The 57,671-nt window shown below is 66.0% G+C and carries 50 protein-coding genes and 2 pseudogenes (2 of these 52 running past the window's edge); 26 read left to right on the forward strand and 26 right to left on the reverse strand.

Going from position 1 to position 57,671, the window contains the following annotated elements:
* Both LQ938_RS02750 and LQ938_RS02755 read right to left on the reverse strand, forming a co-directional pair.
* Positions 1-781: the 5' portion of an HNH endonuclease signature motif containing protein gene (locus LQ938_RS02750; RefSeq protein WP_223721649.1), read on the reverse strand. 605 nt of this gene lie to the left of the window's left edge; only the first 781 of its 1,386 coding nucleotides appear in the window; it begins with the start codon at positions 779-781; its stop codon lies off the left edge, out of view.
* Between the two features lie 226 nt (positions 782-1,007).
* Positions 1,008-1,724: a hypothetical protein gene (locus LQ938_RS02755; RefSeq protein ID WP_223721650.1), complete on the reverse strand. Its 717-nt coding sequence runs from the start codon at positions 1,722-1,724 to the stop codon at positions 1,008-1,010.
* A 191-nt stretch (positions 1,725-1,915) separates the two neighbouring features.
* On the opposite strand from LQ938_RS02755, the gene LQ938_RS02760 reads away from it, so the two are divergent.
* Both LQ938_RS02760 and LQ938_RS02765 read left to right on the forward strand, forming a co-directional pair.
* Positions 1,916-3,445: an Ig-like domain-containing protein gene (locus LQ938_RS02760; RefSeq protein WP_223721651.1), complete on the forward strand. Its 1,530-nt coding sequence runs from the start codon at positions 1,916-1,918 to the stop codon at positions 3,443-3,445.
* Between the two features lie 36 nt (positions 3,446-3,481).
* Positions 3,482-6,274 (forward strand): LamG-like jellyroll fold domain-containing protein, encoded by a 2,793-nt coding sequence (locus LQ938_RS02765; protein ID WP_223721652.1) that lies wholly within the window; start codon positions 3,482-3,484, stop codon positions 6,272-6,274.
* A gap of 112 nt (positions 6,275-6,386) precedes the next feature.
* On the opposite strand, the gene LQ938_RS02770 is transcribed toward LQ938_RS02765, so the two are convergent.
* A complete protein-coding gene (locus LQ938_RS02770) occupies positions 6,387-7,823 on the reverse strand; it encodes an HNH endonuclease signature motif containing protein (RefSeq protein WP_223721653.1) in 1,437 nt (478 codons plus the stop codon).
* 182 nt (positions 7,824-8,005) lie between these two features.
* Between LQ938_RS02770 and LQ938_RS02775 the strand changes: the two genes are divergently transcribed.
* Positions 8,006-9,244, forward strand: coding sequence for a nuclease-related domain-containing protein (locus LQ938_RS02775; protein WP_223721654.1), 1,239 nt, complete (start codon positions 8,006-8,008; stop codon positions 9,242-9,244).
* Between the two features lie 45 nt (positions 9,245-9,289).
* Here the strand turns inward: LQ938_RS02775 and LQ938_RS02780 are convergent, their stop codons facing one another.
* A complete protein-coding gene (locus LQ938_RS02780; RefSeq protein ID WP_223721655.1) occupies positions 9,290-10,765 on the reverse strand; it encodes a LuxR C-terminal-related transcriptional regulator in 1,476 nt (491 codons plus the stop codon).
* 143 nt (positions 10,766-10,908) lie between these two features.
* Here LQ938_RS02780 and LQ938_RS02785 point away from each other — a divergent pair, with 143 nt between their 5' ends.
* The 7 genes from LQ938_RS02785 to LQ938_RS02815 are packed head-to-tail and all read left to right on the forward strand — an operon-like array spanning position 10,909 to position 17,149.
* The gene (locus tag LQ938_RS02785; RefSeq protein ID WP_223721656.1) at positions 10,909-12,570 is read left to right on the forward strand and encodes a SulP family inorganic anion transporter; all 1,662 of its coding nucleotides are present in this window, start codon (positions 10,909-10,911) and stop codon (positions 12,568-12,570) included.
* 2 nt (positions 12,571-12,572) lie between these two features.
* On the forward strand, positions 12,573-13,250 hold the full coding sequence (locus tag LQ938_RS02790) for a GAP family protein (protein WP_223721657.1): 678 nt from the start codon (positions 12,573-12,575) through the stop codon (positions 13,248-13,250).
* 53 nt (positions 13,251-13,303) lie between these two features.
* Positions 13,304-13,678: a PLDc N-terminal domain-containing protein gene (locus tag LQ938_RS02795; RefSeq protein WP_223721658.1), complete on the forward strand. Its 375-nt coding sequence runs from the start codon at positions 13,304-13,306 to the stop codon at positions 13,676-13,678.
* 33 nt (positions 13,679-13,711) lie between these two features.
* Positions 13,712-13,990, forward strand: a complete 279-nt coding sequence (locus LQ938_RS02800) for an SHOCT domain-containing protein (protein WP_223721659.1) — start codon at positions 13,712-13,714, stop codon at positions 13,988-13,990.
* A gap of 55 nt (positions 13,991-14,045) precedes the next feature.
* The gene (locus LQ938_RS02805; protein WP_223721660.1) at positions 14,046-14,987 is read left to right on the forward strand and encodes a DUF1214 domain-containing protein; all 942 of its coding nucleotides are present in this window, start codon (positions 14,046-14,048) and stop codon (positions 14,985-14,987) included.
* A 6-nt stretch (positions 14,988-14,993) separates the two neighbouring features.
* The gene (locus tag LQ938_RS02810) at positions 14,994-16,358 is read left to right on the forward strand and encodes a hypothetical protein (RefSeq protein ID WP_223721661.1); all 1,365 of its coding nucleotides are present in this window, start codon (positions 14,994-14,996) and stop codon (positions 16,356-16,358) included.
* Complete coding sequence (locus tag LQ938_RS02815; RefSeq protein ID WP_223721662.1) at positions 16,355-17,149, forward strand: tyrosine-protein phosphatase; 795 nt, start codon at positions 16,355-16,357, stop codon at positions 17,147-17,149. Before LQ938_RS02810 ends, LQ938_RS02815 begins: the two co-directional genes overlap by 4 nt.
* Before the next feature lie 475 nt (positions 17,150-17,624).
* Here the strand turns inward: LQ938_RS02815 and LQ938_RS02820 are convergent, their stop codons facing one another.
* Entirely contained in the window at positions 17,625-19,037 is a 1,413-nt protein-coding gene (locus LQ938_RS02820; protein ID WP_223721663.1) for an HNH endonuclease signature motif containing protein, read from the reverse strand.
* Between the two features lie 437 nt (positions 19,038-19,474).
* On the opposite strand from LQ938_RS02820, the pseudogene LQ938_RS15510 reads away from it, so the two are divergent.
* Positions 19,475-19,699 (forward strand): annotated as a pseudogene (locus tag LQ938_RS15510) (transposase); the annotation flags it as partial.
* Positions 19,700-19,930: 231 nt separating this feature from the next.
* Here the strand turns inward: LQ938_RS15510 and LQ938_RS15515 are convergent.
* The 5 genes from LQ938_RS15515 to LQ938_RS02850 all read right to left on the reverse strand — a co-directional run bounded on the left by LQ938_RS15515 (position 19,931) and on the right by LQ938_RS02850 (position 25,785).
* Positions 19,931-20,569, reverse strand: a complete 639-nt coding sequence (locus LQ938_RS15515; RefSeq protein ID WP_223721891.1) for a hypothetical protein — start codon at positions 20,567-20,569, stop codon at positions 19,931-19,933.
* 103 nt (positions 20,570-20,672) lie between these two features.
* Positions 20,673-22,592, reverse strand: coding sequence for an amidase family protein (locus LQ938_RS02835; RefSeq protein ID WP_223721664.1), 1,920 nt, complete (start codon positions 22,590-22,592; stop codon positions 20,673-20,675).
* Positions 22,589-23,332, reverse strand: coding sequence for a cohesin domain-containing protein (locus tag LQ938_RS02840; RefSeq protein WP_223721665.1), 744 nt, complete (start codon positions 23,330-23,332; stop codon positions 22,589-22,591). The genes LQ938_RS02835 and LQ938_RS02840 overlap by 4 nt, the downstream gene beginning before the upstream one ends.
* Before the next feature lie 1,068 nt (positions 23,333-24,400).
* Positions 24,401-24,700 (reverse strand): hypothetical protein, encoded by a 300-nt coding sequence (locus tag LQ938_RS02845; protein ID WP_223721666.1) that lies wholly within the window; start codon positions 24,698-24,700, stop codon positions 24,401-24,403.
* 908 nt (positions 24,701-25,608) lie between these two features.
* Positions 25,609-25,785, reverse strand: coding sequence for a hypothetical protein (locus LQ938_RS02850; RefSeq protein ID WP_223721667.1), 177 nt, complete (start codon positions 25,783-25,785; stop codon positions 25,609-25,611).
* A gap of 222 nt (positions 25,786-26,007) precedes the next feature.
* On the opposite strand from LQ938_RS02850, the gene LQ938_RS02855 reads away from it, so the two are divergent.
* Positions 26,008-27,123, forward strand: a complete 1,116-nt coding sequence (locus LQ938_RS02855) for an acyltransferase family protein (RefSeq protein WP_223721668.1) — start codon at positions 26,008-26,010, stop codon at positions 27,121-27,123.
* A gap of 71 nt (positions 27,124-27,194) precedes the next feature.
* Here LQ938_RS02855 and galU read toward each other — a convergent pair whose 3' ends face one another.
* Positions 27,195-28,085, reverse strand: a complete 891-nt coding sequence (galU, locus tag LQ938_RS02860; protein ID WP_223721669.1) for a UTP--glucose-1-phosphate uridylyltransferase GalU — start codon at positions 28,083-28,085, stop codon at positions 27,195-27,197.
* A gap of 311 nt (positions 28,086-28,396) precedes the next feature.
* On the opposite strand from galU, the gene LQ938_RS02865 reads away from it, so the two are divergent.
* Positions 28,397-30,376 carry an acyltransferase family protein gene (locus LQ938_RS02865; RefSeq protein WP_223721670.1) on the forward strand — a complete coding sequence of 660 codons (1,980 nt, stop codon included), beginning with the start codon at positions 28,397-28,399 and terminating at the stop codon, positions 30,374-30,376.
* Between the two features lie 81 nt (positions 30,377-30,457).
* On the opposite strand, the gene LQ938_RS02870 is transcribed toward LQ938_RS02865, so the two are convergent.
* Positions 30,458-31,768: a UDP-glucose dehydrogenase family protein gene (locus tag LQ938_RS02870; RefSeq protein WP_223721671.1), complete on the reverse strand. Its 1,311-nt coding sequence runs from the start codon at positions 31,766-31,768 to the stop codon at positions 30,458-30,460.
* Positions 31,769-32,206: 438 nt separating this feature from the next.
* On the opposite strand from LQ938_RS02870, the gene LQ938_RS02875 reads away from it, so the two are divergent.
* From LQ938_RS02875 to LQ938_RS02905, 7 genes are all read left to right on the forward strand, one after another.
* Positions 32,207-32,626, forward strand: a complete 420-nt coding sequence (locus tag LQ938_RS02875) for a hypothetical protein (RefSeq protein WP_223721672.1) — start codon at positions 32,207-32,209, stop codon at positions 32,624-32,626.
* Complete coding sequence (locus tag LQ938_RS02880; RefSeq protein WP_223721673.1) at positions 32,623-33,561, forward strand: hypothetical protein; 939 nt, start codon at positions 32,623-32,625, stop codon at positions 33,559-33,561. Before LQ938_RS02875 ends, LQ938_RS02880 begins: the two co-directional genes overlap by 4 nt.
* A gap of 22 nt (positions 33,562-33,583) precedes the next feature.
* Positions 33,584-35,002, forward strand: a complete 1,419-nt coding sequence (locus LQ938_RS02885; protein ID WP_223721674.1) for a phytoene desaturase family protein — start codon at positions 33,584-33,586, stop codon at positions 35,000-35,002.
* An 88-nt stretch (positions 35,003-35,090) separates the two neighbouring features.
* On the forward strand, positions 35,091-36,158 hold the full coding sequence (locus LQ938_RS02890) for a polysaccharide pyruvyl transferase family protein (RefSeq protein WP_223721675.1): 1,068 nt from the start codon (positions 35,091-35,093) through the stop codon (positions 36,156-36,158).
* Positions 36,151-37,593 (forward strand): lipopolysaccharide biosynthesis protein, encoded by a 1,443-nt coding sequence (locus LQ938_RS02895; protein WP_223721676.1) that lies wholly within the window; start codon positions 36,151-36,153, stop codon positions 37,591-37,593. The genes LQ938_RS02890 and LQ938_RS02895 overlap by 8 nt, the downstream gene beginning before the upstream one ends.
* 230 nt (positions 37,594-37,823) lie before the next feature.
* Positions 37,824-38,921 (forward strand): O-antigen ligase family protein, encoded by a 1,098-nt coding sequence (locus LQ938_RS02900; protein WP_223721677.1) that lies wholly within the window; start codon positions 37,824-37,826, stop codon positions 38,919-38,921.
* Between the two features lie 17 nt (positions 38,922-38,938).
* Complete coding sequence (locus LQ938_RS02905; protein ID WP_223721678.1) at positions 38,939-39,844, forward strand: glycosyltransferase family 2 protein; 906 nt, start codon at positions 38,939-38,941, stop codon at positions 39,842-39,844.
* Positions 39,845-39,917: 73 nt separating this feature from the next.
* On the opposite strand, the gene LQ938_RS02910 is transcribed toward LQ938_RS02905, so the two are convergent.
* The 8 genes from LQ938_RS02910 to LQ938_RS02945 all read right to left on the reverse strand — a co-directional run bounded on the left by LQ938_RS02910 (position 39,918) and on the right by LQ938_RS02945 (position 48,148).
* Positions 39,918-41,000: an HTTM domain-containing protein gene (locus tag LQ938_RS02910; RefSeq protein WP_223721679.1), complete on the reverse strand. Its 1,083-nt coding sequence runs from the start codon at positions 40,998-41,000 to the stop codon at positions 39,918-39,920.
* A gap of 8 nt (positions 41,001-41,008) precedes the next feature.
* Positions 41,009-41,509 (reverse strand): hypothetical protein, encoded by a 501-nt coding sequence (locus tag LQ938_RS02915; RefSeq protein WP_223721680.1) that lies wholly within the window; start codon positions 41,507-41,509, stop codon positions 41,009-41,011.
* Between the two features lie 78 nt (positions 41,510-41,587).
* Positions 41,588-42,598, reverse strand: a complete 1,011-nt coding sequence (locus tag LQ938_RS02920; protein WP_223721681.1) for a glycosyltransferase family 4 protein — start codon at positions 42,596-42,598, stop codon at positions 41,588-41,590.
* Between the two features lie 173 nt (positions 42,599-42,771).
* The gene (locus LQ938_RS02925; protein WP_223721682.1) at positions 42,772-43,944 is read right to left on the reverse strand and encodes a glycosyltransferase; all 1,173 of its coding nucleotides are present in this window, start codon (positions 43,942-43,944) and stop codon (positions 42,772-42,774) included.
* A gap of 18 nt (positions 43,945-43,962) precedes the next feature.
* Complete coding sequence (locus LQ938_RS02930; protein ID WP_223721683.1) at positions 43,963-44,892, reverse strand: NAD-dependent epimerase/dehydratase family protein; 930 nt, start codon at positions 44,890-44,892, stop codon at positions 43,963-43,965.
* Positions 44,889-45,896, reverse strand: coding sequence for a GDP-mannose 4,6-dehydratase (locus tag LQ938_RS02935; RefSeq protein WP_223721684.1), 1,008 nt, complete (start codon positions 45,894-45,896; stop codon positions 44,889-44,891). The genes LQ938_RS02930 and LQ938_RS02935 overlap by 4 nt, the downstream gene beginning before the upstream one ends.
* A gap of 30 nt (positions 45,897-45,926) precedes the next feature.
* On the reverse strand, positions 45,927-47,576 hold the full coding sequence (locus LQ938_RS02940) for a sugar transferase (RefSeq protein WP_374197464.1): 1,650 nt from the start codon (positions 47,574-47,576) through the stop codon (positions 45,927-45,929).
* A 194-nt stretch (positions 47,577-47,770) separates the two neighbouring features.
* On the reverse strand, positions 47,771-48,148 hold the full coding sequence (locus LQ938_RS02945) for a hypothetical protein (protein WP_223721685.1): 378 nt from the start codon (positions 48,146-48,148) through the stop codon (positions 47,771-47,773).
* Positions 48,149-48,381: 233 nt separating this feature from the next.
* On the opposite strand from LQ938_RS02945, the gene LQ938_RS02950 reads away from it, so the two are divergent.
* A complete protein-coding gene (locus LQ938_RS02950) occupies positions 48,382-48,669 on the forward strand; it encodes a helix-turn-helix domain-containing protein (RefSeq protein WP_223721686.1) in 288 nt (95 codons plus the stop codon).
* A gap of 27 nt (positions 48,670-48,696) precedes the next feature.
* Here LQ938_RS02950 and LQ938_RS02955 read toward each other — a convergent pair whose 3' ends face one another.
* From LQ938_RS02955 to LQ938_RS02975, 4 genes are all read right to left on the reverse strand, one after another.
* Positions 48,697-49,020, reverse strand: coding sequence for a DUF6907 domain-containing protein (locus tag LQ938_RS02955; protein ID WP_223721687.1), 324 nt, complete (start codon positions 49,018-49,020; stop codon positions 48,697-48,699).
* Between the two features lie 86 nt (positions 49,021-49,106).
* On the reverse strand, positions 49,107-49,298 hold the full coding sequence (locus LQ938_RS02960) for a hypothetical protein (RefSeq protein WP_223721688.1): 192 nt from the start codon (positions 49,296-49,298) through the stop codon (positions 49,107-49,109).
* A gap of 376 nt (positions 49,299-49,674) precedes the next feature.
* Entirely contained in the window at positions 49,675-50,400 is a 726-nt protein-coding gene (locus LQ938_RS15425) for an excalibur calcium-binding domain-containing protein (protein ID WP_263317480.1), read from the reverse strand.
* A 167-nt stretch (positions 50,401-50,567) separates the two neighbouring features.
* Positions 50,568-51,251 carry an HAD family hydrolase gene (locus LQ938_RS02975; RefSeq protein WP_223721689.1) on the reverse strand — a complete coding sequence of 228 codons (684 nt, stop codon included), beginning with the start codon at positions 51,249-51,251 and terminating at the stop codon, positions 50,568-50,570.
* Between the two features lie 149 nt (positions 51,252-51,400).
* Between LQ938_RS02975 and LQ938_RS02980 the strand changes: the two genes are divergently transcribed.
* The 4 genes and pseudogenes from LQ938_RS02980 (at position 51,401) to LQ938_RS15430 (ending at position 54,537) form a co-directional block, all read left to right on the forward strand.
* A complete protein-coding gene (locus LQ938_RS02980; RefSeq protein WP_223721690.1) occupies positions 51,401-52,399 on the forward strand; it encodes a type IV toxin-antitoxin system AbiEi family antitoxin domain-containing protein in 999 nt (332 codons plus the stop codon).
* A gap of 9 nt (positions 52,400-52,408) precedes the next feature.
* Entirely contained in the window at positions 52,409-52,987 is a 579-nt protein-coding gene (locus LQ938_RS02985; protein WP_223721691.1) for a nucleotidyl transferase AbiEii/AbiGii toxin family protein, read from the forward strand.
* A 111-nt stretch (positions 52,988-53,098) separates the two neighbouring features.
* Positions 53,099-53,809, forward strand: a pseudogene (locus LQ938_RS15520) (HNH endonuclease signature motif containing protein); the annotation flags it as partial.
* Positions 53,810-53,982: 173 nt separating this feature from the next.
* Entirely contained in the window at positions 53,983-54,537 is a 555-nt protein-coding gene (locus LQ938_RS15430; RefSeq protein WP_263317496.1) for an HNH endonuclease signature motif containing protein, read from the forward strand.
* 150 nt (positions 54,538-54,687) lie between these two features.
* Here the strand turns inward: LQ938_RS15430 and LQ938_RS03000 are convergent, their stop codons facing one another.
* Together LQ938_RS03000 and LQ938_RS03005 are read right to left on the reverse strand one after the other, a co-directional pair.
* Complete coding sequence (locus tag LQ938_RS03000; protein ID WP_223721692.1) at positions 54,688-55,590, reverse strand: hypothetical protein; 903 nt, start codon at positions 55,588-55,590, stop codon at positions 54,688-54,690.
* Positions 55,591-55,608: 18 nt separating this feature from the next.
* Complete coding sequence (locus LQ938_RS03005) at positions 55,609-57,057, reverse strand: polysaccharide biosynthesis tyrosine autokinase (protein ID WP_223721693.1); 1,449 nt, start codon at positions 57,055-57,057, stop codon at positions 55,609-55,611.
* Positions 57,058-57,272: 215 nt separating this feature from the next.
* On the opposite strand from LQ938_RS03005, the gene LQ938_RS03010 reads away from it, so the two are divergent.
* Positions 57,273-57,671, forward strand: partial view of a fibronectin type III domain-containing protein gene (locus tag LQ938_RS03010; RefSeq protein WP_223721694.1) — the start only. The gene runs 5,913 nt beyond the window's last position; 399 of the gene's 6,312 nt are visible here — the first part of the coding sequence; it begins with the start codon at positions 57,273-57,275; the stop codon falls past the right edge of the window.

Consider the following 57,671-nt stretch of genomic DNA (forward strand, 5'->3'; position numbering starts at 1 on the left):
GAAGCTGGTCGACCGTGCGTGCGTCTGACGCGACGATCTCGTCCTGATCGAAGACACCGCCCGCTGCGTCACCACAACCCGCCGCGCCGCTCGCAGCCCGCGCCCGCATCCGCTCGCGGGCCTGGCCGCGCGCGTCGACGGTGGCCGCGGCCTGCTGCGTCAGTCGGTCGTAGATGGCGTCGATGTGCAGCGTCGGTGCGATGAGGGTCAGCCCCGACATGCCGTCGCCGACGACGAATGTGCGGATGCAGCGACCTTCACGGGCTTCCGCGTGCCGCTCGGTGAGGGTGCGCGGATGCAGCCGCTCGGCGAGGATCGCCAGTTCCGCCCGCAGGCGCCCCGCGGTCTCGTCTTCGCAGCGGATCAGTGCGAGCTGCTCGAACTCGGCCCGCACCTCGGGCGGAAGCGGCCGCCCGAGCTCCGTGATCAGTTGCACATGAGCGCGAGTGATCGTGCCCGCCTCCCACGCATCGAGCGTCGCGGGGAATCCGTCCACCAGCATCGCCGCGTCGTTGATCTGCCGCTGCATCGAACGGTCGGAGCTGCGCATGACTCCGGCGAGCTCGGCTGCGATGGAACGCAGTGCCATCTCGGTCGCCTTCACCGACGAGGATGCGTGCGCCGTGTGCTGCTCGGCCAGCTCGAGAGCGCGAGCGAGCGCCCGACTCATGCGCGCCTGCCCCGCCGCGACCTGCGCGTTCGCGGTGCTCGCCGCGTGCACGATGTCGGCCAGCGTCGAGGTCTCCGCGTCGCTGAATCCGATGAACGTGCTCGTTGTCATGCCCCAATTTTACGAAGGGCCTCCGACATCGACATCCCAGATCAGCGCCTCATTCCAGACCTGCGGAGAACTCCCCGAACCAGCGTCCTGGGGAGGAGGAGTGCGGCGACGCTCACCGATCACCGCGCCCACCGGTCTCTCGCCGCGGGTGGCGCGGCGGTGCGTTTCGATCACGTCGAATCCGGCGGCCTGCCGAGACTATCCCGCACTCCCCAGACCCACACCCTTACTCGCAGGTGTACTCGTGCCCGTTATGGAGATGCACGCCGGGGCCGAGGTCGGCGCAGATGCTGGCGTTGCCGAGCGCCGCGAAGTACGCCAGCAGCGCGATCGTCGCGGCGATCATCACGATCGAGATCAGGATGCCGGCGAGGGCCAGTCGCCGCGGCTGCACGGTGCGGCCGAGGTGCCGGAACGACGCCGCACTCAGCACGAATCCGATCAGCGCGAGCACGGGGAGGAACGAGAGCACGAACCCGGTGATCGTGGCAGCGGTCCACGCGGTCGCCTGTCGCGGGGTGTCGTACTGGCGCGGGCCCGGACGCGCCTGTCCCTGCGGGTGCGCGCCGCCGGGGTAGGGGTGCCCGGGCCGCATCGTCTCGAGGGCGCGGACCTCATCCGGTTCGAGCGTGCCCGCCCGGGCGCGCGCGGCGACGGCCATCATGTCTCGGTCGCTGCCGACGCCGGCCGCGTGCATCTGGGTGATCGCCCACGCGTACGCCGCGCGCTGGTCTTCCGACATCGCGCGGTACATGCGCGTGACCCGGTACAGGACGGCGAAGAAGAGGATGCTGACCAGCAGCGCCATGAATCCGTCGCCGGCGTGGTTGTCGAAGTCCGTAACCCACAGAAAGATGCCGGTGGCCAGAGATACGACGCCGAAGCCGCCCAGCACGGAGATCTGCGTGATCCAGTAGCCCTTACCCCGTTCGCCGTCTGCCACACGCCCACTCTAGGTCGGGCCACCGGCAGCCCTGATTCCCGTAGCTCAGGTCGCGTTCACTTCGCGGGCTCTTCTCGTTCACGGACGGTCGTTCGGCGTCGTTACGTTGCTTGACGGACCGCGCACCCGAGCGCGACTCCCGACAGATGAGAATGCGAATGAGAACAACGAGCCGAACCCGACTGAGTATCTTGACCGCTGTGACCGGGGCGCTCGCCCTCGTTCTCGGTGTCTCCGCCGCCGCTCCCGCCCCCGCGGCGCTGGCCCTGACCGAGGCTGCGGGCGTGGGCGCCCCGCAGCAGATGCTGATCGAGAGTGTCCACGCGAGCGGCAAGGTGCTCGAGATCGGCAACGATCGCGCCCAGCTCACCGGCGCCGACAACCAGCCCGCCGCTGCGGCGATCTTCACCCGCGGCACGAAGGGCCCCGACCTCGTCGCACAGACCATCACGGCCTACCCGGTGACGGGTAAGACGGCGACGTACGTGTTCGCGAACCCGGAGGGCGAGGTTCTCGTCCGTAACGCGAACGAGTCGGCGGCTCCCCGCTTCCTCTCCGCTCGGACGGTCGACATCGTCGCCGCCGCACAGGACCCGTACGCGCAGTGGGTCGCGGTCGATGCCGGATCGGGTGCCGTCTACCTCCACAACGTTCAGCCCGACGGGCAGGGTCGCACCGCGGCGCTCGACATGTACGACTGGAAGACGGCAGACACCTCGCAGATCCAGACCTACGACTCGGGAACCGCCGCCGTGCAGAAGTGGCTGCTGCGTTCCATGACCCCGGAGGTGGCGGTCTTCTCGGGTCGCACCGACCTGGGCGCGATCCCGGTTCTGCCGTCGGAGCGCACGGCACGGTACAGCTGGGGGGCGACGGTCGCACTCACGTCGATCTCGTGGAACATGCCCGCCCCCGAGGTGTGGCAGTCCGAGGGGACCGTCACGGTCTCCGGAACCGGCGTCGGATTGCTCGGCGAGACCGTGCCCGTCAGTGCGCAGTACGTCGTCGGCTCGCTCGGCGACGCCATCCCCGCCACGATCAGCGGTCACGTCGGCATCACGGTGAAGCAGCTTCGCATGCTCGAGCCGGCGCGGGTCGAGCGCCGGGTCTCGGGGTCTTCCGCGACCGTGTCGGCCCCGGTCGTCTGGGACTGGACGGGGATCACGGATGCGGCGGCCGCCCAGCCGGGAACCTTCACCGTGCCGGCGGCAGCGAGCAGCGGATTCTCCGCATCGCTCGTCGTGACGATCGTGGCGACCGAGCAGGTAAACATCGCGCGGGGCCCGGGCATCCACTTCGGCGTGCTGTTCGGTGAGGGCTCCGCGCTCAACGACGGCAACCGCGACCGGGTCGGGTTCTCCGACTGGCGAAGCGGCGGCGCGGCGAACCGCGTGACGCTGAACCGGGCCACGTACTTCTTCGATCAGCCGCAGCAGATCACCGGCGCTGCCGTGTTCGATCGCGGCGCCGACGCGAAGCTCAACGTGGGCACCGCGACCGTGCAGTACCGGAACCTCACCGGCGGATGGGTCGACCTTCCGGCGAAGAACCTCACCTGGCCGTACACGAACGCGACCCCGCAGCTCGAGCTGACGGTCGACAGCGAGCCGGTGCTTGCGACCGGCGCCCGCGTGGTCATCACGACGAAATCGACCTCCACCTGGATGTCGCTCTCCGAGTTCGAGGTCTACGGACCCGCATCCGCTCCGTCCGCGCGCTGACCCGCATCCGCTTTCCCACTTCTCGCAAGGAACCCCGTGAAATCACCTGCCCCTCGACGCGCCCTGCGTCGAACGCTCGCCGCGGTCGTCAGTACCGCCGTCGCTCTCGGCCTCGCCACCACCGGTGCCACGGTCGCCACGGCGGCAACGCCACCGACCGCCCCCGACGCCGACAACGGCTCCAGCTTCATCCTTCCCGTGCTCCCCGACACGCAGTTCTACTCGCGGTACAGCGCGTCGCAGTTCTCCCCGAAGTACGGCACCAACCCGTTCGAGGTGCAGACCCAGTGGATCGTCGACAACCAGCGTGAACTGAACATGCCGTTCGCCGTACACGTCGGCGATGTCGTCGACCAGCAGGGTGTGACCGGCGAGTGGGAAGCCGCCGACAAGGCCATGGACATGCTCACCGCCGGGGGAGTGCCCTACTCGATCCTTCCCGGCAACCACGACGTCTCCGACATGAACGCCCGTTCGTCGACCGGGATCTCCGCCAACTACCGCGCGCGTTTCGGTGCGTCCGCGATGGCTGCGCAGTCGGCGGCGACCGGGAGCACGCTGCTCGGCACGTTCCAGGATGGACTCTCGTCGGCGTACCTGTTCGAGGCCGAGGGCCACACCTGGATGTCGCTCGCGATCGCGTGGAACGCCTCCGATGACACGTTCGCGTGGGCGCAGGGCATCCTCGACCAGAACAAGGGCATCCCCGTCGTGCTGTCGTCGCACGCGATCATCAACATCGCCGCCGACCAGGCGTCGCCCGCGTCCTGGTGGTGGGGCGACCTGCTCTGGGACCGGCTGATCCGCAAGAACGACCAGATCATGCTGACGGTCAACGGTCACTTCCACGGCGCGACCAAACGCACCCTGACCAACGACTTCGGTCACCCGGTGCACCAGATCCTCACCGATTACCAGATGGCCGCCGACGGCGGCAACGGCATCTTGACGCTGTTCGAGTTCGATCTGAGCAACCAGAAGATCGACGTCGAGTCGGTGTCGCCGTGGGTGACGAAGAAGGACGCGGGTTCGCGGGCCTCATCCGATACGCCCGTGCTCACCGGCCCCAGCCAGTCGTTCAGCTTCGCGTTCGACTTCAACGGCCGGTTCGGCTGGACGACGGATGCGGCGGAGGAGAACAACGCCGACCTGTCGAAGCGCGCGAAGGAGATCGTGTCGGAAGGATGGGTCGGCGGCGACGGAAGCGGCACTCGTGCGGATGCGGGCGCGCCCAGCGACTACCCGCAGGTCGACGGAACCGTCGCGCACTGGCGCTTCGGCGATGTGGCGACGGGCGTCGTCGATGAGACGACGGTGATCCCGGATGTGGCGGGCTCGAGCCCGATGTACCGCAACGCGGTCGACACCACCGATCACCCGGAGCTTCTCGAAGATGTGAACGTGACGCACACGAACCGGGCGCTGTACTCGGCCGACCCGGGTGCCATCTGCTTCACCGGCGCGACCCGCAACCCGAGTGGACCGGACCGGTTGTCGTACATCACGACCGAGTACGGCGCTCCGGCGACGTTCGTCGATCTGAACGCGGAGGACGGGTACACGATCGAGACGTTCCTGCAGCTCGACGCGAGCTGGACCGAGAGCGCCAACCGCTGGAGCGCCGCGCTGACCCGCGGCGGGTCTCGCGCGTGGACCGGCATCGCCGACAGCTCCGACCCCGGTGCGGGGGTCGCGTGGCTCGGTATCTCCAGCCTGCGCGAGTACCAGTACTCGGCGGCCACCTCCGATCGCGGTCAGAGCTACACGCTCTGGTCGGGCGAGATCATGCAGAGCGCCTGGCACCACGTCGCCATCGTCAACGACCCGATCGCGGACACGGCGATCATGTACGTCGACGGGGTGCCGGTGCTGCGGAATGCGTCGCAGGTCGGCGGGATGATGGCGTCGAACTTCATGCCGTGGATCATCGGCGCGTCGACGTGGGATTCCGAGCCCGAGCACGGCTGGAACGGATGCGTCGGCGAAACCCGCATCGTCGATCACGCCCTGAAGGCGGACCAGTTCCTCTACAACCGTGTCGACATCGACGCGACGGGGGCGGGCTTCGCGGTGACGACCGATCTCGCGAGCGTCTACCCGCACGACAGTCGGATCGCCTCGCTCTCCGGGCGCGGTCACGCCGGTGCGTCGGTGCGCGTCGAGTCCGACGGCGTGCTGCTCGGGAAGGCGGAGGTCGCTGCCGACGGCACGTGGACGGTGGCGCTCACCGAGCCGCTGGCCGGTTCCGGGTCGTACGGTCTGTCGTTCGTGCAGTCGATCGGTTCGCGTGACGGCAAGGCGCTCGATGCCGTCGTCGTGATCGGTGAGGATGCGGGCTGGACGCCGGCCGAGTCCGATCTGGCCGCCGATCTCGAGGGCAAGATCGCGGTGACACCGAACCCGTTCGTCGCCGGGGCTGAGCTGACGGTCGCCGTGCCGGCAGGTCACGAGGGCGAGACGGTGCACGTGTTCGCGTTCTCCACGCCGGCGGTGCTCGGCACCGGAACCGTGGGTTCGGGCTCGACCCTGCGCGTGAGCACCCCGTCGAGTCTCGCGCTCGGTGAGCACCGTGTCGCGGTGTACTCGGCGGCCGGTGACGTACTCGGTTGGCAGCGTGTGACGGTGCAGGCTCCCGCTGTCGAGGAGCCGGTCATCATCCCGATCGATCAGCCGATCGAGGGCGGCCCGGTCTCGCAGGAGCCGCCCCGCGGCGGGGTGTCGGCGCTCGCCGTGACGGGTGTCTCGGTGCTCGGTACGCTGCTCGTCGCCGCGGGTGCGCTGATCGTGGGTGGGATCCTTCGTTCCCGCCGGGGTCGCCGCGCGGACTGACGCCGTCGGAGTGCAATCGGGGGCGTGCCGCGTTGCGGTGCGCCCCCTTCACGTGTGCGCGTGTGCAGCCGTGCAAACGCGAGTCATGCGGGTGGCAGGAATGCTGCCCGCATCAGAACTGCGGCAGGCGATCGGGCGGGGGACCGCCGGGTTCGACTCCGGGCGGGGGACCGCCGGGATCGTCGGGAATGAAGTGCACGGTCGGCGCCGGCGGGGTGTCGATGTAGGTGGTGCCGAGTGGGGAGGTCCATTCGAGTACCCCGCCGCCGAGCTGCCGCACCCGCCAGGCGGTGAATTGCTTCATGCTGTGGTGGCGCTGACAGAGGCCTTCGCAGTTCTCCACGTCGGTGGGTCCGCCGAGGTGATGGTCGACGGTGTGGTCGATCTCGCAGCGGATGGCGGGCACACGGCATCCGGGAAAACGGCAGTGTCGGTCGCGGGCCGTCAGGAATCGGCGCATCGGGTCGCTCGCGAACCGGGAATCGGTGTGCAGCACGGCACCGGTGACGGGGTCGGTGATCAGGCGGTCCCAGGCGCTGTTCACGGCTCCGGCGATGGCGCGTGCGGTCGCCGCGTCGATGGGTGAGCGACCGACGAGGTCGGCGGGGTGCTCGTCGGCGCCGAGCAGGGTGAGCGCGGGCACGACGACCTGCACCTTCGCGCGGATGGCGCCGAGCGTGCCCGGCCCATCGTCGGTTCGCGTGGGGTCGGCACCCGGCTGCGCCGTGAGCAGCATGTCGGTAAGCAGATCAACGCGCAACTGATCGACGGTGCGCTCATCGGACGCCACGATCTCGTCCTGATCGGACGCACCAACACCGAGACCGGCGCCGGTGCCGCCTGCAGCTCGAGTCTGAGCTGCGGCCCGCGCCCGCACCCGCTCTCGAGCCTGGCCGCGCGCATCGACCGTGGCCGCGGCCTGCTGCGTCAGTCGGTCGTAGATGGCGTCGATGTGCAGAGTCGGGGCGATGAGGGTCAGCCCCGACATGCCGTCGCCGACGACGAAGGTGCGGATGCAGCGATCTTCACGGGCTTCCGCGTGCCGCTCGGTGAGGGTGCGCGGATGCAGTCGCTCGGCGAGGATCGCCAGTTCCGCGCGCAGACGCCCCGCGGTCTCGTCTTCGCAGCGGATCAGCGCGAGCTGCTCGAACTCGGCCCGCACCTCGGGCGGAAGCGGCCGCCCGAGCTCCGTGATCAGTTGCACGTGAGCGCGGGTGATCGTGCCCGTCTCCCACGCGTCGAGCGTGGCAGGAAACCCGTCGACCAGCATGCCGGCGTCGTTGATCTGCCGCTGCACCGACCGGTCGGAACTGCGGATCGCTCCGGCGAGCTCGGCTGCGATCGCACGCAGCGCCATCTCGGTCGCCTTCACCGATGACGACGCGTGCGCCGTGTGCTGCTCGGCCAGCTCGAGGGCGCGCGCGAGCGCCCGACTCATGCGCGCCTGCCCCGCCGCGACCTGCGCGTTCGCGGTGCTCGCCGCGTGCACGATGTCGGCCAGCGTCGCGGTCTCCGCGTCGCTGAATCCGATGAACGTGCTCGTTGCCATGCCCCAATTTTACGAAGGGCCTCCGACATCGACATCCCAGATCAGCGCCTCATTCGAGACCCGTGGAGAACTCCCCGAAAGAGCTTCCTGTGGAGGATAAGATCCAGAACGAGCACCGCACCGCCGACCGCCACGACCCCGCATCACCGCCCCCGCGCATCCGCCCGTACAGATTGGGACCGATGGGAACTCTCGAATCCCGGCACCGCGCCGTATCCATCGCTGCGACGATCGTCATGGTCGTGGTTTCTGTCGTCAATGCGGTGAGCTGGGCGCTCGCGGGACTGACGAGTCAGGCGTGGGCGTTCGTCGCGGTGGGGTTGCTCATCGGAGTGTTCCTGCTGTGGCCGGTGTGCCGTCGCCGCATCACCGGGTGGTCGCGCGCGTGGATTCTTCTCCTCTTCGTCGTGCAGGCGTTCGGCGGCTGGACGACGTTCTCGATCGTGCAGCTGGCGGTGCCGGCATCCCTTGCTCAGATTCATGTCGTGTGGGTGGTGCTCTTCCTCGTTGCGTTCGTGACGCGCGAGATCGCGGATGCATCGATCGGAGTGGCGCGGCGTGCCGACGTGCGGCGAGATGCGCGGCGCGCGGAGCAGCGGCGGATCGAAGCGAATCGCGAACGCGAGCTGGAGTACTCGCGACGGGTCGAACGCGCGCACAGCGCGGTGGCGCAGGCGAGCCGGCCGGGTGCGTTGACGGGGTACGAGCCCGATGATCTTGCGGGGGTCTCGCTGGGGCAACCGCCGCACATGTACGGCGTTCCGGGCGTCGGACTCGAGGCGGCCGGGTATCCCGAAGTGGCCACGGAGCTGGGCCGGCAGGGCGAGCGCAACTTCGCGAAGGCGCTCGCGAAGGCCGGTCTTCTCGACCGCTTCGCGACGTTCTGGTCTGTGCACATGCCCGATCAGACGCTGGGGGCCAGCGCCGAGTTTCCGACAGACGTCGACTGCGTGATCATCACGGGCCGATCCGTGTTCTTGATCGACGTGAAGAATTTCGCGCAGGGCGACGTCACCTGGGTCACGGAGGCGGTGGATGACGGCGACGGCCGATCGCATCACCAGCTCGTCGCCGTCGACAACGTCACGGGCGGCTACGTCGGCCAGCCGCGGTGGATGACCCGGAACATGCAGTTCGCCACCGACCGGTTCGGGGCACGATTCACCGGGAGCGGCATCCGGCTCCGGGTGCAGCCGCTCGTCGTGATGATGCCGCGCCCCGAAGGTCTCGGGGTCGTCGAGGGAGTGATGTGGCCGGATGCGGTGCCCACCGTGGGGCTTCCGGATGCGCTCGCGCTTCTCGCGAAGGAGCGTCCGTTCGATCCGACGGGGCGAGACAGTGAGCTGCTCCGGGCGATGCTGAAGACGCTCATCAAGGATGACAGCGGAACTGCTCCCATGCCGCGGATCACGCGTCCCTGACCGCATCCGCAGAACCCCGCCGCCCGCCGAAACCCGACCCCACCCCTACCGGGAGTCTGCGACCTGGATCGCGGCTCGTCGGGTGCGGACGTCGAGCTTGTGATAGATGGCGCGGATGTGCGTTTTGACCGTCGGGTAGCCGATGTCCATTCGCGTGGCGATCTCTTCGGCGGTCATCGTGGTGCGGAGGTAGGCGAGCACCTCGCGTTCCCGCGGGGTCAGGATTCCGGTGACGAGCCGCGAGAGGGTGTCGCGTTGCGCGAAGATCGCGCGCAGGAGCGGGTCGTGCGGCGACCCTCGTTTCGCGTGCGCGGCGAGAAGATCGCCGACCGTCGGGTCGGACGTGAGGAAGGGCGCCAGAACGCCCTCCCGCGCGGCCAGCTCCAGGGCGCGGTCGAGATACTCGTGCGCCTGTCGTCCGCGACCGGATGCGGCGCTGAGCACGGCCGAGGTGACTAGCGTGCTCACGAGCGCGTACTGCGGGAGAGGCATCGCGGCGGCGAGGGCAAGCGCCTGTCGGGCACGGTCGAACTCGTCGAGCCGCGCGTAGAGCTCGCCGAGGAGAGCGTGTGCGACGGCCGCTCCGGTTCGCACCAGGGCGGGAGCGGCGATCGCCAGCGCCCGCTCGTCGCGCCCCTCGGCGTGCGCGAGCCAGGCGCCGACGACGCTTCGCAGCGTGCCCCAGGAGATGCCGTGTTTGTCGGCCGCGCTGACGCCCTGCAGGAGACGCGCTGCCTCGGGGTAACGCTCCGCCCGCCCCAGGGCGATCAGGCTCAACGTCAGGTAGAGCCGGGCCTGCGCCTCGAAATCGTTGCCGGGGCTTCCCTCGACGACGATCGAGTCCAGAAGTCGAACGGCCTCCGGAAAGTCGCCGCGCCAGAACGCGATGGTTCCGCGGTTGGACTGCGGCAGGCCGCCCTCGAAGCGATCCCAGTCACTCTGCCGGGGCGCGGTGGGGAGCCCGTCGAGAATCCGCTCAGCCTCGGTGAAGGCGCCCGCCTGGGTGAGCGCGAATGCGAGGTTCGACTGCGCGAGCCGAAACGTCTCCTCGCGCGACTGCAGGCGCGCCTCGTCGCTGGCGGAGCGCAGAAGAGTGATCGCGTCGGCGAAGTTCCGCCGAAGACGCACTTCCGTCCAGCCGAGCAGGAACAGCGCGGACGGGTAGTCGTCTTCCGGTCCGCACTGGGCGAGGGCGTCGCGCGCGCGATCTGCGGTGGCCGCCTTCGTGGCGTTGTCGGGCGCGAGGAGAAGGGTCGTGAAGCACACGACGAAGTCGTCCGCGGCGACGCGCATCCCCTGCCCGCGGAGGAATGCGGCGCCGTGCTGATCGCCGGCCAGATCTCTGCAGCACGCCCGGATCAGCAGGATGTGCGGGTCGTGGCCGTCGGGAAACTCGATGCAGAGCTCTTCGAGCTCGCTCGTCCGAGACTCCAGCACGAGGCGAAGCCAGTTCCGCCGCAGAAGACGAGCCGCGGCCTCGGTCCTCCCGGCGGAGAGTTCCCGGCGCACGGCGTCGATCATGGCTCTCAGAGTATCGCCGCACCGCGTCCCGGCCGGGCGCACGCGTCACATAACCCGGGCGCGCGCGTCACAAACAACGCCGCCTCATCCGAGAAGGATGAGAGTGCCCGTTCCGGCACCCCGCAGTCGGGATTATTGCCCCGATGCGAGTTCTCATTCCGGGCCTGAACCGGCACAACGTGGCGGGCGAACTCCTCGCCGGCGTGACGTTGGTCGCGATCGCGATCCCGTTGAACATCGGCTACGCGCAGATCGCCGGGCTGCCCGCATCCGCGGGTCTGTACGCCCTCGTGGTTCCCGCCCTGGTGTGGGCGCTGCTGGCGTCATCGCGGCAGCTGGTGGTGTCGTCGGATGCGGCGTCGGCGTCGCTGGTCGCGTCGTCGCTCGGGGGCCTGGCCGTCGCGGGCTCGCAGAGCTACGCGGTCATGGCGTTGGCGCAAGCGGTCATCTGCGGGGTCGTCTTCCTGTTGATGGCGGTGTTTCGGCTCGGCTTCCTGGCGACCTTCCTGTCGAAGCCGATCCTGGTCGGTTTCGTCGGCGGACTCTCGCTCGACATCCTCGTCTCGCAGGTCGCGAAGGCGCTGGGCGTGCACGTCGATTCCGGCGCGGAGTTCACGGCGAAGGTCGTGGCTCTCGCGACCGGCCTCGCGGACGCCAACCCGTGGTCGATGCTCATCGCGGGGAGCGCCGCCGCGATCCTTCTGATCGGACAGCGGCTCTTTCGCGCCGTCCCGTGGGCGCTCGTCGTCATGGTCGCGGCCACCTCGGCCGTGGCGCTGACGCACGCCGATGCGGCCGGGGTGCAGGTGCTCGGTGCGGTACCCGCGGGGCCTCCGGATCTGACGTGGCCGGTGCTGGATGCGGCGCAGTGGCTGGTGCTCGTGCCCTCGGCCCTGGCTCTCGCGATGGTCGCTTCGGCCGAAGGCCTGCTCGTCTCCCGCTCCTACGGCGAGAAGCACCAGTACGCCACGCGGCCGAATCGCGATCTGTTCGCCTTCGGCGTCGCGAGCATCGCCGCGGGGGCGAGCGGATCGTTCGCGCTCGGGGCCTCGACGAGCCGCACCGCGGCGATGGACCGTGCGGGATCGCGCACGCAGTTGCCCTCGCTCGTCCTCGCCGGCGGCACCCTCCTGCTGCTCCTGTTCGGTACCGACCTGCTCGCCGAGATTCCGGCGCCCGCCATCGGCGCGATCGTCGGCGTCGCGATCCTGCCGTTGCTCGGTTTCCGAGAGCTCCGCCGACTGTGGCGGCTCTCGCGGTTCGAGTTCTGGATCGCCGTCGTGTGCTTCGTCGTCACGCTCACGGTCGGGTCGATCGCCGGCATCGTCGTGGCGTTCGTGCTCGCGTTGATCAATCTCGCGCGGCGGGCCGCGACCCCGACGATCGACGTGCTCGCCGACGACGGAAATCCCGCCCACGCGCTCGTCGAGGGCACGACGGCAGGCCAGACCACCGCGGCCGGGACCATCATCATCCGGATGGCGGCGCCCTTGTTCTTCGCGAACGGAGCCGTGTTCACGCAGGCGGTGAAGTCCGCGATCACGGATGCGGGCGGCCCGGACGACGTCCTCCGTCTCGTCGTCGATATGGAGGCCGTCACCGACGTCGATGTCACCGGCGCCGACGAGTTCGATGGTCTGCGCACCTGGCTTGCCGCCGCGCGGATCGAGCTCGAGTTCAGCCGGGTGCGCAGCAATGCGCGGGCGCGTCTCGCCCGATTCGGTGTCGTCCGCGCGGGCGACACGGTGTTTTCGACCAATCGCGCCGCCGCATCCGCTTCGCTCGCATCTTCGGAAGGAAACTGACCGTGCTGAGTCCTGTCATCGGTGAGCTGCTTCCGCTCACCCTCGCCATCGCGGTGAGCCCGTTGACGATCGTGGCGGTCATCCTGATGCTGCTCTCGCCGAATGCGCGCCGGACCGGTCCGGGCTTTCTCATCGGCTGGACGCTCGGGGTCACGACCCCCGTCGTCGTCTTCGTGCTCATCGCGAGCGCGCTGGCCCCGCAGGGTGATTCCGACGGGCCCGATGTCGTGCGCGCCGTCGTGCAGTTCGTGCTCGCCGCTCTTCTTCTTCTTCTGGCCGTCGCGCAGTGGCGCCGTCGGCCGCAGGCCGGTGAAGAGCCGGCGCTCCCGAAGTGGATGGCGGCGATCGATTCGTTCACGTTCGGCCGTGCGTTCGGTCTGGGTCTGCTGCTCTCTGTTCCGCGCCCCAAGAACCTCCTTGTCGCGGCGAGCGCCAGCGTGATCATCGCCGGAGCGGGGGTGCCGATCGGGGCGGAGGTCGTCGCGATCGCCGTGTTCGTGCTGTGCGCGGTGTCGACCGTGCTCATCCCGGTCGTTGCCTTCCTCGTCGCGGCTGACCGACTGCGGCAGCCCATGGAGGCCCTCCGCCGGTGGCTCGCCCGAGAGAACGTGGTGATCACCACGGTGCTCCTCGTGGTCATCGGAGTACTGATGCTCGGTAAAGGCATCGGCTCGCTCTGAACCCCTCGCGCGCTGCGACGCAGCGTGTTACCCGAATCGAAAGGAAATCGCACATGCAATTCTGGGACATCCTCGGCTGGATGCTGTGGTCTGTGGTCTTCGTCAGCTACCTGTTCGCCCTCTTCGCGATCGTCGGCGATCTGTTCCGCGATCACGCGCTCAGCGGGTGGTGGAAGGCCGTCTGGATTCTGTTCCTGATCTTCGTTCCGCTCCTAACGGCGCTCGTCTACCTCATCGCCCGCGGGTCGGGCATGGCGGCGCGCAGCGACCGGGCCGCGCGATCCGCGCAGACGGCGGCCGAGTCGTACATCCGCGAGGTCGCCGGGCGCAGCCCCAGCGACGAGATCGCGGCGGCGGCGGCTCTGCGGGACGCCGGCTCGATCAGCCCGGACGAGTTCGCGGTCCTGAAGGCGAAGGCGCTGGCATGACCGCCTTCTCCGCACCCGGGATGGTGATCTGACGTGGCGTTCCTGCGCAGGGTCGGGCGTCCTGGCCTGATCGGGCTCGCGGCGCGCACGGCCGTCGTCGCGGGCACGGCCACCGCGGTGAGCGGAGGAATCGCCGCTCACCAGCAGAAGAAGGCGCACGACGAGTTCGAGGCCGAACAACACGCGGCCGAGCAGCCGGCGGCCGCATCCGTCGACCTCGTCGCCGAACTGCAGAAGCTCGGCGACCTGCGCGCCGCGGGCGTGCTGGACGACGCCGAATTCGCCGCCGCGAAAGCGCGTCTGCTCCATTGACCCCGGGCGGGGGTGCCGTGCGTCGGCGCCCCCGCCTACCGAAAGAAGGAACCCCGTGACTGCCATCCCCGTCAATGTCGTGAACTTCGCCCGCGCCGAGACCGACCTCATGTTCGCGCGGCTCGCCGCGGGTGTGGGGGTCGGGGTGTGGAACCACACCTACGAGCTGAAGCCGCTCGACGATCAGCCCATCATTCGCCAGAACCGCGACACGCTCTACAGCAGCGCGATCGTCGACGTTCGGGACGGCGTGACCGTCACGCTCCCCGATACCGGCGATCGTTACATCTCCGTGTGGGTGATCAGCCAGGACCACTACGGTCCGGTGATCCTTCGCGACCCCGGCACGCACGTGCTCACCCGCGAGCTGGTCGGCACCGATTACGCCGCGCTCATCGTGCGCATCCTCGTCGACCCGAACAGTCCCGACGACGTCGCCGAGGTGAACGCGCTGCAGAATGCGCTGCGCATCGACGGCGGCGGTGCGGGCGCGTTCCCGCTGCCCGAGTACGACGAACCGTCGCAGACCGAAACGCGTGACGCGATCCTCACGCTCGCGCGGGGTGTCAGCAAGTACGACCACTCCTTCGGCACCGAGGCGGAGGTCGACCCGATCCTGCACCTGCTCGGCACCGCGTCGGGGTGGGGTGGCCTGCCCGAGTACGAGGCGACGTACGTCAGCGTCGACGAGGGCCTTCCCGTTGACGAGTACCGCCTCCGGCTCAAAGATGTACCCGTGGAAGCGTTCTGGTCCGTGTCGCTGTACAACGCGGCGGGTTACTTCGAAGAGAACGCGCTCCGCGTCAACAGCATCAACAGTCTCACGGCGACGCCGGATGCGGATGGTGCGGTCAGCATCCGGTTCGGCGTGCAGCTCGACGGCGCCGACAACGCGCTGCCGATCATGCCGGGCTGGAACTATGTGCTGCGCCTGTACCGCCCGCTCCCGTCCGTTCTCGACGGCACGTGGACGCCGCCGCGTCCCGAAGTGATCTGACCGCTCATGGAATCGACGACCGAGCAACTGCGCGCACAGCTGGCCGATCTGCAGACGGCGAATGACGCGCTGCGCCGCGAGCTCGCGCAGGAGCGCTCCGGCACGCGCCCCGAGCGGCCGGCCCGTGCCGCACGCACGGCCTGGGGGTGGGCAGTGCTCTCGGCGGTCTTGATCACGGTGGGGGCGGTGGTCGCGCCGGTCGCCGTGGTCTCGGCGTGGGCGAATCACGATCTCACTGACACGGCGTACTTCGTCGACACGTTCGCCCCGCTGGCGGATGACCCGGCGGTGCAGGACTTCGTCGCTGCGGAGGCCGTGACCGCGATCGAGTCGGCACTCGACATCGAGGCGCTTGCCGACGATCTCTTCTCCGGGCTGGCCGGCCTCGACATCGACCCGCGCGCAAAAGCGGCGCTGGGGTTGCTGCAGGCGCCGGCCGTCGCCGGGGTCGAGGGGATGATCCAGCGCACGGTGACCGAGTTCGTTCGCTCCGACGCCTTCTCGCAGGTGTGGCGACAAGCCCTGACCGCCGCCCACACGCAGTTGGTCAACACCGCGACGGGCCAGGCGGATGCGGTGATCACGATCGGTGAGAACCAGGAGGTCAGCCTGCAGCTCGGGCCGATCATCGAGTCCGTGAAGCAGCGCCTGCTCGACAACGGCTTCGCCCTAGCCGACCGCATCCCGACGATCTCGCGAACGATCGTGATCGCGGAGTCCAGCTCGGCCGCGAGCTACGTCGCGCTCTACCAGGTCGTGGTCGCCGTGGGTGTCTGGCTTCCCTGGGTCGGGTTGCTGCTCCTGGCCGCTGGCGTGCTCGTTGCGCGTCGCCGTTCGCTCGCCCTGCTGTGGGCATCGGGTGCGCTGCTGCTGTCGATGGTGTTGGTGGGCGGCGGCATCGGCGTCGGAGAGAATCTCTTCGCGGTGGAGGTCGCATCCGCTATCCCGCACGATGCGGCGGTCGCTCTCTACGCGGGCATCCTCGGGTTCGTTTCGAGCATGGTCGTGGTGGTCGGGGTGCTGGCGGCGACCGTGTTCGTGGTGACGTTGTTCGCGGGCCCGTGGCAGTGGGCCCGCACGGTGCGGGGTCTCGGTGCGTCGGGGCTGGCCGCCATCCGCAACCGCGCCGAGGCGCACGGCATCACCACGGGACGCACCGGCGAGTGGCTGTACCGGTGGCGGATGCCGCTTCGCATCGCCGTCGCGGCACTGTGTGCGGCGTTCATCGTGTTCACCCGACCGCTCACGCCGGGGATGATCGTGTGGACCGCCGTGATCGGAGTGTGCGTCATCGGGGTGATGAGCGTGGCCTCCCGGCCGATAGCAGCGGACCCCGTGCGTGAGACGGAACGACAGAAGGAGATCGCATGACGGGCGAGCCCAGCCGGAGAGTGCAGATTCAGAGCGCTCCCAACCTCCGTGATCTCGGCGGCCTTGTCACTCCCGACGGGCCGACCAAGAGCGGAGTCGTGTACCGGTCGGCGACGCTGTCTTCGCTGACGGATGCGGACGCGTCGGCCCTCGCCGCCCTGGGCGTGCGGACGGTCTACGACCTGCGCACCGCCGACGAGGTGCAGGCTGCCCCCGACCGCCTGCCGGAACAGATCGAGCGCGTCCCGCTCGACGTGCTCGCCGACAGTTCGCTCAGCGTCGCGGCGCGGCTGGGAGACCTCTCGGGAGATCCGCGGGCATTCGCGGCGTCGCTCGCCGGGGGTCAGGCCGAGCGCCTCTTCGAGGAGACCTACCGCGATCTGGTGCGGCTTCCGTCGGCGCTTGCGGGGTATCGCGCGTTCTTGCTCGGGCTGCTCGATGAGAGCCGCGAGGGAGCAGCGCTGTTCCACTGCACCACCGGGAAGGACCGCACGGGGTGGGCGGCCGCCTCGCTCCTGTCGGTCGCGGGGGTCGGCGCAGACGATGTGTATGCGGACTACCTGCAGACCAACACCGATCTGCTTCCCGCGCTCGAGCCGGTGTTCCGCCAAGCGGAGGAGCACGGCGTGGATCGTGAGGTGCTGATGCCGGTGCTCGGGGTGCGCGAGAGCTACCTGGATGCGGCGTTCGCTCAGATGCGCGCGCAGTTCGGAACGATCGAGGGGTACGCGACGGATGGCCTGGGCCTGAGCGGCGACGAGCTCGCCCGGCTGCGCGCCCTGCTCGTCTGAACCGCGGCGGCGCGCGAAAAGGGGCTCCGGGGTCTGCACGCCCACGGGGGCCCTCGCCTCGCTCCCGACTGCTCGAGGTTCTGGTCGTCGAGCATCTGAGTGATGAGCACCGCGCAAGCCGCGAGCCGCGTGCCGCGAGCCGCGTGCCGCGAGCCGCGAGCCGCGATGTGCGTGCCGCAAGCCGCGTGCCGCGAGTCGCGTGCCGCGTGCCGCGTGCCGAGTGCCGAGTGCCGAGTGCCGAGTGCTGCGTGCTGCGTGCTGCGTGCTGCGTGCCGTGTGCCGTGTGCCGCTGGCCGCGAGCCCCCGGCCGCGAGCCGCGAGCCGCGAGCCGCGAGGTGTGCGCGCCCGTGGGTCCGGCCCACGCCGGCGCCCTGCCCCTGCTCCCATCCCACGCCCCGCCCTGCACAGGCGGATGTTCCGCCGCCAGCGCTGTTGACGCCGGTCAGTTCCGAGATGTGCGACTCCTGTATGCCACTTAGACGGAGTTCTCCCACGGTGGTGGTTCGTTGTCTCGTCGCGCCGTCGTCATGACGTCTCGGTAGGGTGACCGCTCGTCGTCGGGTGTGAAGTGCACCGCGGTGGGTGGCGACGGATCGGGATACCTCGCGCCGAGCGGCGATGTCCATTCGACGACCCCGTCGTCGAACATCTGCACGCGCCAGGCGGTGAACTGTTTCATGGAGTGGTGTCGTTGGCAGAGGCATTGCAGGTTGTCGGTGCGGGTGGGTCCGCCCTCGGCCCAATCACGGACGTGATCGATTTCGCAGCGGATGGCGGGTGCGGCGCATCCGGGTGCCCGGCATCGCTGGTCGCGGCCGGTGATCTGTCGGCGCAGGATCGGGGGGATGTCACGCCGATCGACGGCCAGGACCTGCCCGGTGACCGGGTGGGTGAGGATGCGGTCCCAGCCGGTGGTGGAGCTGCCGGCGAGGCGACGGGCGGTGTCGGCGTCGATGGGTGCGCGTCCGGCGAGGTCGGCGGGGGATTGGTCGGTGCCGAGGAGGGTGAGTACGGGTACGACGACCTGCACGTGCGCCCGGATCGCACCCAGGGTGCCCGGACCATCGTCGGTGCGGGTGGGATCGGCGTTGGGCTGGGCGGTGAGGGCCATGTCGGCGAGGAGATCGGCGCGCACCTGGTCGATCGTGCGGGTGTCGGCGGCGTACGCCGTGTCTTCGGGGTCGTCGGGGAGCCCGGCGGCGCGGGATTCGCGCAGCCGGTCGGCGGCCTGTGCTCTCAGATCGATGAGTGCACGGGCCATCCGGGTCGCGCGGTCGTAGATGCCTTCGCCGATGACGGTGGGCACGATGAGTCCGAGGTGGCTCATTCCGTCGGCCAGGGGAGTGAGGAACACGCGGCGCTCTTCGCGTGCCTCGGCGTGGCGTTCGGTGAGGGTGCGGGGGTGCAGACGTTCGGCGAGGATCTGTAGCCCGGCCCGAACGCGCCCGGGGGTGTCCGTCTCGCACCGCCGCACGGCTTCCGCGTCGAACGCGCGGCGCGCCTCGGGTGGGAGGATCGCGCCGGTTTCGACGATCAGGCGTACGTGCCCCTCGTGGATGCGGCCGTCGGCGAGGGCATTGAGGGCGAGGGGATAGTCGCCGACGAGTTCAGCGGCCGCGTTCATCCGGCGCTGCATGGTGCGGTCGGAGACCCGCGAGCGTGCGCCGAGTTCGAGAGCGATCGCGCGCTGGGCCATGTCGTGGTCGCGCACCCTGCGCGGCGAGCCCGCGCTCTGCGTTCGAGCCAGTTCCTCGGCCCGAGCGAGGGCTCGAGTCAGCTGCGCCTTCGATGCGGCGACGGCGGCATTCGCCTGTTCGACGGCGTGCGCGATCTCGCTCAGCGTCGCCTGGTCGGCGTCGCTGAATCCGATGATCCCGTCGCGGCCCATGGCACCCCTTCTGAGTCGGCGGCAACGCTCACGCGCTGTCGCGGCTCGCCGGGGCACTCGGCGATGAAACGGATCGAGAGCGGCTGCTTTCGACCTGAGATAAGTCTTGCACCAACCTCCGACATCGGCCCCAGCGGCATCGCCGCTCGACCGACCGGCCCTTGCTTGCACAGCGTCGAGCCCTACCCGGCGCAGCCCGACCGGCGCATCGCAACCGGCGCGCCGCAACTGGCGCAGCCCGACCGGCGCACCGCAACCGGCGCATCGCAACCGGCGCAGCCCGACCGGCGCAGCGCTCACGGCGCACCGCAACCGGCGCATCGCAACGAGCGCACCGCATCCGGCGCAGGTCGACCGTCGAGTCAACGCCTGCACAGCGGCAGTCAGCTCGTGCGTCTCCTCCACAAGGTTGGCGAGGTGCGCGGGATGCGGGCTTGGTGAGGTCGACGGGTTCGCGGGGTCGGGTTTTCACGGGTGAACGGTGGGATCGGATCGAGCCGTTGCTGCCGTCGAACCAGGGCAACCGGAGCGCCCCGTTCGGTGACAGCCGCCGGGTGGTCGAGGGCATGGCGTGTCGGTATCGGACGGGGACTCCGTGGCGTGATCTGACGCGGGAGCAGTTCGCGCCGTGGCAGACGGTATGGAAGCGGCACCGCCGCTACGTCAGCGATGGATGGGGATCGGGTGTTCGCCATCTGCCGGTCTGGCTGATTGAGCCCGCCGGTCACGGAGTCGGGCGCTCTCGCAAACAGCGGCTTGGCATTGCCACGAGGCATGACCTACCGCGCCATGACCTACCGCGCCGCCTTCGCCGTCCGTGCGGCCGTCGCCATCCGTGCCACCCGTCGCCACCCGTGCCGTCCTCAGCTGGCTATGCGCACAGCAGGTATGCCCTACCCGAGCGCCTGCACGAAGTCGACAGCGAGCGACTCTGTGAAAGCCCCGTGGTCGAGGCCCGGGGTGGGCGCGACGGTGGGCGGAAGGACACTCAAGAAGTCGAGATGCCCCACGCCCTCATATGTGTGCACGCTGACTTCAGCGGGGGCAGCACGAAGGATCTCTGCGGTCGTCGGCGGTGTGACCGTGTCGGCCCCTCCTGCCAGCACGATGACCGGAACGCGGAGATTGTCGAGCGCGGCCGGTGCCTGGAACCATCCGACTGTCGGCGCAAGGGCGACGACTTTCTCTACCCTGGGTTCGACGGGCACGGGGATCGGCTGACGATTGCGACCCCATGGTTGCGCACCGGCAAGACAGAGCGCCGCCCATCCTCCGGCGGAGTGCCCTGCGGCGACGACGGGCAGGTCTTGACGATCTAGCTCGCGAAGCGAATCCGCCAATCCGACGGCGCGTTGGCGCATCTGCTCATCCGTCACGGTTCTCACGTCGAAGCGGTCGTGGATGGGTGCAGCGACGATGAACCCCGCAGCCGCGGCGGCGCGGATGAGCGCTTCATATCGAGCGGGGTCACCACCGGCGCCCGGCGCGAACAGCAAGATCCCGCGAGCGGCGCCGGGAGGATTCACGATCACGGCTCAACGCTAATTGGTGCGTCGGCAGCCGGAGCCAACGTCTCACGCAGAAGGCCCCGAGGTGCACACACGCGCACCCCGGGGCCCCTCTCCTCACCCCCGACTACCCCAGCGCGGGGAACAGCGTCGGCGTCGTGCGGGCGTGGGTGGCCTGCTCGAAGTCGTACGCGAAGCCGAGCAGCGTGCCTTCGGTGAAGTCGCGCCCGAGGAACTCGAGGTTGACGTTCGCGCCGATGATGGGGGTGGTGCCGTCAGCATCCGTGGCCTGTCCCATCGGAACGGTGACCGCGGGCATTCCGGTGTTGGGGCTGAGGCGCAGGTTGGTCGCGACCGTGCCGTAGGGGGCGGCGCTCGGGTAGACCATGGCGTCGAGGTTCTGGCCGTCGAGCATCTGGGTGACGAGCACCTTGCCGGCGGCGAGCTGAGTGGTGTGCGTGCCCGTCGGGCCTGCCCACGCCTGGTACGTCTCGGGGGTGACGGCGTTCCGGGTTGTGTACGTGGTCGCGCGCGACGGCACGAAGTTACCGTTCGCGAGGATCCCCTCCAGTGACCGGGCGGTGACGTCCGGGTCGAGGTGGGTCGCGATGTACTGGTCGAGGTCGTGCTTGAACTCGTTGGTCGAGCCGGAGCCTTCGTTCAGCACGTTCGCGAACGCGGCCGGCGGGGTGATCTCGACGACGGTCGCGCCCTGTGCCTCGAGCACCGCGCGGGTCTCGGCCCATTCGCGCAGGACGGTGGCGTTCGCCGTGGCGCGCGGGTTCGTCAGCGACGGGTCGAACATTGCGGCCACGTAGCCGATGCGCTTTCCCTCGAGGGCGGTGTCGCTCAGCGACGACGTGTACGACTCGGGCACGAGTCCGGTCTGGCGCTGGGTGACCGCATCCGCCGGGTCCACGCCCGCGACGGCGTCGAGGGCGACGGCGGCGTCGAGCACGGTGCGGGTCATCGGTCCGCCGGTGTCTTGCGTGAGGGCGAGGGGCACGATGCCATCGCGGCTCGCGAGTCCGACGGTCGGGCGCACGCCGACGAGCTGGTTGTACGACGACGGCACGCGGATGGAGCCGCCCGTGTCGGTGCCGAAGCCGATGCCGGCGAGGTTGGCAGAGATCGCCGCTCCCGTGCCGCCGCTCGATCCGCCCGCGGTCTGCGCGGTGTTGTATGGGCTGGCGACGAAGACCGAGGTGCCGGGTTTCTGGAAGGACGAGAACTGCGACTCGAATCCGAATGCGAACTCGTCGAGGCTCGCCTTGGCGAGGATGACGGCGCCCCGGGCGCGGAGGCCCTCGACCATGTGCGCGTCGGTGGCGGTCTGGTTGTCGTTCCAGCATCCGCATCCGGCCGTGGTCACCATGTCGACGGTGTCGTAGTTGTCTTTCACGGCGACCGGCACGCCGAGCAGCATGCTGGTCATGCCGTTCTCGGCCCGCGCCGCGTCGGCGGCTGCTGCGGCGTCGAGGGCGACGGTGCTGGTGGTGATGACTGAGTTGAGCGCGCGCTGGCCCACGGCGACGGGGGTGTCGTCGTAGGCGGCGATGCGGTCGAGGTAGGCCTGGGTGATCGCGACCGAGGTGGTGACGCCGGCGTTCATCGCGGCCTGCATGTCGATGACGGATGCTTCGATGAGCTCGAAGGGTCCGTCGTCGTAGATCATCCGCTGCGAGAGGGCGGCGAGGTCGGCGACCGTGAGGGTGCCGTTGGCGTCGCTGTCGAGCTTGCCGAAGGTGGTCCACTCGGGTGCGGTGCTCGTGAGTCCGAGCTGGGCGGATGCGGCGTCGAGGTCGGCCGTGGTCACCTGCTGGTCGCCGGTGACGTCGAGTTCGGTGTAGTACGGCGCGAGCATCGCGGCGTCGGATGCGGCGGTGGCCGTGGGCGCGGCGAACGCGGGCGAGATCGCCGTTGTCGCGGCGATCGCGCCGAGCACCGCGGCGGCGGCGATGGTGCGGGTGGTGGTGGTCTTCATGGCCTTCTTCTTGGGGGAAGGAGCGGATGCGGATGCGGCGAGGCGCGTGCGATCGGTGTTCATCGGGTGGCCGCCTGTCGGCGACGGATCACGAGCACGGCGCCGAGCGCGACGAGGGCGGCGCCGATGGCGCCGGTGATGAGCCACGGGGTGGCGTCGGCTCCGGTGGAGGCGAGCGGGTCGCTGGGCGTGGTGCCGGTGATCGGCAGTGCGCTGGCGGACGGCGACGGTGTGGCCGTCGGTGACGTGCTCGGGCCCGGGGTGACGGGTGCGGCCGCGATGACGGTGGTGGCGGTGAGGCCGGGCGCGGTGACGTCGACGGCGGTGGTTTCGCCGGCGGTGCCGATGAGGGTGCTGCTGTTGAGCGAGATGTCGGCGGAGCCTGCGGCGAGGGCGGTGAACGTGAAGCTCACGAGCGTCTGGGGTCCGGTGAGGCCGGGGGACGTGCCGAGGCGCGTGCTGCTGAAGGTCACCGCGTCGGTGCCGGTCTGCGCGTCGCCGAATCCGCCGGTCGGGTAGACGGCGCTCGCCGCGTCGAACGACAGCAGCGCCGGGTCGTAGCCGACGACGAGGTCGTAGGCGTAGAGGTCGGCGACGGTGTCGGCGGCGATCGTGACCGTGAGGGTGTCGCCAGCGGTGATCGTGGTGTCATCGACCGTGAGGGTGATCGCGCCGTAGGTGGCGGGCGCGGCCATCGCGGCGGGGGCGGCGATCAGCATTGCGCCGAAGACGGCGGTCGCGGCGGCGAGCAGCGCCGCGAGGCGTCGCCCGCGCAGACGGGTGGGGGAGATGCGTTCGGGCATGCGAAAGCAGGGCCTTCCTGGCTGTGGGCAGGCCGCGTACACGAAGCGCCGGATGCGGCCGCACCAACGAATGGGGGAGGTGGTGCCTACGCAGACTCGCAGCCCGGTGTTACCGGACCGGACTGGCTATGTTTCTGCTGTGTGAATGTTGTACTGAGTAGTTCAATCTGTTGCACCGGCTCGCGCTGGCGCGGTGTCGCCAGCGGCGCAACCCGGACAGGCGCAAAACGCCAAGATTGTGGATGTCGTCCGTGAGGCGCTGGTGGACTACCCCCGGGCTCTTCGTTTGCGTCGGTCTAGTTCGGAGACGACGTGAACGCGCCTCGACCGGACGTCGATCTCGTTCTCTGGCGAGGAGACCCGGCAGATCCCTCGGTCCGCGCGCACGTGCAGGACGGCGACGTGGTGATCTACTTCCAGGTCGAGGAGATCATCCCCGTGTGGTCGCTCACCGACGTTCCCGGCCTGCTCCGGACTACAACGCCGAGAACCTCGTCGCTGCGATCGCGACAGCGCGACCGTTGGCGGCCACTGGACAGACCCGATCTCTGGGAAGACTCTCGCGGCGATCGCAAGCAACGTCGCGGTCCTGGACGTCGACGGGCTGAACGGGGCACCCTGCGTCGTGCCCCCTCGAGTGGCGCGCTCCGCACGAACACGCCTTACGCGGACTACACGGGCGCGTGGACAATCTTCGAAGAACGATCAGGCTATTGTGCGCGACTGTCGCCGGTGAAGTTCTTCGCCCGGTGAGGCTCAGGCCATCAGAACAGCACGGTGGAAGTCGGCGCCGCACAGGCACACATCGGCTCCCGCCATACCGCTGAGCGCTTCGTCCTGGTGGTAACAGTGCGCGCTGGGACGACGTCGGAAGGGGGAGCGACCGGCTCGTGTGTGCTTGTTGTCGTGCCCGCACTTCGTACAGGTGAGCGTTGGCAGACTATTCATCGCGCCGTCGCTCGATGTGCTAAACGGAGCATCGGATATCGTCATCATTCCCACTGGGGCCAGGCAAACGTCTTTGTGAACCGTTGTCCCCCGTATGGGGGACGTTAGCAGATGAGTAACCTACCCGACGAGATCGGAGATGTTGTCCGGTGGTTCGAGAACGTGCGGGCGAGCGGTGAGTCGGACCGTGCCCGCTTCTTCACCGTCTAGCGAGACGACGATCTCCCCCTCGCCAAAGGCACTGACAACCAGAGATACCACCTTTGCCATCCGGACAGTCGTCGGCTTTCCGTCGCCCGTTTCGATCTCGTTCGGGACGGCATAGATGGGGCTGATGAAGTGAGGAGAGTCCGCACCGTCGACATCGACGACGTCGCACGAGATCGTGAATATACGACCAAGGTCCTCCTCCGCGAACACTCTCCGGGCGATCAGAGTGAACCGGAGCAGAGCCCGGATTCACGGTCGGATCGTTGGCCGAGCTCAAGGACTCAACGGATAGTGGGGCGCCGCATCTCGAAGCGTTCGTGAAGGGAGTGCTGGTCGCCTCATTGACCGACTCGGCTTCACCGCTCCTGACCGGAAGCACGTGGGGGATGGTACTGCAGAACGACGCCAAGCTCGCTGACGACGACTTCGTACTCTGCGACGTGTAGTCCGTCAGCTTCCGTGGAAGGCGTCGGTGCATCCGCATCGCAGGCTCGACGCCCAGCCGCTGGTGTCGAGCTCCCACTCGGCGCACGCGGCTGGGCGCGGGCGGAGTCCGAGTAAGGCGCGCAGTCGAGACGAACTCCGCGGCGTCGCGTTCTCGTCGCTGTTGTCATGTCCGCATTGCGGGCAGTCACCCGCACGCGCGGCCGTGACTTCGATAGGACCAGACCCGAGCGCATGTTTAGCCATCATGTTCCCCCGGAGAGCCTGGCCGGCGTCGATGCCGACCGCTGCTCCCATTTGGGGGACGACGCTACCAGATGAGAAGTCCCTCATGATGCGGCCCGTGACCCTGCGATGGGCCGTATGACGCTTACTGACAATGCGCAATACGTGCAACCTCCTGGCCAGCAACAATTGATTACTTTCATTCGCAAGGGCATGGGGCTCTAACAGACCCAGGGAGGGTTCAATCCGGTGAAGCGTTCGCGAGCTGCCTTTCATGTGCTGCGTCGAAACTCATTCCCGACACTAGACGGCGGTTCGGTGCGTCTCCGCGAGAGAACCGCGAAGGAAGACCCGGCTCGAGGTTTCGACAAGGTCGGCTCCGCTAGATCTGCTGTCCAAAATGCAAAGCGCGCTCTCGACATCGCCAAGGCGGAGCTGCGTCGCCTTATCTAGGAGGAAATGCAACGGCGGTTGCCGGGGTCATCGACCGTGAGGGAGCGCGCGCCGTAGGTGGCGGGCGCGGCGGGTGCCGCGACGTACGTTGCGGCGAAGACGGCGATCGCGGCGGCGATGATCGCCGCGAGGCGTCGCCTGCGCAGGCGGGTGGGGGAGATGCGTTCGGGCATGCGAAAGCAGGGCCTTCCTGGCAGCGGATCGACGTGCGGGGCGGCTGTCCGTGCACAAGGGGGTGCCATCTTTCTGCCCGAGCCGTGGATGCTACGACTTGGTCACCAACACGACCCATTGGCTCACCACGAGTTGCGTCCGTTCCGACCATCAGGCGGGGAGCGACATAGTTATCCGTCGAGTAACCACACGGAAACGCCTCAGCTCTATGCTCATGTCTCATGAAGAGCGCAGCGGATATCGACTTCGAGAGCTTCCGAGGTGCGCGGCGGTTCCCAGCGCTCGACGGGCTGCGCGCAGTCAGCATCCTTTTCGTTCTCACCTGGCACATGCATGACCCATTTTGGTCCCCCTTCTACGGTGCACTCGGCGTAACCATGTTCTTCGGAATCAGCGGGTTCCTGATCACCACCCTTCTCCTGCGTGAGGAGGACCGGAACGGCCGTGTTTCTTTGAAGAACTTCTACATCAGGCGCGTGTTCCGTATCGTTCCGTTGTACTTTTTAGCGCTCGGATCGACGGCCTTCCTCGTGCTTGTAGCGGGCTTCGGGCAGGGTGGCGGTAACTTCCTCGACCGGCTGCCCCTGCTCCTGACCTTCAACGGCGAGTTCGCCGGAAGTGGAACCTTCTCCCATTCCTGGTCGCTCGGGATCGAGGAAAAGTTCTACATCCTCTGGCCGCTCCTCGCGTTCGCCGTGCCATTCATTCGGTCCCGCCTCGGCCAGGTGCTCACGATTCTCGTGCCCGTGGCCGCCGTCGCCAGCTTCGTCCCCTGGACTGGATACATCGGCATCTACTTCCCGATCCTCGGCGGCTGCGCTCTAGCCGTAGCCATGCACCACCGCGCGTCCTTCGCAGTCATTCGCTCGATCGCGAACCCGTGGTTCTCCTCGGTCCTCTTCGTCGCGATGCTGCTGTTCCCCTTCTTCGAGCGGTCCATTCCGATCGGCGACCACTCGCACTACGCGCACGTCGCCTTCGGTCTGGTTGTGCTTCTGGCGATGCCGGGACTCTTAATACGTGGCAGCTGGCAGCAGCGCCTACTTGCTGTACGGCCGATTGTCTACTGTGGAAACCTCGCCTACGCGGTGTACCTCTTCCATCCCTTCGTCGTCGAGGTCGTTGACCGGCTCATCGCACCCGGCCAATCAGGCGCATTCCCTACGTCGGCACGTTTCGTAGCCGTGTTTCTCGGTTCGCTCGCCGTCGCATGGGTGCTTCGCGTCACGATCGAGCAGCCGTTCATACGGGTCGGGCGAAAGTTGACAAACGCGGTACCGCCTCCAGACAGGGTCGAAGCCGATTCCGCACGAACTCAGCCCCCGTCGCGCGCTTGACCGTACGCCAATCTCCCTCAGGTTGATTCGAATCGCTGTGGGGTCGACTTGATGCTCTTTGAGGAAGCCCTTTAGAGGTGTGCGGCGAGTTCCTTGATCCACGCCGCAAGGTCACCACGTAGGTCGTCGCGGTCCAGCGCGAACTGAACTCCGGTCTTGAGATAGTCGAGCCGGTCGCCCGTGTCATAGCGACGTCCGCGGAACACGACGCCGAGCACGGGGCCCGCGATCGACTCATCGTCGGCGAGCGCTTCCAGGGCGTCGGTCAGCTGGATCTCGCCACCCTTGCCCGGAAGAGTCCTCTCCAGAACGTCGAAGATCTCGGGTTTCAGGACGTAACGGCCGATGATGGCCAAGTTGCTGGGTGCGTCGGCGGCGGAGGGCTTCTCCACCAGGTACTTCACCTTCACGACGTCGGTCTCGTCCGTCTCGTCGACCGCGGCACAACCGTAGAGGTGGATCTGAGAGGGCTCGACCGCCATGAGCGCCACCACGGTGGCCGACCGGTCACGCGAGACCTCGATCATCCTCGAGAGCAGGACATCGCGAGAGTCGATCAGATCGTCTCCCAGGAGTACGGCGAACGTCTCGTTTCCCACGTGCTTACGGGCGCGAAGCACGGCGTGACCAAGCCCGAGAGGGTCGCCCTGGCGGACGAAGTGAATGTCGGCCAGGTTGCTGGCTTCCATGACCTTCGCGAGCTTCTCGGCGTCTCCCTTTCGCTCAAGCGTGTGCTCGAGTTCGGTCACACGATCGAAGTGGTTCGCGAGCGCGTTCTTGTTGCGTCCCACGATGACAAGAACGTCGTCGCTGCCCGCCGCGACAGCTTCTTCTACGACGTACTGGATCGCCGGCTTATCGACGACGGGAAGCATCTCCTTCGGCATTGCTTTTGTTGCTGGCAAGAATCTTGTGCCCAGACCGGCAGCGGGAATGACCGTCTTGATCGATGTGCTCGACATACGGCAGACGTTAGTGCTCTGCGATGAACGCAATGTTTCGAGAATGTAGCGCAGAGGCGTTCATGGATACAATTTGCTCCGCCTGCCGAACCCGGCGGGCGGTCTGATGTCAAATCTGATCGAGCGCAATTCTTGCGCATGCGCTTTTGACTTTAGATCGTTGCGGCATGTCACGATGTCCCCCTTTTGGTGGACATCGTGACGACGCCTATCGGGCGTAGCGTGCCCTCGCGGCCATTGTTGTGTCGCGAGGCGGTCACCTCTGCCAGCTATCATCATCTGAGCAACCCCTTGAGATGGGATAACTTTTGATGAGCTCGAAGGCAACGGCAAGATGGCATCGTCCCGACATCACGGGGATGCGTTCGCTGGCCATAATTCCCGTTGTTGCCTTCCATGCGGGCGCGCAGTTTATCCCGGGTGGGTTCATTGGTGTTGATGTCTTTTACGTAATATCAGGGTTCCTGATCACGACGCTTCTTGTTCAAGAAGTCGAACGCTCCGGGCGAGTTCGGCTTGCTGCATTTTGGGCAAAGCGGATCCGCCGCTTAGTCCCAGCTCTTGTTTTGGTCGTGGCGGTGACGTTGCCCATTTCAGCCATACTCAGTTCGGTGCTGAGCTGGGATACTCAGGCGAGGCAGGCCGTTGCGTCGGTGCTGTACGTGGCGAACATTCTGTTTTGGCGAGAGTCGACGGACTACTTTGACACTGGGGGAGGTCAGAGCCCGTATCTTCATATGTGGTCTTTGGGGGTCGAGGAGCAGTTCTATCTTGTCTGGCCGATTATCGTCATCGCCGCCATCTGGTGCGCGCGTCGGTGGATTTCAATGCGCACACTGCTCATCGTGCTTTTCGGGACAGTGTTCACCGTTTCTTTCGCGCTTTCGGTGGTCGTAACACCTGTCGACCCGAATGCTGCTTTTTACCTGCTTCCAACCCGCGCCTGGGAGTTCGCCGGTGCCGGGCTCGTTGCATTGTTGCCGCTGCGGCGGATCATAACGTCTCGGTTCGTCGCGTCGACTTTGGTTATTGCCGGCGTTGTAGTTCTCTTATACGGTCTTATTTTTCTCACTGAGCAGGACCTCTATCCTGGGTATCTGGCGTTGTTGCCTTTTGTGGCCACGATCTTGCTTCTCGTCGGCGGAGGCGGCCCCAGGAATTTGCTTTCTCCTCTCTTCGAGAGTAGGCCCGCCGTGTGGGTTGGAAACGTCTCCTATTCGTGGTACTTGTGGCATTGGCCGCTTATCGTTTTTGCGGGAATAATTTTTCCGGGGAGTGGTATGGTCTTAGCGCTGGCCGCGGTCCTCTCTCTCGGCGTTGGTGCGTTAAGCTATTATTTCGTAGAGCAGCCGCTTCGTTTCCACCCGTTTCTTGTTCGCTCGTCGCGGCGCACCTTCGTATCGGGAGTCGCTGCGACTATATGTGTCGTGCTGATAGCTGGGTCTGTCTTCATCGCAGGAAATGCGCTTTTGCGAGTGGAGCCTCTAAAGAGCTACGCAGCTGCCGCGGAGGCTGTCCCGGCGAACGGGTGTGCAGGTGCGGTTCGACTGAAGGTTGGGGCGGACGAGGCATGTGTTCTGGGCGATCCCGAGGGGACGACGACGGTTGCAGTGATCGGTGACTCCCACGCGGGCCACTGGCGCGCGGCGTTCGATCGGGCTGCAAAGGACGCCGGTTACCGCCTCATTTTTCGGTGGAAGAGCTCGTGCCCGTCGTTCTCGATACCCATCGGAGACGCGAAGGGGATTCAAGACCCAGCCTGTGCGCCTTACCGCGAGGAGACGTCCGAACTTCTCGACGCGATAAGGCCAGACGCCGTGATTATTTCGAATGCCTACGGCTACTTCGGCAAAATTCTTGACTCGGACGGCAACAGACTGCCTCTCGACGAGCAGCGGGAGGCCTGGCGCGCCGGCGTTGAAGAGCAGCTCGACGAGATTGCAGCACTTGGAGCTGGCGTCGCGGTCGTTAGGGATAATCCGCGAATGCCATACAATCCGACCGCGTGCCTGTCTCGCCTCGGCGTAACCCCCGAGGATTGTGAGACGCCCTTTGGGGATGCTCAGTTTATGATCCAAGAGTTCGGTGAGGTCACTGACGAAGTCATCTCCCGCCGTTCGGTTGAGTCCTTCTCAGTAGATGACGAGATCTGCCCCAACGCGCTCTGCCGCCCGGTGAGTGATCGAGGGCTCCCCATCTATCAGGATCAGACTCATCTGTCGAAGGACTGGACGTTGACGCAGGTCCCACGTCTCGCCGAACTCATGACGGATGCGGTCCGCCGCGGTTAGAACTGCACCTCAGATGGTTGACCACCGCACGGCGACCGGCTCCGCCCCAGACGTGATGGAGCGGAGCCGATTGACGTGGGGTTAGGGACGACCCATGCCGTAATAGGTCCATCCCGCCGCGCGCCATGCGGCTGCGTCGAGCCCGTTGCGTCCGTCCACGATTACTCTTCCGTCGGTGAGAGTCGACGCGTGCTCGGGGTCGAGTTGGCGGCGGTACTCATCCCACTCGGTGACGAGGATGACAGCATCAGCGTCAGCGAGCGCCTCGTCGCGGGAGTCTACGTACGTAAGCTGCGGGTGAACTCTGCGCGCGTTCGCGATAGCCGCCGGATCCGTCACCGTCACCGACGCTCCGAGGCCGTGGAGACGAACTGCAACATCCAGCGCAGGCGAGTCTCGAATATCGTCACTGTGCGGTTTGAATGCGGCGCCCAGAACGGTCACCTTCTTCTCGAAAACCTGGCCTTCGAGTGCCTCGACGACGAGTTGTACAGCGCGCTCGCGGCGGCGCAGGTTGATCTCGTCGATTTCCCTCAGGAACGCCACCGACTCGCCGCGGCCTAGTTCTTCCGCTCGCGCAGAGAACGCACGAATGTCCTTGGGGAGGCAGCCGCCGCCGAACCCGATGCCGGCGCCGAGGAACTTACGTCCGATTCTGTCGTCGTATCCGATAGCGTCAGCCAGCAAGGTGACGTCCGCGCCAGTCACCTCTGCGATCTCTGCCATGGCGTTGATGAATGAGATTTTTGTTGCGAGGAAGGCGTTGGCTGAAACCTTGACAAGTTCGGCAGTGGCCCGGTCCATCACCAAGAATGGCGTGCCCTTCGCGATGGACGGGTGGTACACCTCACGAAGGATCTGCGCAGCACGCTCGCCCTCCGCCCCGTCGGGCACTCCCGCGACGAGGCGATCTGGATCGATCGTGTCTTGAACTGCCCATCCTTCTCGGAGGAACTCCGGGTTCCAAACCAACGTCGCGCCTGTCGGTTCTACTCGTTCAGCGAGTCCTGCTGCGGTACCCACCGGAACAGTCGACTTGCCGGCCACGATGTCGCCCTCGGACAAGAACGGCAAAAGTCCGTCAACGGCGGCATTCACGTAGGTCATATCGGCGGCATAGCCATCCTTCACCTGGGGAGTCCCAACTCCGATGAAGTGGACGCGAGCCCCGGCGGCCTCGGCCATGTCCGTGGAGAAGCGCAGGCGGCCTGAAGCGATTCCGTCCGCCAAGATCTCAGCGAGTCCGGGCTCGAAGAACGGGGCTTCGCCTTTGGAGAGCGACTCGATCTTTCGTTCATCGACATCGATTCCGACCACGTCGTGGCCGATCGATGCCATTGCGGCCGCGTGCACGGCCCCCAGGTAACCGCAACCGATGACTGACAGACGCATGGCTCTCCTTCTTCGCTCGAATTGGTTGACGTTCGCCGTAGCAACGTTGGTTTGAGACAACTCTGCTCGCCAGGCCGACAGTCACGCGGTCGTGACGTCCTACCGCCCAGAGCATTCATATCAACTCTGCGTGTCCGGTTCGAGTCGGACAGTTCACGTTCGTCTTTCGAACGGCTTCTTCGCTTCCTTCGCAGTGCAACGTAAGTCCCTGTTCTCCAGGGGTAACGCTCTCAACCATCCCGTCCCCCGCACGACACGCGCACGACACACAGGGCTGCTAGTTTTCTGATCGGGACGATGAAGTGTTCAACGCTTAGATTTGCCCCCGCGGCAGTGAAGAGCATCACGTAGGCCGTACAGGGGGTTGTGATGAGTCAGGCACGTCCGAGGGATCAACGTTCTCGACCGCCATGGCGAGTACTTCTAGTAGGCGCCTTCGTGCTGCTTCTGATCGCTCAAGGCTGGATCTCTTTCAGAGTCACCCCTGAGCCCTATCCCATCGTCCGGATGCCTAGCTTTGGTCTCGCCGCGTCGCCTGACGGCACTTACCCTGCCACTTTCGTTCGCGCCGAAGCGTCCTTCTCGGATGGTACGAGTTCTGAGATTGACCCATACGAGATCATGGCTCCCTTCCGTTTCTCCACCGCGCGCCCGTCATATGACTACGTTTTCGGTCCCGAGCGAAAGACCGAGATCCCAAGCGATGTCATTGACTGGCTTCGTGGCAGGGTGGAGGAGTTGAGCGGCGGAAAGACCCCCACGGAATTGAGAATGTGCTGGACGGAAGCGGACGTCCGACTCAAGGACGCGAAACTCGAGAATGTAACGCCGTGTGAGCTGACCTTGGTGGAACTATGATCCGGCGCGTTGACGACTTCATCCGTCGTGCGGCGGACTCGTACCGACCCGACCAGTGGTTTCTTGCCGTCTTGCGGGTCGCGTATGCGGGGTGGATCCTGCTCTTCCCCGTAGACATAATGTGGATTGCGAGTATCCCAAACGGCTTCTTGCGTCCGCGTCCAGGACTCTTCGGATGGATCACCGATGTGCCGTCAGCGGAAGTCTTGCTCGCCATTTCGATCGTGCGCGTTCTCCTCGCTGTTCTTCTAGCACTGGGCATTATGACGGTACCCGTTTCCGTAGTTATGTCCGCATGCTTGATCGTCGTGTCCGGGCTTTCTTATTCCTTTTCGAAGGTAGATCACTTCATCCTGTTTGAGCTCGTGCCTGTGTTCCTGGCTTTCGCTGGGTGGGGTACCGCGTGGTCGTTCGACGCGATACGTCGTCGCCGCCGTGGCGACCCTCTCGGTGCAGCTCGGGGGATGCCTGTCTTGCTGTTCGCGCTCACTATCGGTTGGGCGATGCTGTCGGCAGCTGTACCCAAGGTGCTCGGGGGGTGGCTCGACCCGGACCGCCAGGCAACCCGCGGATACCTCGCTCGGGACGTGGCGACTGCGGCGAAGACGGGGCCGTTCGCTGACTGGATGTTGACGATTGATTCTGATCTCTTCTGGAAGTTTCTGGATTACGCGACAATCCTGGCTGAAGGAGCGCTGATTCTCTTCGCTCTGACGCCGATCTTGTTTCGCTGCTGGGTCTTGCTCCTGGGCGCGTTCCACGTTGGCGTTTACCTCACGTTGGGAATCTCCTTCATCGACTACGTAATGGTCTACGCGGTGTTCTTCTCGCCTGTCGTTATGTGGCTAATTAATCGAGTATCGCTGGCGAGGGGAAAACTGCGTCGGGGGCCGGCGGAATCGCGGGCGCGTTCGTTAGCAGAGGGCGCCGAATGACTGGGGAAATCAACTCGTGAAGGTGAGCGTCGTCGGGAGTGGTCCGAACGGCCTCGCTGCTGCCGTGGTTATGGCCCGCGCGGGTCACGAAGTCCGGGTTTTCGAGAGTTCTGAGGGTGTCGGCGGCGGGCTTCGGACCGTTCCCTTCGACGGTGCGGAGGGACTGCTCGATATTTGTTCAGCAGTGCATCCAATGGCGGTTTCGTCACGCTTCTTTCAGGCTTTCCAGCTCGCGGATCGCGTTGAGTTCCGATACCCGGAGATATCCTTCGCCCACGCGATGCAGGGCGAGTCGGCGGTCGCGTATCGCGATCTAGCCCGCACCGTGGAGGAGCTCGGTACGGACGGGGCAGGTTGGGGGCGAGCGATGAGGCCGCTTGTTGCGCGGATTGAGGATGTACGAGGGATGTCGGGTCTCTCGCCCCGTGTACACCCGTCTCAGGTGGCCGGAGCCGTGTCGCTCGGCCTCAGCGCCGCGGTGAAGTTCCCGATGCTTAGAGGCCGGGCACGTGCTCTAGCCGCCGGTGCCACGGCGCACGCGGGAACGACGTTCGAATCTGCAGCAGGCCGCTTCGTCGGTGCTGTTCTCGCGGCTGAGGCCCACGTGGCGGGATGGCCCATTCCAGTGGGCGGGTCTCAATCCATTGCAGATGCAATGGTGGACGATCTTCGACGCCATGGCGGTGAGGTCATCACGAGTCATCGTGTGACTTCGCTCGACAGCGTCTGGGGCGCCGGGGACGTGGCCATACTCGATACTTCCCCACGTCAGTTCGCCAATATGGCTGGCGATCGACTGCCCTCTCGCTATCTTCACGCGCTGCGCAGTTACCGGTACGGGAATGCTGTGAGCAAGGTCGACTTCGTCTTGAACGCCCCCATACCTTGGTCGGACGAAAGACTGCGTGATGCCGGCACGGTCCATTTGGGTGGTACTGCATCACAGGTATCGTCGGCCGAATCCCTCGCGCGTCGCGGGATCATGCCGGATGACCCATTCGTCCTCTTGTCCCAACCAAGCCGTTTCGACAATTCGAGACTCCCCGCAGGCTCCTCGAAATCGGTCGTCTGGGCGTACGCACATGTGCCTAACGGAAGCCGGGCCGACGGCACGGAAGTCGTGACACGCAGGATCGAAAGCTTCGCGCCGGGATTCCGCGACGTTGTCGAGCACTCCGAGGCGCGCCCGGCCGCCTGGTATGAGGCGCACAACAGCAACTTCGTCGGTGGTGACGTACTCGGAGGACAGATGGATCTTCGTCAGTTCATCACCCGGCCAAATGTGAGCCCGCATCCTTGGCGCACGCCAATCGCCGGGGTTTATCTGTGCTCGGCCGCGACTCCGCCTGGCGCGGGCGTTCACGGCATGGGTGGGTGGCATGCGGCACGCCTCGCCCTGCGAGACTTGACGGGGCAGCCGATGCCAGGCCTGTCGCCATGATGTGCTGTTGGGGCTCACCCAACTTGACCAGGGTCCATGTATATCTGCTCTGGTCACATTCCGCTGATCGATTGAGGGTTGTGATCGCTTGACGAAGGTTTTCGTACTGTGCTCGGGGCAGGAGGACAACATCGGAGATGTGGTTCTCCGACGGAAGATGCTCACCGACTTGAGGGAGTTCGGCGAGTTGCATATCTTCTTGGACGACGCATCGCCGGACTTCCGTGATGCGCTCGAGCTCGCGCAGGCGGATGTGGTGTACTCGGACCGGACGCGCTGGCGCAGGGAGCTCTGGCAGTCGATCAGACGTCGGGACGCGTGGCTAGTAGACAAGCCCGGAGAGTTGATAACGAGTCGGCGCCGACTGTTGGCGCTTGCCCGGCTGACCATTGCGGCACTCGCGATCCGGGCGCAGAAGGGGGCGGTACTTCGCCTTGGGCTGGGACAACGGGCCCCGCACCGCGGATTCGCTCTTGCTTATCGCCCTTTCCTGGCCACGGCGAACGTGTTGGCCTGGCGCGACCCCGAGTCCATGCAAGCCTTCGGTATTGGTGAGGTGATGCCTGACTGGGGATTCGGTGAGGTCGCTTTGGCTGCGCCCGGAACGCGGAGTCGACTCGCGATCTCGTACCGCTCGGATCGAGCACAGTTGTCTGACGATGCGGTCGCAGGGATAACCTCGGCGGCGACCGCACTTGGGTTGTCGCCGATTGTCGTCACTCAGGTTGGCCGGGATGAGGAGCGTTCCCGATCTCTCGCTGCCCGGCTTGGATGTGAACTGGTTGGGTGGCCCGAGGGCGTAACTCATCGTGAACAGGAGCGTAGGCTGCGCGAGATCTATGCGGAGTCAGCGGTTGTCCTCAGCGATCGGCTGCATGTTCTGATCGTAGGAATGACAGAAGGCGCGATTCCTCTCGGCCTCACCGAACACACAGAGTCAAAGATCCAACGGCACTTCGACGCTGTAGGTCTGAGCGGCGTCTCCGTGCAGGTCCCCACAGGCGACGAGCTCGCAGCGGAGCGCGCCATCATTGACGCTGCACGACGCGAGCAGGAGGTTCGCACGGCCTTGCAGGAATCGAACTCTCGGCTGGCCTCGCTAATCGCGCGTATCCGAAGCGCGACTCGGTCGAACAAGTCACTGGCGCATGGCTGAACGCACACTGGGGCGGGCCGCGCTGGGCGGAGCCGGCGCGACTGCCCTGTGGCAACTCATTCGGCTCGTGCTGCTCGGCTTGTCGATAGTCCTGCTCGCGCGGTTGCTCGACCCGTCCGACTACGGCCTCGTCGCGATGGCGACCGCGATCATCGGCGTCGGGGAACTCCTGCGTGACATGGGGCTGTCGATGGCCAGCGTGCAGGCAAGGACCGTTTCGGCGGAAGAGAAGTCGAATCTGTTCTGGATCAACAGTCTCATTGGCGCGGTTCTCACCGTGGTGGTGTACGCCCTTGCCGGGCCGATCGCGGACCTGTACGGGCGTCCCGAGCTCGTGGATATCACGCATGCTCTGGCATTCACATTTCTCATCAACGGTGTCGCGACGCAGTTCAAAGCGCAGATTAACCGTGATCTCCGCTTCATGACGCTCGGATTTGCGGAAGCTGCCCCTCAGGCGTTGGGTCTCGCAGTAGCCATTGTGTGGGCAATCAATGTGGGTGGGTACGGGGCGCTCGTAGCTCAGGCGTTGGTCGTCGCGGGAGGTGGACTCCTGCTTGATGTTGCGCTCGCCCGGTGGATGCCTGGGTGGGTGTCGAGAAAAACGTCGATTCGACGTTTTCTTGGCTTCGGAGGAGCCCTCGCGGGAACACAAACACTCGCCTACGTCTCGAAGAACCTCGACACAGTGCTTCTCGGGCTTGCGGTTGGGAGCACGCAGCTAGGTTGGTACAACCGCGGATATCAAATAGTCGTGCTGCCACTAACTCAGCTCACCGCGCCGATGTCTCGCGTGGCCGTCCCCGTATTGTCTCGGGTTCAGGACCAGACGGCGTCGTTCGATCGGTTCTTGAGAGCGGGCCAATTCTTCAGCGTTGGCCTCGCCTCGGTGCTCTATGGTGTGGCCATCGGGCTGGCCTACCCTCTGGTAGAGATCGTGCTCGGACCCAGTTGGATGCCTGTCGCGCCGATTCTCCAGGTGCTCGCGGTGTCGGGTGTCTTTCGGGCTATGGGGCAGATTCCGTACTGGTTGTTTCTCTCCAAAGGTCACGCGGGAAAGCAGTTCCGCTTCTACCTGGTGGCGCAGCCGATTATCGTGGTCGGAATCGTAGCGGGGCTACCGTTCGGAGTCTTGGGCGTCGCCACCGGAGTAAGCGTCGGTTACGGCCTCTTCTGGATTGCACAGATGCTGTGGGCGGCGCGAGCTACTGAGACCCCGACCGGTGGGCTGATCCTCTCCGCCCTTGCGATCGTGGGAGTTTTCGGTGTTCCCGTGGTACTGATCGGGACGCTGGTCTCTGCGCTGATCCCGGATGCGCTTCTTGCCGCTGGGGCGGGTGTCGCTGGGTGCTTGCTCTTCGTAGCGATCGCGCTCGCGGTCATTCCGCCGTACCGTAGGCAGTTGCGAGACGCGAGAGGGCTGATGCGTAAGTGACGAATGGACTAGCACAATCTGCAGCAAGTCGATCGTCGCAAGCGATTCGGAACGGGGGTCTCGCAGTTCGACGGGCGCGACTCGCAACGGCGGTCTTTAGTCTGTACGCGGCACTCCTTCCGATCGCGCGGTGGGCGCTTTTCGACCGTCGAATCGAGTTCGTCGTCTGGGGATCATTTCTCGCCTTCCTCGTCATCTGCATATTGGCGCGGCGCGTAAGACGCCCACCGATGGCCGGTGTGTGGATGGCTGCCCTACTCCTGATCCCGCTGGGGGGGCTCATCTCAGGAATAACCACGTCCGTGGCAGCTAGTCTCGTTGTCGCAATCCCGCTCGCGCTTCTCGTAGGGCTCGCTCCCCCGGTGTTGAGGTACTACGTCGAGACGAGCCCTGCCTTCGGATGGTGGGTGGGCTCTGCCTTCGTTTTGAGCCAGACTGCATCGGCCGCCGTGGGGCTCCTTCAGCTGAGCGGGACGAGTCTGTTCGGGACGACCGCGATCTTCGGACGCTCGACAGGTCTCGCCGACCATCCGAACGTTCTGGGCGTGATGTCAGTCCTTGCGATGCTGGCGTGCTTCGCCGCGTTCGTGGCTGCACCTGCGTTCGTGAAGGTAGTCGTTCTGTTTGCCATCGTTGTGAACTTCGCAGCGCTGATTGGAACGGGTAGTCTCAGCGCGATGTTGGCCGGTGCCGTCGCGTGCTTCATCGCCTTGGTTGTTCGTCGGCGGACCATCCTTGCCGTCATCCTAGGAGCGACTTCGGTAGCGATTCTCAGCTTGTTTCTCGGCGTGGCAGGTCTGGATCCCGCTGCCTTGGTTGAGCCCGTCAATCACCGATTCAACGTCGTGATCGGTGCCGCCGACGATGGAGGTGCCGCGTCAGTCGGAACCCGAGTTCAGACATACGAATGGGCCTGGCGCTTCATTTCTGAGAACCCTCTCGTCGGGGTGGGGATGGACGCGACCAACGCAGCGACGTACAACGGCTACACCCCTGTACACAATTACGTGCTGCACGCCTGGTACAGGGGCGGGCTCTTCTTCGTGGCCTGGCAGATCGCCGCCACCATCGGTTACATCTGCTTGGTTGTTCGCGCAGTTCGATCCGGGCAGCGGGCAATCGCCGCTGCTACGGTCGCGGCAGTAGTCACATTCGCAGCAACCTCCGCATTCTTCGACCAGCCGCACTACTGGCTTCCACTTCTTTTCGCGATTGTGCTCCTTCCCCGGTCCGCCGGCGCGCGAAGCCGTCTCAGGACGAAAGCCCAGCTGAGAACAGCGGCTCGGGGCTGCGCCGCGAACATTCCCCCGACTACCGGTCTCGCATAACGAAAGGACACCCAGCTGTGAGGAACATTCTCATCTCAGTTGCGACCTACAAACGGCCCGATCTTCTCCACGATCTCCTCGAGTCCCTCGCAAGCGACAACCAGATCTCGCGAGCTCGTGTATGCGTCGTAGACAACGACCCGGCAGGAAGCGGCGAAGCGGCCTGCGAGAGAGACGATCTAGACATCCGTTACGTGGTTGAACCTCGGCAGGGAATCGCAGCCGCGCGGAATCGGGGCTTGAAGGAGCTACTGCCGACGGACGAATTTGTCATCTTCGTGGACGATGACGAGCGGGTGGGCGAGGGGTGGCTGGCAAGCCTCCTGGATTGTCAGGAGAAATTCCGCGCCGATGTTGTCTCCGGTCCTGTCATCTCCGTTTTTCCCGCAGGCACTCCGGATTGGATCATCAAGGGAAACTTCATCCAGCGAGCCAGATTCGCGACTGGCGCTGTCATGCGCTCCGCGGCGACAAACAACACGCTCGTCTCGACGGCCACATTACGGAAACTCGACCCGCCCGAGTTCGATGAGACGTTTTCGATGACTGGCGGAAGCGATACCGAGCTGTTCGGGCGCCTTCGCGCTCTCGGCGCGCAGTTGATTTGGTGCGATGAGGCAGTCGTCTTCGAGGATGTACCAGCATCGCGGGCTCGTCTTAGCTGGGTATGGCGTCGCGGCATTCGAGTGGGGAATGTGAACGGCCGTTTAAGTCTTCGAACTTCGTCTCGGGTCCGGGTTGCGGCCGAAGGGGTTGCAAGGATTGGCTACGGCGTGCTGCGACAGGCGGGGCTGCTGATCATTGGGCGCGGCCTTGAGGGGCGAAGCTTCGCCCAGGTGACCGGAGGGATCGGCAGAATTGGTGCGTGCACGAACCGGCTCATCGTTGAGTACGCGCGGAAAGAGGGCGCAGCTTCTAAGTGATCGCGAGGCCGGCGGACCCGCGGGCCGGCTGACGCACTCCCTGAATGACCAGATGAACGGGCTGTGCGGTGGGTTAAGGCTGATTCGTTGGCGCACGAACTGCCCCCACTCGAACCAACTGCAAGGCGACGAGAGTATTCACCCGGATAAGGTAAGCGACGGCAAGAACTGCGCCGCAAATTACGATCGCCGGGCCGAGAATGGACTCGAAGTCCCCGAAATATCGAACTCCGAGCCAAGCGCCTGTCCCGACGGCGAGCGCAATAAACGTCAGTAGCAGACGCGAGAGTTTTGGTCGCCGGAACTCGCTTTCCGAGGCGGCGGCGTAGGGAATGACGGACCACGTGACGAACGCCCCGTATGCAATGACGTTCGGATAGAACGCGATATTCATCATCAGGAGAACACCAAGGTGAAAAAGGCATGCCACGGAGATAACGATCCGCCATGCCCGCCAGTTCAGAACCGCGATGAGGAACGCAAACTCAAACACAACCGTGATCCAGTCGAGTGACTCCCAGACGAGTGTGGAGTCGAACTGCAAAAATGTCGGAGTTAACCATTCGTCTCTGCCGTTTGCAACGAACTGCCGGATGAAATGTCCTCGAGTTGCCTGGGACGCGGTACTCAGCCAGCCGCTTAGAAGCTTCTGGATAGCCGCCGAGGCGAAAGCGATGGCTATGACGAGAGCGAACAGACGCAACGGCCACTGAGGCGTTTTCGTCGGGGCTGTAGCCGAACGGAGTCGAGCGTCAAGAGACGACCGACTCCCCCAACCAGTGAACATAAGAATCACCGGTGCGAGGACGAAGATGATGGAGTGATCGATCTTTCCGCTGGAAAACTGGACGCCGTTTACGATGATGAGCAACACGGTGACCGAGGCGGACGCAATGCTCGTGAACAGGCCTAGGCCCAGGAGCACGATTGCGCAAGCGAGTGCCCACTGAAGGATGAGTAGGACCTCTACGGGGGGAAATCCGCCGAGGAGGCGAAACGGCCCCAAAGGTGCGTTGAAGACGGAGTCAGGGAAGCTCGCCATCCGAGTGGGATCGGGCAACGTCAGAACTGCAACTACCGCGTAGATGATCCTGAATCGTGCGACGTCGACCGCAGTGAAACTTCCTGCGCGTGCCCAGCGGTCGAACAGTTCCATCCAGCGACTCATGGTGACCTCAGGTCGATCGTGACTTCACGCACTGTTTCTTCCGACTCAAGCTCGCCGCCGACGACCGCATATCGCCCAAGGCGCCACTCGATGTCGACGAACTGCACCTCGGGAAAGTCCGGGTAGCGCTCGCGCAATACCGCGCGGAGCCAATCCACGGTTTCTGGGTTCGTGGCGCGCGAAGGATTACCAAACATCGATCGAAGTATCGAGGTGCCGAGTTGATCGCTTTCCGGGATGACGTCGAGATACGGGATCTCCTGCGTCAGCGTTCCGCTACGGATGGATACGTGTGGCACTTCCACTGAGGCATACCGGTCTGACTCGGGACTGCCGACGAAGGCTGGTTGGAAGAGTGCGGGGTACGGCTCGCCGAACAGTCGTGCGATCACGAGTTCAACAGGAAGAATCAAGATGCAGACCGCGAATGCGGTACGGATGGCTCTCATTTTTCGGCGTTGTCGCGTTGACATCGCGTCGACGAGTGGCGCATCCATAGGTCCAAGTCTCTTCTCGGAGCAACGTCGTTCCCGGCAGCCTGAGATTGTCTCGTGCCCGGCGTGTATGGATGAAGGCTAGCGCTTGGAGGACACCAAAACATCCCTGGTGAGATTAAGAATTCGCGACCCGACGGCCTCATCGCTCAATAACCCAGGCGTAGACGCTGCGGCACGCCCGAATTTCTCTCGGAGGATGGCGTCGTCGCACAATTTTCGTAGCGCCGCAGACAACGAGCCCACGCTCCGCGCTGAGAATGTCAGTCCGTTGCGTCCGTCATCCACCCACTCGGAGGGACCGCCTTCGTTCGCGACGATCGTCGGCTTCCCCGCGGCAAGGTACTGGAGGACGTTCTGCCCGAGGGGCTCCGGGCGCATTGAACATTGCACACAGACGTCGAGCCCCGCAATGGCCGCTGCGACGTCATCCACATGGCCGGCGAACTCCACTCGGTCTTCCACGCCTAGCCGTCTAGTCATCCGCTGAAGCTCTGCCAAATACTCATCGTGCCCGAATGCAGCTGCTCCAAAGAGAACGAGGACCTCGTCAGAGTCCGGCAGTGCGTCGGCAAAGGCCTGGATCAGGAGTTCTTGGCCCTTCCAAGGGTCGATCCGTGCCACGAGACCGATCCGTTTAACTCGGGGGCTGACCCTGACCACGTCTGCGTCGACAACCTTGAGGCCGGAGGGGCTCGGAATAACCGCTGTAATGCTCCCGTCGCGGATATGCGGTGTCGCGAGCGCCAGCGAGGCGTGCGAGTTCGCGATGATGGCGGCCGCATTAGGCAAGACGAACGTGGTCATCAGACGCGTGGCTGTGCCCCCAATGGCATCGCGTTCGATGAGGTCTCTGATATGGACGATGACAGGCTTTCGCAGCAGAACCCCGACTAGCGACACATAAACGCTCGCGCGGGTCGTGTTCGCGACGAGGACGTCCGCGCCGCGCACGGCCCGGCTGCGCAGCAGGGCGACGGCCGACCGAAGTATCGTCCCTGACAGCGAGAGGTTGGCCGAGAGGCCACGGCCCGTCGTGGTTCGAGCGGCGTGAGCAGGACCGATCCGGTAGACGTCTACCCAATCGGGCATGTCAGCGAAAGCATCGGCCGTGGGGTCTGCGGCGGACGGGACGAACAGCGATGGCGTCCAATCTTGACGTTCGTGTAGAAGGCGTAGGAGGGCAAGCTCGGCCCCTCCGCGCTCGCTGGAATGATCGACAAAGACAACCCGAGGCGCAGGATTCTGTCCCGCGGTCCGCTCGTTCATCGACCGGCTGCTGAAGGCGTTGTGTCGAGTTGCCCGGCATGGCCGGCTTCATCCAGCGTGGCGATCTCTGCCTTCAGCCGCCGCGCGAAATGCTCCTCGCTGAATGTGCCAGCATGTGTGCGAATCTTCTGCTCGTCCCAATCAAGGCTCTGGCTGAACTCCACCGCTGTCGCCAGCAGTCCTGGATCGGGGAGGTCGAAGTAGACGCCAGTTTCATTCTCCCGGATGGTGTCGAGGAAGCCTCCCCACCTCAGCACGATCGACGGTTTGCCGTAGTTCGCTGCCTCGATCGGGGTGAGCCCGAAGTCTTCGTAACTGGCAGAGACGACGGCGGCCGATCGTGCATACAACCATCGCATTTGGGCGTCCGTGAGGTCTTTAAGCATGCGAACGTTCTGCTTCGCCAGGACGGCAAGCTTTCGCTCCTCCGGGCCTGCACCCACCACGACGAGAGGTAGACCGAGTTCGTTGAACGCACGTATCACTACGTCGACATTCTTGTAGGGCAATAGACGTGAGATGCACAGGTAGTACTCGCCGCTCTGCGACAGGGCACCGAGATCGACCACCTCCTGCGGAAGTGACACGTCGACGGAGTGAGGCGCAGGAAGCACCTCGGACTCAATGCCGTAAGTCTCTCTGATGCGTTGCTGGACTACCGTGGAGATAGCGAAGTACTTCGTAGCTGTTTTCGCTTGACGCTTGTCCCAGCGTTTCAGCCAAGGCCGAAGGACGGCTAGCGCAACGCGCTGAACATTAAGTCGATTTGACCCGAGGTATGTGTCGGTCTGGTACAACCAACGCGCGGGGGAGTAGCAGTAGACAATCTTGCTTCCGCGCGTTCGAAAGCCGTGTGCCCAACCGCTCGAGCTCACGATCGTATGCCGCGCGGGTACCCGGACGCTATTCGAGGCCCAGGCGAGAAAGGGAAGCGCCAGCCGATGAGACCGCCGGAACGGGCCGAACCGGTTGAGTGCCGACGGGATGACCTCGACGTCACCGAACTCTGGGTAGGTCAGCGACGGTTCATACAAGGTCGTGTAAACGGGCGCAGAGGGAAACGCGCGATGCAGCGCCAGCACGACTTTCTCGGCACCTCCTCGTTGAGTGAGATAGTCGTGTGCGATTGCGACATCTGCGGCTTCTGCATCGAAATCTGACGGGTTCATCTCGGTGGCCTTTCGTGGCTAGGAAGCGGTCGCAGTGAGCGTCGCGAACTCCCGCACGGACTGCTGCCAGGGGATCGTCGGTGCCCATCCGAACTCATCCGACAAGCGCGAGGCGCTCCCCGTGATGACCGCAGGATCTGTCGGCCGGAATCGGGACGGGTCAGCTTCCAACGTCGGGAGCTGGCGCTCAAGCGCGTCAGCGACGGCCAAGAGCATGGCGTGACCGGTGTGCGAGGCACCGGAAGCAACGTTGTAGACGTGATGCCTGTGTGCGGGCGCGAATGCGAGCGTCAAATACGCGCGAGAAACATCGCGCACGTCCGTGTAATCGCGAGAAGCGGCGAGATTGCCGACCTGAAGGCTTTCGCCCTCGTTGAGTTCTTGAAGGGCGGCTGTGAGGTCGGGTACGAGGAACCCTGGGCCCTGACCGGGCCCGATGTGGTTGAAAGGGCGGGCAATGACGGTGTCAAGACCACGCTCGGCGTAGTAGGCGGCCTGGGTCTCGACGAGGATCTTCGCCACCGCGTAGGGCGAGTTGGGGACCACAGGGCTGTCTTCTGTGATGAGTTCTTGAGCGACGGGTGCGGCGTAGACGGAACCCGAGCTGACGACGACCACCCGTGGACGGCGCGACTGGGTGAGGAGCGCTTCGGACATGCGGGTCATGATCCCGCTGTTGACGTTCAGATACCTCTGCGGGTGATCGAACGAGGGTCCCACAGCGGCGAGGCCGGCGAGGTGAATAACCGCGTCCGGGCCGGTGGGGATGTCCCAGGTGTGTTCAAGGTCGCGGGGAAAGTACTCCGTGATGTGAGAGGCCAGTGCGGCACTAGGGGTGTCTTCTCTTCCTGCTGCCCACACCGTGTGTCCTGCGTTGGCGGCGACTTCGGCCACGTGCGCGCCGACGAATCCGTTGGCGCCGGTAATGAGGAGAGTGCGACTGGTCACGGGGCGAGAGAGTTAAGGCGGCCCTGTTCGGCCAAATCGTGAGCGACCATGAGCTTCACAAGACCGGGGAAGTCGACCTCGCGCCGCCAGCCGAGAACTTCTTCGGCCTTCTTCGGATCTCCGAGGAGAATGTCGACTTCCGCGGGCCGCATGAAGGCGGGGTTCTGAACGACGTACGGCGTCCAGTCGTCGATACCGATCTCTGCAAAAGCGAGAGTCAGGAACTCTTCGATCGAGTGGGTTTCACCGGTGGCCAGCACGAAGTCATCAGGCGTGTCGTGCTGCAGCATCCGCCACATGCCTTCGACGAAGTCGCCTGCGTACCCCCAGTCGCGCTTCGGCCAAAGGTCTCCGAGCTCAATGTGAGGCTGGAGGCCGAGCTTGATCCGTGCGACCGCGTGAGTGATCTTCCGGGTTACAAACTCGATCCCGCGCCGTTCGCCTTCGTGGTTGAACAAGATGCCACAGGACACAAACATGTCGTAGCTCTCGCGGTAGTTCTTCGCGATCCAATGTCCGTAAAGCTTCGCGACACCATAAGGGCTGCGGGGGTGGAAGAGGGAGTTCTCGTTGTAACCGTCACCAGGACGGTTGTAGTCGAGTCCGCCGAACATCTCAGACGTTGACGCCTGATACACCCGGGTGGTCTGCGCGCGGCCGGTGATGCGTACGGCCTCCAACACGTTCAGCACGCCCTTCGCGGTCACATCCGCCGTCAGCGTCGGGTTCTTGAAGGAATAGCCCACGTGGCTTATGGCTGCGAGGTTGTAAAGCTCATGAGGGTCCGACGTTTCAACTGCGCGAACCAGCGAGGTCGGATCGATCAGATCGCCCTCGATCAACGTGACGTACGGATACTGGGCGATCACGGCGTCACGGCGGGGGTTTGACTGTCCACGAATCAGCCCGAAGACCTCGTACCCCTTGTCGTGCAAGAGCGCGGCAAGGTGTCCGCCATCCTGACCGGTGATACCCGTGATCAACGCGCGACGCGATTCAGACAAGAAGATCCTCCAAGGACGAGTGAATGACTGTTAGGAAGCGGTGTCGCCGGGTGCGACAGCAGCTTTCGCGGTTTTTGCAAGGATGGCGAGGTCGCCGAGCAGCGACCAGTTCTCGACGTACGACAGGTCCAGTCGGACGGTGTCTTCCCACGAGAGGCTTGATCGACCGCTGACCTGCCACAGGCCGGTGATACCGGGCTTCACGAGGAAGCGGCGGTGCACGTGGGTGGCGTATTGCTCGACCTCGCTGGGCAGCGGAGGGCGTGGGCCCACCAGCGACATTGAGCCGCCGATCACGTTGAACAGCTGAGGCAGCTCGTCGAGGCTGAACTTGCGCATGATGCGACCGACCGGCGTTACGCGCGGGTCGTTCTTCATCTTGAAGAGAATCTCGTTGCCCGAGTCGATGCCCTGCTCGCGGCGCTCACGGTGAAGGTTCTCGAGCAGCTCTTCGGCGTTGATCACCATGGAGCGGAACTTGAGCATCGTGAACTCGCGGCCGCCGCGACCGATGCGCGTTTGGCGGAAGAGAACCGGCCCTTCAGACGACAGGCGGATCGTCATTGCGAGAACGGCGAGTACCGGGCTCAGGAGGAGAACCCCGATCGAGCTTGCGCTCACGTCGACGAACCGCTTGAGGAACAGCTGGCCCTTGCTGAAGCGCGGCGTCTCGATGTGGATCAGGGGGAGACCGGCGACCGGGCGAGTGTGCAGCCGGGGCCCGGCGATGTCGACGATGCTTGGTGCGAGTACGAGGTGCTGCCGGCCCGCCTGCAGGTTCCAGGAGATCTGCTTCACCTTGTCGGGCGGAAGTTCGTCGGTGCTCGTGACGGCGACCGTGTCGGCGCCGGTCAGCTGCATGGCGCGCTCGACCGCATTGACCGACCCCATCAACGGGATGTCGGTGCCAGGAACGGTGCCACCGACCGTGCCGCTCGGGGAGCAGGCGCCGACCACGTGGTACCCGGCAGAAGGGTTGCGCTGAAGTTCACGGGCGATCTGCGCGACCGAATCCACGGAACCGACGAGCAGCACCCGCGCGGAGAACGTTCCGGTCGACCGCTTAGCGATGAGCCACTGACGCCACAGCCAGCGGGTGAACAGCAGAACGATGATGCCCATCGGAAGGCTGATGAGGAGGAAGCCCCGCGCGACATCGATGCGTGCAAGGAAGGCCAGGATCGCGATGGCTCCGAAGAGCCTGAGGCTGGCATCCGTCACGCGCACGTACTCGCTCGAGCCGGTGCCGATCACTCGGTAGCTGCGCGAGTCGCTCCATGACAGGGCGATGACCCAGACCAGCACGAGGCCAGCCGAGAAGGTCCAGTAGGAGACATCGCTGAGACGACTGTCTAGGAGAATCGACAGCTGGGCGTTGCCGAGGCCGAACCACGCGATCTGAGTGCCGAACACAACCCACACGAGCACCAGAAAATCGGTGACCCAGAGGCGCCGTTGGTAGCTGCGCCGCCAGTTCTTGGGGGCATGGGTTGCCGGGAGTGCAGGAGGACTCGTCACCTGAGTGGCGCCGGGGGCATCCGCATCTGAAGTATTGGCTTGATTCGGCAGAGGAGTCGCCGCCGTTTTCGGGCGGGGAACCGGACCGGTGAAGGGTTGGTCGGAGTAGAGCTTCGTCAAGTGCGGCGCCGTCGTCGCATCGACCTGAGATTCGGTCGACACAGATTGCCCCCTATCGGAATCATCCTGACTGTCTGGTGTGGGGACGCTATCAGTCGAATGTGACGACGGTGTGTCGGCTGAGAAATGTGAAGTCACGGTGCGATGGCCCCCGTCGAAGCCTAGTGAAGGGGGCACGTTGACATAAGTCGGCCGTTTGGGTGACACGGGGTTAAGGGGAGTTGTTTCTCGGCGCTTCATGCGTCGTTGCCGGACGCGGTCGCTCGACGGGCATTGACGAGAGCCCGGGCAGATACGCGAGACATATAAGAGATGCACTCGCTGCTCACCCTGGCCACCCACTCGCCGGGGACGCCGGCGCGACGGGCGCTCTCTCGAAGGCTCGCCGTGCCTGACAAGTAGCGAGTGACGGCGTGCACGAAGGATGCGGACTGCGCGGGACCCGCCGCGCCGAGGCGATGACGCGTGGTGTGGGCTCGCGATGCGACGAGCTGCAAGAACGCGTCGGCGACGTCGAGGAACACTGCCGACGAGACTCCGGCGATGCGCGCGCCATCCGCGGCGGAACGGTCGCCGGCGAGGTATCCGAGCACTTCGCGCGTCAGGGTGTCCACCTTCGTTCGGGCATGCCGTGTCTCCTCGCCGTGCATCGCGATCCCCCTCGCTTCGACGACCGCGCTGCCAACGAGAAGACGGTCCTCGTCACGACATGCTTACCATGTTTGCGTGGTACTCGACGAGATGTTGCTGTTTCGGCCACCGAAACTGGTGGGCGACACGTATACATGCGTGGGCGGCATTTTGGTAGATGGTTACGTTTTCGACGGGGATCCGTCACTCTGGAGTCATGGCTTTTTCGCGGACGGACGAGACCTGGGTGGAGTACTGTCGCGCGCTGGGCGACAACTTGAGTCGGGTTCGCGCGGCGGCAGGGCTGAGCCAGGAGCACGTGGCCCGCGAGGCCGGGCTCGCGACCTTCACGTACCAGAAGCTCGAAAAAGGCGAATCGAACCCCGGCGATCCGGCGAACCCCCGACTGCAGACACTGGTGTCACTGGCGCTGGTGCTCGACCTGGACGTCGCAGAACTGCTGCCGCCCATCCCGCACGCTCTGGCACACGCGAACGCCGCGTAGTTCCCGAGCGGCTTTGCCCGGGTGCTGTTAGCTCTGCTGTGCCGACTCCAGCGTCTGAGCGAGCGCGCGACTGAGTCGCTGCGCGCTCTCGAAGCTGATCGCCATTCCCCGCGAGGCATCGTCTTCGGGTCCGAGCCACACCCAGAGCTCTGAGTGCGACTGTTCAAGCCCGACGATCAGGTCGACCGTGACGGCGATCGAGGGGCCATCCTCGAGGCGCCCTCGGCGCTCTACGGCGGCGACCGCTGCGGGGTTGCTGCGGTGGGTCAGCCGTCGATCTTTCGAGGCGTCGTGATCGCCGGTGCACCAGACGGGGCAGGGGGCGTCAATTCGTCCGTTCGTGAGTGTCATCGATGGGAGCCTGGTTTCGTGTCGTTCGCTTCGCGGCTGCATCCGGAACGCAGGAGCGAAGAGCGGGAGATCCTCGGTGCGGCGTATTACCCCTGACGACGGGCGCTGCCGTAACGATCGAGGTAGTACTGCAGCGACACTTCTCGCTCTTTGCCCCAGCCGACCTTCACCCGCACCATCGTGATGCCCGCCGCGCGAAGCTGCATGGCGGTCTCGGGGTCGAGCCGGACTCGTTTCTCGGGGCGCACCCAACGCAGGCCCTCGTAGACGCTGGTCACGGGGCGCCGCTCGGCGCCACTCATCCCTTGCGATGACATTGGTAGTACGCCTTCCGAATGCTGAATCACGCTCGACTTTCGTCGGAGATTACCATGTGTACATGGCGAGGACGTGACGATGACATGTCGGTGCACAGTCAAAGAACGCCCTGAGTCGCAACAAGGGCGACTCAGGGCGTTCTGAGGACCGGGGAGCCAGGGGCCCCCAGTGCGGGTGCGAGCGCTCGGGCCTTCGCGGGGAGCGAGCGCTCACCTCCATGGATATCACAAATCCCATGTATACATGGGATGCGCGAGGTGCTCCTCGGCTCTGGCTTGACCGATTAGTCGGTCAGCATCCGTGCGCCCTGCAGGCGTGGCTGCGGATGGCGGGGCGTCACTCGCAGCCGGTGCCGTCGCCGTCGCGATCGAGGTGCCGGCCGTAGCCGGGGTCGCCGACGCGCACCGGCGCAGCACCTGCGGCGCGGGCGGCGTCGCAGTTCTGGAAGTACGTGTTCGACGGAGCCGCAGGCGCAGCGGGGGCGGCCGGCGCTGCCGGGGCGGCAGGCTGGACGACGGGCTTCGCGTTCTGCGCGGCCTCGAGTTCGGCGACACGCGCCGCCTGCGCATCGCGCTCGGTGGTAGCCGTGGCCAACTGGGCCTCGAGATCGGTGGTGCCCGCTTTGAGCCCGGTGATCTGCGACTCGAGCGAGGCGCCCGCATCCTCCAGCTGTGCGTAATCCTTCGTCAGCTGCGCGTACTCCTCGGCGAGGCGATCGTTCTCGGCGCCGACGTTCTCGAGCTCGATGACCTGACCCTCGAGCGTCGAGACCTGCGAACCGTTCGCCGCACCGACGGAGCTGCCGGCGAGCAGGATGCCGAGCAGGAATGCGCCGCCGGCCACGAACGCGGCTGCCCGACGACTCATCGGGCGCTGGAAGAACGGCACGCCCGCGGCCGGCCGCGCGGGTGCCGCATCGGTCGTGATCGCCTCCGTCGGCGAATCCGGCTCGAGCCACTGGGCGCCGTCCCAGTACCTCGACTCGCCGTCGGCGTGCGGTGCGGGGTACCAGCCCGCGGCAGGGCTCGGTACAGCGCTCGATGATGGGCTCGTTGCAGCCATGAATATCCCCCAGGATAAAGACGGCCCTTCGGTGGGCCGATCGCGCTGAGCGTAGCGCGGCCGGGGGCCGGGCGGCCACCGAGATCAGGGGCGGGCGATGCGGCGTCGATCCTCGACCTGGGGTGAAGCAAGCGCAGGGAGGGGGTCTTCCGGCGCGGTCGGGTAGGTCAGTCGCGGAGGTTCGCGATCGGGCTCACGTCGAGGTGGGCGAGCAGGTCGGCGACATCGTCGTAGACCGCGATGGCGCCCGCATCCCGAAGCTCCGCCGCGCTGTACCCGCCGCTGCGCACGCCGATCGTCTGCACCCCGGCGCGCAGGGCCGCCTTCACATCCCACACGGCGTCGCCGACCAGGATGCCGCGGTCGGCGGGAACGCAGGCCTTCTTGAGCGCGACCTCGATGATGTCAGGATCGGGCTTCGCGGTGCCCACGTCTTCCGACGAGGTGACCGCATCCACATCCGGTCCGACATCGAGCACCTCGAGCAGCGTCTCGAGCTCGCTCTCGGGCGCCGACGTCGCCAGCACGACCCCGTGACCGCGATCGGCCAGCGCGCTCAGTAGTGCCCGGGCGCCCTCGATCGGGCGCAGGCGGTCGGCGAGGTTCTCGTAGAACTCCGCATGCTTCTGCTTCGCCGCATCGCCCACCGACTCTGCCGCGTCACCGAGAAGCGCGTCGAGGAGCATGCCGGAATCCATGCCGATCGACCGGTGGATGCGCCACGCATCGACCGGATGCCCCACCGCGGCGAACGCGTGATGCCACGCCTCGATGTGCAGATAGTTCGAGTCGACGAGCGTGCCGTCGATGTCGAAGAGGACTGCGGTGCGGATGTCGGGGGAGTCGGTCATGAGACCAGCCAACCCGCTCGACGCGTGCCGTGCAGCGGGTGGCGTGCGCACGGCGGGTGTGCTGGGGTATGTCTGGCGATGAGGGATGAGTTCAGGCTTCGGTCAAGCTTTCGCTTGGAAACTCACGCACATGAAGTTAGTATTCAAGCGTGAAGTCTCGTGACGCCCTGCTCCTCCTGGCCGAAGTGGCCGAGTCTCAGTGGGGGATGTTCACCGCGAGCCAGGCCCGTGACCGCGGCGTCAGTCACATGAATCTCTCCCGTCTGACAGACTCCGGCGACCTCGTCCGTCTCGCCCACGGGGTGTATCGAGACGCGGGTGCGCCAACTGCGCCGCACGAAGAGCTGCGCGCGGCGTGGCTGGCCGCGGAGCCCAACCGCCTTGCCTACGAGCGACTCCGCATGCGTCCGCCCCATGTCATCGTCTCCGGGGAGTCCGCCGCGGAGCTGCACGGCATCGGTGACCTGCGTGCCATGCAGAGCGAGTTCACCACCCCCGCTCGTCGGCAGACGCAGCGGCCGGACGTTCGATACCGCACTCGTGTCGTCGCAGTCGAAGATGTCACGGTGATCGACGGGCTCCCGGTGACGACCCCGGAGCGAACCGTCGCAGACCTCGTCGAGGCTCGCAATGATCTCAGCATCGTCGCCGGCGTGCTTCGTGATGCCGCAAAGAAGTCCCGGCTCGATGTCGAACGCCTGACCGAACTGCTGAATCCGCTCGCCGAGCGCGCAGGTGAGAACAGAGGGGACGGAGACTCTCTCCGAGAGAGACTGCTCGAAATCGCCGGCATCGATCGCCGAAGCATCGCTCAGCAACTCGCCGCCATCCCCTCGGTCGGCAAGCTCGTTACCGCGGAGTACCTTCGCAATCTTCCTACGACGGACATTGCGCCCGTACTCGCGTCGTTCATCCTCGCTCTCGAACGGGCGGTACCCCAAGACGAACTCAGCAGGCAGGCACTCGCTGCGGGAAAGGCGATGTCGGAGGTTCTGGAACGCGTGGAGCGTGTCACGGCAGACCCCCGCGCAATGTCTGAGGCCGCGGGCGCGATCGGCGAGAACATCGGCACTAGCGCTGCGGAACACCTGAAGGCCATCGGCTGGGCCGCTCTTGCCCGTGCTGTGCCTTCGACGGAAGATCGATGACCGCCTCAGATGCATACGCGACGCCGGGCGCTGTGGAAGCTGCGATCAAGGCCGCGGCGAGGCGAGCGTTTTCCGCAGATCCCTCGCTCACGGTCGGGGAGCGCATCCGACTCGAGTACTTTCGTCGTCAACGTCACTCTGACCGACGACGTTGAGGTTGTGGCGCCCGCGGGTGCGCTCGAGTTGCCAAAACTCACGAGCCACCCTTACCGGCTCTACCCCGTGGTGGATCAGATCGCCGATGAGGTCTGCGCCACCATCTCGCTGTACAGCGGCCGCCCATCCAGCCGCGAGAAGGACCTCGTCGACCTGGTTGTGCTCGCCACGACCCAGGACATAGACGGGACGAGACTCCGCGCCGCGCTCGAGCGTGAAGCAGCGGTGCGATCGCTTGCGTTGCCACATGCGTTCGCTGCGCCGGCCGACTGGGGAAGCCGGTACGCCGCGCTCGCGGTCAGAGTTCCGGTCTGTCGGCCCTTTGGTCGCATCGACCTGGCGACGGAGCTCATGTGCAGATTCATCGATCCTGTGCTCGACCACAGTGCTGCGGGAAAAATCTGGGATCACTCGGCGCTCTCGTGGCGCTGAATGTGGCGCGCCGCGGGCGAGGTTGCGGCGCTGGTCTTTGGTTCCCGATTCATATCCGGACCGGGTCTTTCGGGCCGGGGCAATGTCGGTGGCCCTCGGCAGAATAGAGGTATGGAAAGCCCCGTCGACACCCTTCGCGACCTCGCCTCACGGCTCGGCGCGGCGGTCACGTCGGTGCTCGCGGGGGATGACGTGCGCGGGTTGTCGGATGCCGACCTGCGGGCATTGCTCGAGGTGGCGGGCGACATCGGTCGGCGCAGTGACGCGCTCGTGATCGAGGCCACCGCGCAGGTCGCGGTGCGCTCCGAGATCGGGGCGATCGCGGAACGCTTCACGACGCGCCACGGTGCCCGCACCGTCGCCGAACTCGTGCAGCGCACGACGCGGGTGTCGGGTCAGGTCGCGCGTTCGTTCGTGCGGGCGGCGAACGCGGTGGCGCAACCCGTGGCGATCACGACGGGGCAGGCGCTGCCCGCCGCGTTCCCGGCGATGCGCGCGGCGCTCGCCGACGGGGTGGTCGGCGTCGACGCCGTCGCCGCGGTGGCGTCGGCCATCGACGGTGCCACGCGCGATGCTTCCCACCGGCACGCGGCCGATGAAGAGCTGGCCGCATCGGCGCGGGGCATCGGAGCCGACCGCGGGGGAATGGCGGCCGGGCCGCTGCCGTGCGCCGACGAACTGCGGGCGCAGGCGTCGGTGTGGGCGATGTACCTCGATCCGGATGGGGCGGAGCCCGCCGATGCCGCAGCGATGCGCCGCCGCGGCCTCACGTTCGGCCGTGCGCGCGACGGCGTCATCCCCCTGCGCGGCGAACTGCTGCCCGACGTCGCGGGCCAACTGCAGCGGCTCTGCGACAGCATCCTCAACCCCAAGAATCGCACCGCCGGCCCGTCGTTCCGGCCCGACCCGGAACCCGGCGACGATGACGGCATGGCGAGGCACCCGCCGACTTCCGCACCCGCGCGCAGCGGCAGCACGACGCGCTGGCCACGATCCTGTCGGTCGCCGCCCGGGCGGGCGAGCTGCCCACGATCGGCGGCGCCGCGCCGACGCTCATCGTGTCGGTCACACGCGATGACCTCGCCTCGGGCCGCGGCATGGCCCACGTCGACGGCATCGACGCCCCGGTGCCGCTCTCGGTGGCGCGACAGGTGGCGTGCGCCGGCGGTGTGCAGCGTGTCATGTGCGACGAGCGCGGGCGAGTGATGTCGATCTCGATCGCCGACAGAGTGTTCAGCGCCACGCAGCGCCGGGCGATCCTCCTCCGCGACGGCGCCTGCATCATCCCCGGGTGCGAGGTGCCCGGAGCATGGTGCGAAATTCACCACGTTACCGAGCATGCGCGAGGCGGCGCCACGACGACCGACAACGGTGTGCTGCTCTGCTGGCATCATCACCGCACCCTCGAGGGGAGCGGATGGGCGATCCGCATGACACTCGGCGTCCCCGAAGTCCGAGGTCCATCCTGGTGGGACGCCACCGGCACCTGGCGACGCGTCACCCGATCCCCGATCCGCCTGCGCCGACAACACCGGCTCGCGCGGCAGTAGGCCGGGCGCGGGAAGGGTTGCACGGGAGTTGCGCGGGGGGCGCGGCGGTGCGGGCTTTGCGTGCGCGGGCGCGACCGCGCCGGTCGGTTTCACACGCACTGCGCGGGAGCGACCGCGCGAGTTCTCCGCGGGGCGCCGCAGACGGATGCGTCAGGGGGTCGGAACGCTGACCCAGGTGTCGGCCGACCAGATCAGCGTGTCGCCGCCGGACTCCGCGATCGCGACCGGGCCGGTGGACGACGCGGCATCCGCGCACACGGGAACCGTGCCCGTGATGACCAGGCCCGGGCAACTCGCGTCTGCTGCGGCTGTCAGGAACGCCTGGCCCGCGGGCTCGACGGCCATGACGGTCGACGCTGCGGACTGCCAGCTCTGGCCGCTCAGCGTGTACGCCGTGCCGTCGCAGATGATCGACGTCGTGTCACCCTCGGTGCGCACACCCCACGCCGTCGCGCACGGGGCGGCGATCTCGGCATCCGGAGTCACCACCGCGGCGGGGTTCGTCGGATCGACGTACGTGGATGCGGCGAGCACCTCGTCGTACGGCGCCCAGAACTGGCCCTGCGTGAAGGTGCGGAGCGCTTGCAGTTCGCAATCGTCGCCCATGCGCGCGACGATCTGCGCCTCAGAACCCGCGAACGCCTCGACCGACAGCAGCTGGCCGATGCCGAGATAGCGCGGGGTCACATCGTTCCAGGTCGTTCCACCATCCGTCGACCGCTCGAGCGACGGCGCGGCCCCGCCGCACGCGCCGGCCGTACCGCGCCAGATCGCCCCCGACCCGACAGCGAGAAAACGCTCGTTCGCGCCGGGGGCGACGAGGGTCGCCGTCGTCGGAGCCGCGATCGTCGGGGTGGGCGTGGCCGTCGGGGTGGCGGTCGACTTCGTCGTGAACGTCGGCACCGGGCGCGGCGTGCCGTCGATCACCATGCCCCGCGTCTGCATGATCGCCACGTATGCCAAAGCGATCACCGCGATCGCCAAGACGGCGACGAGCGCGATCGACAACCACTTGTTGCGCGTGCCGTTCGGGTTGCGAGGTGCCTGGGCCATCGCGGGGTACTCCTGAGGTCAGGTGGAGCTCGGAGTGTCAGGCTCGCTGTTGCGGCCCTTCTTGCGGGTCGGGGTCTCGGCGGCCGTGATGGCGGTGTAGTCGCCGTAGCGGCCATAACCGCCGTAGCCGTACCCATAGCCGTAGCCGTACGCATCTGCGCCACGGGTCGGGACCATCGTGAGCACCACGCCGCCGACCTTCGCGTCGACCGTCTCCAGCGTCGTCAGCGCGCCCTGCAGCTGACCCGACGTCGTGCGGCCGGCCGCGACCACGACGATCGCGCTGGTCGTGTGACGCGAGAGGATCGCCGCATCCGTCACCGGAAGAAGCGGGGGAGCATCGAGCAGCACGACGTCGAAGTCACGCGAGATCGCCTCGAGCAACTGCGCCATCTGCTTCGACCCGAGCAGCTCGCTCGGGTTCGGCGGCACCTTGCCCGCGGGCAGCACGAACAGCGGACGCTTGCCCCAGGGGAGCATCACGTCGCCAACCTTCGCGCGACCGATCAGCACGTCGGTGAGACCCGCGCCGCCCTCGATGCCGAGGTACTCGGCGACCTTCGGCTTGCGCAGGTCGGTGTCGATCAGCGCGACGCGCTTGCCCGCATCCGCCAACGCGATCGCCAGGTTCACGGTCGTCGTGGTCTTACCCTCGCTCGGGATGCTGGACGTCACGACGAAGCTGTGACCCCCATCCATCTCGATGAACTGCAGGTTCGTGCGCAGCGACCGGAAGGCCTCGGACCGCGGGTTGTGCGGGTCGGCCTGCAGGATCAGCGGACGCTCCTGCGCCTTCGGGTCGAACGGGATCGCACCGATGATCGGGCGGTCGGTGATGTTCGCGATATCGCGGGCGTTCCGCACCTTCGTGTCGAGCACGGTGCGCAGCACCGCGACACCGATGCCGAGCGCGAGACCCACGAGCGCGCCGAGCGCGAGGTTCAGCGGCACGTTCGGGCTCACCGGCACGTTCGTCGGCAGCGCATCCTGCACGCGCGTGAGCTTCACCGGGCTCGTGTCGGAGTCGTTCGGCGTCTCGATCGTCTCGACGGCCTCGGTGAGGCTCGCGCCGAGCGCGTTCGCAAGATCAGCGGCCTGTACCGGGTCGGCATCCGTCACCGAGATCTGGATGACCGTCGTGTTCAGGGGGCTCGACGCCGTCACCTGGCTCGACAGCTGGTCGGCCGTCATGTCGAGGTTCAGCTCGGCGATCACCGGGTTCAACACGATCGGCGTCTTCACGAGCGTGACGTAGGTGGTGACGCGCTGCTGCGTGAAGATCGAGCCCTGCTGCAGTTCCTGCACCGAGCCCGTCGTCTGCGTCGACACGAACACGCGGCTCTCGGCCTCATAGAGAGGCGTGCGCGTGAGTGAGTATCCGGCCGCCGCACCGAGTCCGACGAGCGTGATCACGACGATCACGAGCCAGTTCTTGCGCAAGACCCGGATGTAGTCGCTGAGCTCCATGATGCCTCTCAGGTTGGGGGGTATCGGACTCATCCTGCCACAGCCCTTGTTTCGTTCCGGTTGCGTGCGAGTGCAGAGATTGCACGCGGGGCGCGGGCCGGTGTGTGGGGCGGGTCGAGTAATTCATCGTGTGACGAATTTGCTGGCGTGGTGTCGGGGCCATCCGCTACGGTCGCCGTGAAGCCGCATCGGGGGGCTCTGTTCTGGGGGGAACTATGGCACATCGCCATGTCGTGAGCCGTCGCTCGCGCGCATCGATCATCGCGTTCATCGCCTCACTGGCGCTCGTCGCCGGCACGGCTTCCGCCGGGTGGGCCGTCGAGCCCGATCCCGCCCCGAGCGTCGGGCCCGCCGTGACGGCGACGACGCCCCCGGAGGGCGAGTCTCCCGACAGCGCCGGTGCGCCCGAAGAGGTTCCGACCGCACCGGTGCCCTCGAATGCGCCGGTCGCGCCGCCCGTGACCTCGGATGACGCGGCCCCGACGCCGTCGGCATCCGTCCCGCCGACGGAGCCGCGAGTCGATCCGTCCGCGGCACCTGATGCGCCGTCGGCGCCGGACGCACGATCAGCGCCGAGCGAGCCCGACGCGACCGAGACGCTGGGTGCGGCGCCG

Source organism: Microbacterium sp. cx-55, assembly GCF_021117345.1.
Lineage (GTDB): Bacteria > Actinomycetota > Actinomycetes > Actinomycetales > Microbacteriaceae > Microbacterium.

What these genes read in the sequence shown, in the direction of transcription:
- LQ938_RS02770 (WP_223721653.1), bottom strand. Translation starts at nt 7,823, where the DNA reads ATGGCAACGAGCACGTTCATCGGATTCAGCGACGCGGAGACCGCGACG.
- LQ938_RS02775 (WP_223721654.1), top strand. Translation starts at nt 8,006, where the DNA reads ATGGGAACTCTCGAATCCCGGCACCGCGCCGTATCCATCGCTGCGACG.
- LQ938_RS02780 (WP_223721655.1), bottom strand. Translation starts at nt 10,765, where the DNA reads ATGATCGACGCCGTGCGCCGGGAACTCTCCGCCGGGAGGACCGAGGCC.
- LQ938_RS02785 (WP_223721656.1), top strand. Translation starts at nt 10,909, where the DNA reads ATGCGAGTTCTCATTCCGGGCCTGAACCGGCACAACGTGGCGGGCGAA.
- LQ938_RS02795 (WP_223721658.1), top strand. Translation starts at nt 13,304, where the DNA reads ATGCAATTCTGGGACATCCTCGGCTGGATGCTGTGGTCTGTGGTCTTC.
- LQ938_RS02810 (WP_223721661.1), top strand. Translation starts at nt 14,994, where the DNA reads ATGGAATCGACGACCGAGCAACTGCGCGCACAGCTGGCCGATCTGCAG.
- LQ938_RS02815 (WP_223721662.1), top strand. Translation starts at nt 16,355, where the DNA reads ATGACGGGCGAGCCCAGCCGGAGAGTGCAGATTCAGAGCGCTCCCAAC.
- LQ938_RS02820 (WP_223721663.1), bottom strand. Translation starts at nt 19,037, where the DNA reads ATGGGCCGCGACGGGATCATCGGATTCAGCGACGCCGACCAGGCGACG.
- LQ938_RS02835 (WP_223721664.1), bottom strand. Translation starts at nt 22,592, where the DNA reads ATGAACACCGATCGCACGCGCCTCGCCGCATCCGCATCCGCTCCTTCC.
- LQ938_RS02840 (WP_223721665.1), bottom strand. Translation starts at nt 23,332, where the DNA reads ATGCCCGAACGCATCTCCCCCACCCGTCTGCGCGGGCGACGCCTCGCG.
- LQ938_RS02850 (WP_223721667.1), bottom strand. Translation starts at nt 25,785, where the DNA reads ATGCCCGAACGCATCTCCCCCACCCGCCTGCGCAGGCGACGCCTCGCG.
- LQ938_RS02855 (WP_223721668.1), top strand. Translation starts at nt 26,008, where the DNA reads ATGAAGAGCGCAGCGGATATCGACTTCGAGAGCTTCCGAGGTGCGCGG.
- galU (WP_223721669.1), bottom strand. Translation starts at nt 28,085, where the DNA reads ATGTCGAGCACATCGATCAAGACGGTCATTCCCGCTGCCGGTCTGGGC.
- LQ938_RS02865 (WP_223721670.1), top strand. Translation starts at nt 28,397, where the DNA reads ATGAGCTCGAAGGCAACGGCAAGATGGCATCGTCCCGACATCACGGGG.
- LQ938_RS02870 (WP_223721671.1), bottom strand. Translation starts at nt 31,768, where the DNA reads ATGCGTCTGTCAGTCATCGGTTGCGGTTACCTGGGGGCCGTGCACGCG.
- LQ938_RS02880 (WP_223721673.1), top strand. Translation starts at nt 32,623, where the DNA reads ATGATCCGGCGCGTTGACGACTTCATCCGTCGTGCGGCGGACTCGTAC.
- LQ938_RS02895 (WP_223721676.1), top strand. Translation starts at nt 36,151, where the DNA reads ATGGCTGAACGCACACTGGGGCGGGCCGCGCTGGGCGGAGCCGGCGCG.
- LQ938_RS02900 (WP_223721677.1), top strand. Translation starts at nt 37,824, where the DNA reads ATGGCCGGTGTGTGGATGGCTGCCCTACTCCTGATCCCGCTGGGGGGG.
- LQ938_RS02910 (WP_223721679.1), bottom strand. Translation starts at nt 41,000, where the DNA reads ATGGAACTGTTCGACCGCTGGGCACGCGCAGGAAGTTTCACTGCGGTC.
- LQ938_RS02915 (WP_223721680.1), bottom strand. Translation starts at nt 41,509, where the DNA reads ATGGATGCGCCACTCGTCGACGCGATGTCAACGCGACAACGCCGAAAA.
- LQ938_RS02920 (WP_223721681.1), bottom strand. Translation starts at nt 42,598, where the DNA reads ATGCCCGATTGGGTAGACGTCTACCGGATCGGTCCTGCTCACGCCGCT.
- LQ938_RS02925 (WP_223721682.1), bottom strand. Translation starts at nt 43,944, where the DNA reads ATGAACCCGTCAGATTTCGATGCAGAAGCCGCAGATGTCGCAATCGCA.
- LQ938_RS02950 (WP_223721686.1), top strand. Translation starts at nt 48,382, where the DNA reads ATGGCTTTTTCGCGGACGGACGAGACCTGGGTGGAGTACTGTCGCGCG.
- LQ938_RS02955 (WP_223721687.1), bottom strand. Translation starts at nt 49,020, where the DNA reads ATGACACTCACGAACGGACGAATTGACGCCCCCTGCCCCGTCTGGTGC.
- LQ938_RS15425 (WP_263317480.1), bottom strand. Translation starts at nt 50,400, where the DNA reads ATGGCTGCAACGAGCCCATCATCGAGCGCTGTACCGAGCCCTGCCGCG.
- LQ938_RS02975 (WP_223721689.1), bottom strand. Translation starts at nt 51,251, where the DNA reads ATGACCGACTCCCCCGACATCCGCACCGCAGTCCTCTTCGACATCGAC.
- LQ938_RS02985 (WP_223721691.1), top strand. Translation starts at nt 52,409, where the DNA reads ATGCATACGCGACGCCGGGCGCTGTGGAAGCTGCGATCAAGGCCGCGG.
- LQ938_RS03000 (WP_223721692.1), bottom strand. Translation starts at nt 55,590, where the DNA reads ATGGCCCAGGCACCTCGCAACCCGAACGGCACGCGCAACAAGTGGTTG.
- LQ938_RS03005 (WP_223721693.1), bottom strand. Translation starts at nt 57,057, where the DNA reads ATGGAGCTCAGCGACTACATCCGGGTCTTGCGCAAGAACTGGCTCGTG.